Below are 52,020 nucleotides of genomic sequence, written 5' to 3'. Positions count from 1 at the left end.
CGGGGATCGCGGGCGGGGCCTCGTCGGCCGTCCGCTCCCTCGGGCCACGAAGGCCGGCCCCGGGCGACGGCGCGCGCCCCGCGTCGGCGGAGCTTGCTGCGGCGCCCACGCGCCCTGCCCCACGCCGCCGAGGACGCGCGCCGGGGACGCGAACGATCCGATGGGGCTGGCGGCTGTTCCTGGCCTCGATCCTGTTCCTGATCGTGGGCGCGGCGGGCACGCTCCTGTTCGTCTGGGCGACGATGCGGGACTTGCCGCTCGCCGACATCCTGCCGGCGGTCGAGGAGCCCACGATCTCGGTCCGCACCGTGGACGGGGAGGTGCTGACGACGCGGGGCGCCTATCGCGCGCCCTATGTGGCGCTCGACGAGTTTCCGCCCTTCCTGCCCGAGGCCGTCATGGCCATCGAGGACCAGCGCTTCCGCGAGCATGGGGGCGTGGACCTGCGGGGGATCTCGCGGGCGCTCTACCGCAACGTGACCGCCGGGGGCGTGGTCGAGGGCGGCAGCACGCTGACCCAGCAGCTCGTGAAGATCCTCTACCTCGAGCCCGAGCGGACGCTCACGCGCAAGCTCCAGGAGGCGGTGCTGGCGGTGATGCTGGAGCGGCAGCTCGGCAAGGACCGCATCCTGGAGCTGTACCTGAATTCGGTCTATCTCGGGTCCGGCGCCTACGGGATGCCGGCGGCGGCGGAGACCTATTACGGCAAGGACGTGGGCGAGCTCACGCTACCCGAGGCGGCGATGCTGGCGGCCTCGATCCAGTCGCCGAGCCAGGTGAACCCCATCGCCAACCTGGGCGCGGCGCAGAACCGGGCGGCGCTGGTCCTGAACCTGATGGCCGAGCAGGGGCGCATCGACGAGGCGACGCGGGACCAGGCGCTCGCGCAGTTGGCCGTGCTCGCGCCGCAGCCGCCGCCCACGCGGGCGGGGAGCTACTTCGCCGACTGGGTGCTGCGCGAGGTCGAGGCGCTGAAGGGCGCGGGCTCGGGCGGGCTGACGGCGACGGCGACGCTGGACCCCGAGCTCCAGGCCGAGGCGGAACGGATCGTCCGCGAGGTCATGGCCGAGAAGGGCGCGGCGGCGGGGGCGACCCAGGCGGCGCTGGTCGCCATGACGCCCAACGGGCGGGTGCGCGCGATGGTGGGCGGACTCGACTATGGCCAGAGCCAATTCAACCGCGCCACGGACGCGAAGCGGCAGCCGGGCTCCACCTTCAAGCTCTTCGTCTACATGACGGCGCTGATCCTGGGGGCGAGCCCGGACAGCGTGGTGCAGGACGAGCCCATCGACGTCGGCGGCTGGACGCCGGAGAACTTCGACGGGCGGAGCCATGGTCCGGTGACGCTGCGCGAGGCCTTCGCCAAGTCCTACAACCAGGCCGCCGCCCGCGTCGGGCAGGAGGTGGGAGTGGACCGGATCGTCGAGGTCGCGCAGCGCTTCGGCATCGAGGCGGAGCTGAAGCCCACGCCGTCGCTCGCGCTCGGCACCTCGGAGGTGACGCTCCTCGACATGACGGAGGCCTTCGCGGCGGTGCGGCTGGGCCGGACGCCGGTCAACGCCACGGGGATCGAGACCCTGCGCCTGGGCGAGGAGGGCGATTCGCTGGGCGTGACCGGCGTCGCGGAGCCGGAGCAGACGCCGCTGACCCGGACGCAGGAGCCGATGATGGAGATGCTCCGCGCCGTGGTGGAGGGCGGGACGGGCCATGCCGCCGAGATCCCGGGCCTGCGCCCCTGGGGCAAGACCGGCACGAGCCAGGAGAGCCGCGACGCCTGGTTCATCGGCGGGGCGGGCGGGCTGGTGGTCGGAGTCTGGGTGGGCAACGACGACAACTCGCCCATGGACCGGGTGACGGGGGGCGGCCTCCCGGCCGAGATCTTCCGCCGGGTAGTGGTCACGGCGCAGGGCGAGGGAACGCTCGCCACCCAGGCGCCGGCCCAGCAGGCGCAGGCCGGCGCGGCGGCCCAGGACCAGCGGCAGGCCCGACCGGTCCAGGCCGAGGCGCCGCAGTGCCATATCCGGCGCTGCGCGGCGGCCTACCGGTCCTTCCGCGCCTCGGACTGCACCTATCAGCCGTTCATGGGACCGCGCCGGCTCTGCACCCGTTGAGGCGGCGCCCTGCCCCTCCTATATCTGAGGCGTTTCCCCGTGGAGGCCGCGCCATGTCGTTCCAGATGCCCGTGATCCCGCCGACCGTGACCCCCCGCGCCTTCGCGCGGCTGCACGAGATCGGCGCGGCCGAGCAGGGCAAGGCCCTGCGCGTGGCCGTGGCGGGCGGCGGCTGCTCGGGCTTCCAGTACGAGATCGTGCTGGACGATCCCAAGGACGACGACCTCGTGCTGTCGGGCGAGGGGGAGACGGTCGTGGTGGACCCGGTGTCCCTGCCCTTCCTGGCCTCCGCGAGGATCGACTTCAGCGAGGAGCTGATCGGGGCGCGCTTCGTGATCGACAACCCGAACGCCACGGCCTCCTGCGGGTGCGGGACCTCCTTCTCCATCTGATCGGGACCGTTTCGGTTGTCGCGCATCTTGGTCCGAAAACCGCTTCGCGCTTTTCGGGATGCGCTCTAGGGTCGCGGCCATGAGGATCGCGACTTACAACATCAACGGCGTCCGCGCGCGGCTCGAGACCGTGCTGGGCTGGCTCGAGCTGCAGGAGCCGCACGTCGCTCTCCTGCAGGAGATCAAGTGCGTGGACGAGGTCTTTCCGCGCGAGGAGATCGAGAGGCTGGGCTACACGATCGCCACCCATGGGCAGAAGAGCTTCAATGGCGTGGCGATCCTGTCGAAGCTGCCGCTGGAGGACCTGGTCCGGGGGTTGCCAGGCGACGACGAGGACGAGCAGGCGCGCTGGATCGAGGCCACGGTGATGGGCGACCGCGCCGTGCGGGTCTGCAACCTCTACCTGCCCAACGGCAACCCGGCGCCGGGGCCGAAGTTCGACTACAAGCTGTCCTGGCTGGAACGGATGCAGGCCCGCGTCCAGGCGATCCTCGCGTCCGAGGAGCCGGCCGTCTTCGCCGGGGACTACAACGTGATTCCCGAGGCGCGGGACGTGCGGCGGCCCGACGACTGGCGCGACGACGCGCTGTTCCGGCCCGAATCGCGCGCGGCCTTCCGGCGACTGGAGAACCTGGGGCTCTACGACGCGATCCGGCTTCGGACGCAGGCGCCGGGGGTCTACAGCTTCTGGGACTTCCAGCGCGGCTCCTGGGAGAGGGACGACGGCATCCGCATCGACCACCACCTGCTCACGCCGCAGGCGGCGGACCTCCTCAGGGACGCCTGGATCGAGCGGGACGCACGCGGCGGAACCAAGCCCTCGGACCACGTTCCGGTCTGGGTCGAGCTCGAGGCCTGAGTCGGTTCCGACGGCACCCGGAAATAAACTGGCCTGTCAAGCGTCCTGACGGTCCCACCGTGGGAACCGGCAGCGGACTGTTGCCGTTCACCCGGCAAGCACGACAGATCACGGACCCGTCAGGTATCGCCATGATGACCCTGCGCATCAAGGCCGCGGCGCTTGCGCTTGCGGCGATCCCCTCCCTTTGCCCCGCGCTCGCCCAAGCCGAGTGCAGCACCGCCGCGGCCGGCGCGCGCTGCATCCGGGTGGTCGATCCGCAGGCCCGCCCGACCGAGCCGACCGAGGTCGCGATGAGCAGCGCCTCGGCGGCGACGCCGCTGGCGCAGGTCGGGGACGTGCTGCCGCAGGGCAAGTACTCGATCATCCTGAACGCCGACTACTACGGCCTGCCGCCCGCCTCGGACGGCTGGGTCTACATGCGCGTGGGTCCGGATGCCTATCGCGTGGACTGGCGCACGCATCAGGTCCTGGAGCGCGTGACCGAGAAGGCCGCCGCCAACTTCTAGCCGTCGGCCGTCACGTCGAAGCGGTAGAGCCAGTCGTAGCGCCTGAGGAAGGCCCCAGGCGCCAGGAAGCCGAGCGTCCACAGCCCCGCATGGGCGGCGCGGCGCCTGGCTCCCTTCAGGTGATAGTTGCGCGCGTTGGCGTTGGCCTCCCCGACGGCGTCGGAGACGCGGGGGCGGCGCTCGGCCTGGTAGCGGTCGAGGCCCTCGCGAAGGTCGTCGCGGAGGATCTCGCGGGCGAGGACCCAGGCGTCCTCGAGCGCGAGGTTGGCGCCTTGGGCGAGGAAGGGGAGCGTCGGATGCGCCGCGTCGCCCAGGAGCACCGTGCGCCCGTCGTGCCATCTGTCGGCGACCGGATGCCGGAAGAGCCCCCAGCGGCCGACCTCGGTCACGCGGGCGAGGATCGCCTTCAGGTTCAGCGCGACATCGCCGAAGGCGCGGCGGAGCGCGTCGGGGCTGTCGCGATGGGACCAGCCCTCCTCGGCCCACTGCGCCTCCTCGCGGACGGCGACCACGTTCAGGCGGCCGTCCTTCAGCGGGTAGGTCACGACGTGCTTGCCGGGGGCCATCCAGATGCGGGCGACGGGCCCCTGCTCCACCGGGACGATGGCGCGCCAGGCGACCTGGCCGGTGAAGAAGGGCCTGTCGTCGCCCAGGAGATGCCGGCGCACCACCGAATGGAGCCCGTCCGCGCCGACGACGAGGTCGGCCGACAGATGCTCGCCGCCGTCCAGCTCGACGCCATGGGGCGTTATTGCGGTGACGCGGGCCTCGGTGCGGAGGGGGACCCCGGCGGCCTCGGCCCCCTGCCGCAGGAGGTCGATGAGGTCTGCGCGGTGGACGAAGAAGTAGTCGCCGCCGGCGCGGCGGAGGTCGAAGCGCGCGATGGGGCGGCCGGTGAGGGCGTCACGCGGCTCCACCGCCAGGGCGCGGACGCCGACCGACTCGGGGGAAAGGCCGAGGGCGCGGAGGACGCGGCTGCCGTTGGGGGTGATCTGGAGGCCGGCGCCGACCTCGGAGATGGCGGGCGCCTGCTCGACCACCCGAACCCAGGCCCCCCGGCGGGCGAGGGCCAGGGCTGCCGCGAGGCCACCGATGCCGCCTCCGACGACGAGGACCTCCCGCCGGGGCGCGCTGGCCATCAGTCGTCCCTGTGGACCTTCTCGCGGCGCTCGTGACGCTCCTGCGCCTCGAGCGTCATGGTGGCGATGGGACGGGCGTCGAGGCGCTTGAGCGAGATGGGCTCGCCCGTGATCTCGCAGTAGCCGTATTCCCCTTCCTCGATGCGACGCAGCGCGGCGTCGATCTTGGAGACCAGCTTGCGCTGGCGGTCGCGGGTGCGGAGCTCGAGCGCGCGGTCGGTCTCCTCCGAGGCGCGGTCGGCGATGTCGGGGATGTTGCGGGTGCTGTCCTTCATCCCCTCGATGGTGTCGAGCGATTCCTTGAGGATCTCACCCTTCCAGGCGAGGAGCTTGCGGCGGAAGTATTCGAGCTGCCGCTCGTTCATGAAGGGCTCGTCCTCGGCGGGACGGTAGTCCTCCGGCAGGAAAATCTCGGCTTTCATCACTGCTCCCCTGTCCTGCCGGTGGCTGGCTCACGGAACGCACCAGCCGCCTCGGCCCCTTGCTGCCCTTGGGGGCTCCCTACACCCCTCGCCTGGTACTGTCACGAACGTTTTCGTGAGAGCCGACGGTGGCTTGGGGGACGATGCTACGCAAGCGCAACGGGCCGTCGGGCAAGTCCATGGCCCGCCTTGCGTTGTCGTGTGACGCCACGGAACGGCCATGGCGGCGGGGCCACGGGCCGGGGAAACCCGATGGACGTCCTCCTTTCGCCATCTTTGCGGGCGGGGGGCGAGTCTGGACGCCCCCTGGCGCCCGCGATAGGCCTTGGGCGGGCCGCAACCGGACGGGAGCACGCGCATGATCTACCCTCTGGCCGGCCTGCTGATCGGCGCCGCCCTCGGGGCCCTGGGCGCACGGCGGCGCGAGGGCACGCGTTTCGACCTCCTTCAATGGGCGGCGGTCGGCGCGATCCTCGGTGGCCTGATCGGGCTTTTCCTGCTCATCCTGATCCAGCGCAACCTCGCTTGAGAGCGCGCGGTCGGGTGCCCATATCCGGGGCATGATCCGGCTCCTCCCGCTTCTCCTCCTCGTCGCCGCGGCGATCGTCTACGCGCGGACGCTCGCATGGCGCACGGCGCGGGAGCTCGACCGGAACTCGGTGGAGCTGGCGGACCCGGGGCTGAGGACGGCCCTCGCGCGGCTGGCGGAGGCGCTGGAGATCCCGCGCATCAGGGTCCACCTCTACGAGGTGCCGGCGATCAACGGGCTTGCCTCGCACGATGGGCGCATCTTCATCACCCGGGGCTTCTACGAGCGCTTCCGCGCGGGGCAGGTCACGGCGGAGGAGATGGCGAGCGTCGTGGCGCACGAGCTGGGGCACGTGGCGCTCGGGCATTCGCGGCGGAGGATGATCGACTTCACCGGGCAGAACGCCGTGCGGATGGGCCTCGCGCTGGTGCTGGGGCGGCTGCTGCCGGGGCTCGGGGTCTGGATCGCGCAGGGGTTGGTGAGCCTCCTCGCCGCCGGGCTGTCGCGGCGCGACGAATACGAGGCGGATGCCTACGCCACGGCGCTGCTCATCAAGGCCGGGATCGGGGCGGGGCCGCAGAAGTCGCTGTTCCGCAAGCTGGGCGCCATGGCGGGGCACGGAGCGCAGGCGCCCGCGTGGCTGCTGACCCATCCCAGGACCGAGGAGCGCATCCGCGCCATCGAGGCGAACGAGGCGCGCTGGCTCAGGACCTCGCCTGACGCTCCTGCCTGAGGGACCAGGTGCCGTCCTCGCGCATGTAGTAGCGGGCGGCGAGGCCCGCGCCGGTGAGCACCTTCCATTGGGTGCGGGCGGTGGACAGCGCCTCCGGGTCAGAGCCGTCGAAGACGATGCAGACCCGTTGCGCAACGAGGGCCTCCCCTTCCGAGACAGGGGCGCCGTCGAGCGCCATGAGGCAGTCGCGGTCCCCCTGCCCTTGGGCCACGGTCAACAGGATCGGCTGCTCCGAGTCGTGGGGCCCGCCGGCAATGCCGTGGGGCCGGAACTCGCCCCCCTCGCCCCAGAGCGCGAGGTCCAGCCGCTCCATCCGGTCGCGCGCGAGGCCCCGGACCTCGATGCGCCAGCCCTTTCCGAGGGCCATGTCGAGCATCCGGGGCAGCACCGCCTCGGGCGAGTCGCCATTCAACTGGTAGAAGAAGGCTTCGGGCATCCTGTGGCCTTGTCCGTTAGACCAGTTCCGTAGGGCGGGCTCCTTCCGACCTTACCCCTTCGCCTCGTAGCGGTCCGCGATCAGGCGGTTCAGCGCCATGACGCCCCAGCCGGTCGCTCCCTTGGGGGCGAGCGCGGTATCGGACTTCACCGAGGCGACGCCCGCGATGTCGATGTGGCACCAAGGCGTGCCGTCCTTGATGAAGCGCTTGAGGAACTGTGCCGCCGTGATCGAGCCGCCGTCGCGCCCGCCCACGTTCATCATGTCGGCCACGCGGCTCTTGAGCTTGGCGTCGTAGGCGTCGCCCATCGGCATCCGCCAGGCGCCCTCGCCCTCCGCCTTGGTGGCGGCGATCAGGGCATCGGCGAGGCCGTCGTCGTTCGAGAAGACGCCCGCGTTCTCGTGGCCCAGCGCGACGATGATGGCGCCGGTGAGGGTGGCGAGGTTGATGACGCCCGAGGGCTGGAACCTCTCCTGCGCATACCAGAGCACGTCGGCCAGGACGAGGCGCCCCTCGGCGTCGGTGTTGATGATCTCGACCGTGTCGCCCTTCATGGAGGCGACCACGTCGCCGGGGCGGGTCGCGGTGCCGGAGGGCATGTTCTCCACGAGGCCGACGAGGCCCACGACGTTGGCGCGGGCCTTGCGCAGCGCGAGCGTCCGCAGGACCCCGGCAACGACACCCGCACCACCCATGTCCATGGTCATGTCCTCCATGCCGCCCGCGGGCTTGATGGAGATCCCGCCGGTGTCGAAGACCACGCCCTTGCCGACCAAGGCGAAGGGCGGCTCCTCGCCGCCGCCGGCCCAGCGCATGACGACGACCTTGGACGGGCTCTCGGACCCCTGCCCCACGGCGAGGAGGAGGCGCATCCCGAGCTTCTCGAGGTCGGCTTCCTCGATGACCTCGACCTCCACGCCGAGATCGCGGAGGGATTCGAGGCGGCGGGCGAACTCGGTGGTGGTGAGGACGTTGGCGGGCTCGTTGACGAGGTCGCGCGTGAAGAAGACGCCCGAGGCGACGGCGTCGAAGGAGGCGAGGCGCGCGCGGGTGGCGTCGGGGTCGTCCCACCATCACCGTCACGGGGCCGGAGGGGTCCTTGGGTGCCGTCTTGTGCTGCGTGAAGTCGTAGGCGCGGAGTGTCAGCGCCATGGCGAGCTCCTCGGCCTGCGCGAGCCGCCGGTGGCGACGGCGAGGGCGCCCGGCCCCCGCATCTTCGCCAGCGCCGCGCCGATGCTCCGCGCCTCGGCGGCGGTGGGCTTGCGGGGAGCCTTCACGACGACGAGGCCCTCGGCCGCGAGGCCCGCCGGGAAGGACAGGAGCGTGGCCTCCCCGACCTTGGCCTTGGCCCAGCCGGACGAGGCCACGAGGCGTGAGACCGCCTTGCGGGCAAGCTGGTCCACCTTGCGCGCCGCCGGATTCATCCGGCCCTCCGCCTCGACGAGGATCGCGACGCGGCCCTCGGCGGTCGCGAGCGCCTCGAGGTCGAGCGGGGCGAAGGTGATGGCGACGGGGTCGGTCATGGCGGCTCCTCGGGAACGTGACGGGGCGTTGGTAGCCCGGCGGGTCGGGGGAGGCCAGAAGAAGGTTCAACCCGGGGCCGATCCGGTCTAACTCTGCCCCGAGGCGGGAAAGGAACGCGGGTGGGGCGGATCGACAGATACGTGCTGTCGCAGTTGATGGCGGTCTTCGGGCTCGCCTCGCTGGTGCTCGTGCTCGTCTACTGGATCAACCGGGCGGTTGTGCTCTTCGACCAGCTCATCGCGGACGGGCAGTCGGCCTGGGTGTTCCTGGAGTTCACGGCGCTGGCGCTGCCCTCGATCATCCGCATCGTCCTGCCGCTCGCGGCCTTCGCGGCGACGCTCTACGCCCTGAGCCGGATGAGCGGGGATTCGGAGCTGACGGTGATCCAGGCGACCGGAACCTCGCCCTGGCGGCTCGCGCGGCCCGTGCTGGCCTTCGGGCTGATCGTGGCGGTGCTGATCTCGATCCTCGCCCACGTCCTCGTGCCCCTGAGCCTCGTGAGGCTCAACGCCCGGCAGGCGGAGATCGCGCAGACGGCCACCGCCCGGCTCCTGCGCGAGGGGGAGTTCATCTCGCCCGCCAAGGGCCTCACGCTCTACATCCAGGAGGTCACGCCCTCCAACGAGCTGCGGGGGCTGCTGCTGTCGGACACGCGCGACGCGGACGAGAGCATGACCTACACCGCCGCCTCGGCCTACCTCGTGCGCGGCGAAGGCGGCCCGCAGCTCGTCATGGTGGACGGGATGATCCAGCGGCTCGACAGGGAGACGGGTCGGCTCCTCGCCACGAGCTTCGCCGACCTGGCCTACGATCTCTCGCCCTTCCTGCCGACGGCGGGCGACGGCGGGCGGAGCTCGCGCGAGGTGCCGACCTGGGAGCTCCTGATGCCGACGCCCGCCCTGGCCGAGGAGACCGGGAAGGCGGAAGGCATCCTCTTCGCCGAGGGACAGGAGCGGGTCGCCGAGGCGCTCTTCGCGCCCGCCGCCGCCCTGATCGCCCTGGGGCGCTGCTGCTCGGCCAGTTCAGCCGCTTCGGCGTCTGGAGGCAGACGGTCGCGGCGGTGGTGCTGGTGATCCTCGTCAAGGGCGTGGAGTCGGTCGCCTCGCAGGCGGTCCACGACGACCCGATGCTCTGGCCGCTGGCCTACCTGTCCCCGGCGGTGGGCCTCGCGGTCGGGTCGCTCCTCGTCGGGCTCGCCGCGCGGCCCCGGCGGGTGCGGCGGGAGGCCGTGCCATGATCCTCGACCGCTACCTCGCGCGGCGCTTCCTGAAGACGTTCCTGGGAACGCTCGCGATCTTCTTCGGCATCCTCGCCCTCGTGGACATCGTGGAGCAGATCCAGCGCTTCGGCGACAACGTCGAGGGGCTCTGGCCGATCCTCGGGCTCACGCTCCTCAACGTGCCGTCGGGGCTCTACTCGATCCTGCCGCTGGTCACGATCATCGCCGCCATCGCCATGTTCCTGAGCCTCGCCAAGTCCTCGGAGCTGGTGGTCACGCGCGGCTCGGGACGGTCGGCCCTGCGGGCGCTGCTCGGGCCCTCGATCGTCGCGGTGCTGCTGGGCGCGCTGGCGGTCGCGGCCTTCAACCCCATCGTCGCCGCGACCTCGCGCGAGTACGAGTCGCGCGTGGGCCGGATCAACGGCGAGGAATCGGCGCTGGCGCTGTCCGAGGACGGGCTCTGGCTACGGCAGGGCGGCGCGGCCGGGCCGACGGTGATCCGGGCCGCGCGGTCGAACCTCGACGGGACCGCGCTTCGGGGCGTGACCCTGCTCACCTACGACGCCGAGGGCCGCCCGCGCGAGCGGATCGAGGCCGAGCGGGCGGAGTTGGCCGCGGGACGCTGGACGCTGACCCAGGCCAAGGTCTGGCCCCTGACGGCCGCCAACCCCGAGGCCGAGGCGGCGCTGCACGCGAGCTGGACCCTTCCCTCCTCGCTGACGCCCGACCAGATCCGCGACAGCTTCGGGACGCCGTCCTCCATCCCGATCTGGGAGCTGCCGAGTTTCATCAAGCGGCTGGAGGACGCGGGCTTCACGGCGCAGCGGCACAAGGTGTTCCTGCAGACCGAGCTCGCGCAGCCCGCGTTCCTCCTCGCCATGGTGCTGGTGGCGGCGGGCTTCACGATGCGCCATCAGAGGGGGCGGCGGACGGGGATGATGGTGCTGGGCGCGATCCTGACGGGCTTCGGCATCTACTTCCTGCGGAACCTCGCGCTCATCCTGGGCGAGGCCGGGGAGGTCGCCCCCGCGCTGGCCGCCTGGGCGCCGCCGATGGCCGCTATCTTCCTGTCGCTCGGGCTGCTGCTGCATCTGGAGGAAGGATGAGGCGCCTTCTCGCGCTCCTGCTGGCGCTCCTCCCCCTTGCCGCCCCGGCGCAGGAGAGCGCGGTGCTGGTCGCTGACACGCTCGTCGTGACCCAGGACGAGAGGCTGGTGGCCACGGGCAACGTGCAGGCCTTCTACGAGGGGACGACGCTCTCGGCCGCCGAGGTGGCCTACGACCGCGCCGCCGACCGGCTGACCATCGAAGGGCCCATCCTCATCCGCGACGCGGACGGGACCGTCGTCACCGCCGAGCGGGCCGAGCTCGACCCTCGGCTGGAGGACGGGCTCCTGCGGGGCGCGCGGCTGGTACTCGACCGGCAGCTCCAGCTCGCCGCGAACCGGGTGGACCGGCTGGACGGGCTGACCGCGCTGACGGGCGCCGCTGCCTCCTCCTGCCAGGTCTGCCCGGGGACGGCGCCGCTCTGGGAGATCCGGGCCGAGCAGGTGATCCACGACGAGGCGGCCGAGCAGCTCTACTTCGAGAACGCACGCTTCCTGGTGCGGGGCGTCCCGATCTTCTGGGTGCCCCGGATGCGCCTGCCCGACCCGAACAACGAGCGCGCGACGGGTCTTCTTATCCCGCGCATCCGCACGACGGACGACCTCGGCGTCGGCCTCAAGCTCCCCTACTTCATCGAGTTGGGGCCCACGCGGGACCTGACCCTCACCCCCTACCTGTCGCGGCAGACGCGGACGCTGGAGGCGCGCTACCGGCAGGCCTTCCTGCGGGGCGACCTGCAGGTGGAGGGAGCGGTGAGCCGCGACGACCTGACCGAGGGCCCGCGCGGCTTCGTGACGGCGCGGGGGGCCTTCGACCTGGGCGACCGGCTGGACCTGCTCTTCCACGGGACCGCCGTGAGCGACAAGGACTACCTCCTCGACTACGGCTACAGCGACGACGACCGGCTGGAGACCTCGGTCCGGCTGAGCCGGGTGGGCCAGACCTCGCTCTTCGCGGCCGACGTCACCCAGTATCGCTCGCTTCGCCAGGACGAGAGGGAGGGGCCGCTGCCCCCGGTCGTGGCCCAGCTTTCCTGGGAGAAGCGCAACGACGCGCTGGGCGGGACCGTGACCCTCGGGGTGGGGCTCGACGGCTTCGCGCGGACGGCCAGCGGCTCGGGCGAGGCCTCGCGCGACGTGACCCGGGCCGGGGCCTTCGCGGGCTGGCGCGCGGACCGGGTGCTCGGGCCGGGCGTCCTGATCGAGGGCGAGGCCCGGGCGGCGCTCGACGCCTACCGCGTGGCCGACGATCCGGCCTATGCCGAATCGTTCCTGCGCGCCTCTCCCGCCGCCGCCGTGACGCTCCGCTGGCCGCTGATCCGGCATGGGACGCAGGCGGGCTCGGACCTTCTCGAACCCGTGGCCTCGCTGGGCTGGACCGGCGCCTTCGGGAACGAGCCGCCCAACGAGGATTCGCGGCTGCCGGAGTTCGACGAGGCGAACCTCCATGCCCTTTCCCGCCTGCCGGGGGAGGACGAGGTGGAGACCGGCGGGAGGCTTTCCCTGGGCCTCTCCTGGACACGGACCGGACCGGGCTTCTCCTCCACGCTGGCCGTCGGGCGGGTGCTCAGGACCGAGGCGCTGGAGGCTTCGCAGGCCTCGGGGCTTTCGGGTATGTCCTCGGACTGGCTGCTGGCGGAGGGGCTCGACCTCGCCGGGGGATTCGCCTTCGACCTTCGGACGCTCTTCCACGACGACCTCGCCGACTTCCGGCCCGGCAAGACCGAGGCGCGGCTCGACTGGTCGAACGACGCGATCACGCTGGGGACGGCCTATCTCCACGTGCCCGCCGACGCGGAGGAGGACCGGCCCGACACGGCCGCCGAGATCCTGTTCGACGCCGAGCTGCGGCCATCGGAGCGGTGGACCATCCAGGGCGACACCCGCTACGACCTGGAGGCCGACCGACCCGCGCGCGTGGGTCTCGGCCTGGGCTGGCGCAACGAATGCGTCGAGGTGGACGTTTCGGTGGCGCGCCGCTACACCTCGGCCGACGACGGCGGGCCCTCGACGGACTTCGGGCTCTCGGTCAATCTCAACGGCTTCTCGGCCGGACGGCAGGCCCGGGTGACGCCCGGCGCCTGCCGCGGCTGAGGCAAGGGAGGGGCGATGACTTCCGGTAACTTCCTGCGGGCGCTGGGCGTCCTCGTCCTCCTCGGGGGTCCCGTTGCGGCGCAGGACCTGTTCTCGCCCGCGATCGTGGTCAACGACCGGGCCGTCACCGGATACGAGCTCCAGCAGCGCGCCCTGCTCCTCGATGCCTTCGGGACGCCCGGCGACCTGCCAGAGCTCGCGCGGACCCAGCTCGTCGAGGAGCGGCTGAAGCAGCAGGAGCTCGATCGCGCGGGAGCCACGCTCTCCGACGAGGCGCTGGCCCGCGCCCTCGCCGACTTCGCGTCCCGCGCGGAACTCTCGACCGAGGAGTTCGAGGCGCGGCTGGCCACGCAGGGCGTCGATCCCGAGACGCTACGCGACTACGTGGCCACGAACGTCACCTGGCGCGACTATATCCGCGCCCGCTTCGGCGACAGGGTCGAGGTCACGGACCCGGAGGTCGAGCAGGCCCTGTCCCAGCAGGGGACCGAGCGGCAGGGGATCGAGGTGCTCCTCAACGAGATCGTCATTCCCGCCCCGCCGGGCCGGGAGGCCCAGGCCGAGGCCGCCGCGCGGCAGATCTCCCAGATCACCTCCGTCGCCGAGTTCGAGGCCGCCGCGCGCGAGGTCTCCGCGGTGCCGTCCCGCGAGCGAGGGGGCGAGCTCGACTGGACGCCTCTCTCCAACTACCCGGCGGTGCTCCAGGGCATCATCCTGGAGCTCTCGCCCGGCGAGGTGACGCCGCCCCTGCCCGTCACGGGCGCGGTGGCTCTGCTCCAGCTCCGCGACGTCCGCGAGGCGGCGGTGCCGGCCGCGCAGCCGGAGTTGGTGGACTACGCCGTCGTGCGCATCCCTGGCGGGCTGTCGCAGGAGGCGGTGAGCAAGGCGGCCGGCATCGCCGCCCGCGCGGACACCTGCACCGACCTCTTCGCCCTGGGCCTGCCCGACCAGAACATCGAGAGGCAGGCGGTGGCCCCGGGCTCCATTCCGGAGGACGTGGCGCTGGACCTCGCCAAGCTCGACCCCAACGAGGCGACCTGGGGCCGCACGACGGACGGCGGGCAGACGCTGCTCCTCACCATGCTCTGCTCGCGCACCTACCCCCTGCCCGAGGGGGCGCCCGATCGCGAAGCGGTGCGGAACGCGCTTCGCAGCCAGCGGCTCGAGGCCTTTTCCGACGCGCTGGTCGCCGACCTGCGGGCGTCGGCCACCATCGTGGGCGAATGAGAGCCCCGCCGGGGTCGCGGCCATGACCATCGTCGTCTCCTGCGGCGAGCCTGCTGGAATCGGGCCCGAGGTCGCCGCGAAGGCATGGGAGGCGACGCGCCTCCCCCTCCTCTGGATCGGCGACCCGCGCCACCTGCCGCGCGGCACGCCGGTGGCCGAGGTCTCAGGCCCCGAGGAGGCCGAGGAAGCCGCTCCCCACGCTTTGCCTGTCCTCGCGCGAGACTTCGGCCCGGGCGCCATGCCGGGCGAGCCCAATCCCGTCCATGCCCAAGGCGTGATCGACGCCATCGCGGACGGGGTCCGGCTCATCCGCGAGGGACGCGCGCGGGCGCTCTGCACCGCGCCGATCTCCAAGGAGGCGCTGATCCGGGGCGCAGGCTTCGCCTACCCCGGCCACACCGAGTTCCTGGCCCATCTCGGCGGCGACGTGGAGGTGGTCATGATGCTGGCCTGCGACGCGCTCCGGGTGGTGCCCGCCACCATCCACGTGCCGATCGCGGAGGTGCCCCGCCTCCTCGCTCCGGACCTGCTGGAGGGCGTCCTGCGAATCACCCACGCCTCCCTCCGCGACGACTGGGGCCTGCCGTCGCCCCGGATCGCGGTCGCCGGCCTCAACCCCCATGCCGGCGAAGGTGGCCTCATGGGGTCGGAGGAGCGGACGGTGATCGGGCCGGTGCTGGAGCGGCTCCGGGCGGAGGGTATGGATCTGCGCGGTCCCCTGCCCGGCGACACCATGTTCCACCAGGAGGCGCGGGCGGGCTACGATGCCGCCGTCTGCATGTACCACGACCAGGCGCTGATCCCGATCAAGACGCTGGACTTCGCACGGGGCGTGAACGCGACGCTCGGACTGCCCTTCGTGCGAACCTCGCCCGACCATGGGACGGCCTTCGGGATCGCCGGAAAAGGCATCGCCGACGCCCGTTCCATGATCGCGGCGCTGGAGCTCGCGGACCGACTCTCAAAGCGCCGGGGCGTGCCGTGGCGGCGATAGACGGCCTGCCGCCGCTGCGCGAGGTGATCGCGGCACATGGCCTTTCCGCCAGGAAGGCCCTGGGGCAGAACTTCATCCTCGACCTGAACCTGACGGCCCGGATCGCCCGGGCGGCCGGGGACCTGACCCGCGCCGACGTGCTGGAGGTGGGCCCCGGCCCGGGTGGCCTGACGCGCGGCCTGCTGGCCGAGGGCGCGCGCAAGGTCGTCGCGGTGGAGAAGGACGCGCGCTGCCTGCCTGCCCTCGCCCAGATCGCCGGGCACTATCCGGGGCGGCTGGAGGTCATCCAGGGCGACGCGCTGGAGGTGGACCTCTCGGGCCGGCTCGCGCCGCCCGTCCGGGTCGTCGCCAACCTGCCCTACAACGTGGGGACGGAGCTCCTGGTCCGCTGGCTCACGCCGCCCGAGTGGCCGCCCTTCTGGACCTCGCTCACGCTCATGTTCCAGCGCGAAGTGGCCGAGCGGATCGTCGCCAGGGCCGGGGACGATGCCTATGGACGGCTCGCGATCCTGGCGCAGTGGCGGGCCGAGCCTCGCATCGTGCTCGACCTGCCGCCCCAGGCCTTCGTGCCGCCGCCCAAGGTGTCGTCGGCGGTGGTGCATCTCGACGCGCTCCCCGGGCCACGGTTCCCCGCGAACCCCAGGACCTTGTCCCGCGTGACCGCGGCCGCCTTCGGACAGAGGCGAAAGATGCTCCGGGCGTCGCTGAGGTCGCTCGCGCCGGACATCGAGGCACATCTGGAGGCGGTCGGCATCCCGCCCACCGAGAGGGCCGAGAGGGTGTCGCTGGAGCAGTTCTGCGCCTTGGCGCGGAGGCTGGACGAGGCCTGAGGTCGGGTTTCGACGGACCGGTCCGGCGTCCGGGGGGTGGATCGAAGCGCACCCTGTCCAACGGCCGTCAACGAAAAGGGCGGGGTCGCCCCCGCCCTTTCGCGTTCCTCACTCCGCCGCGTCGGGCGGGGCCACGGCTTCGGTTGGGCCCTCCGCCTTGGGCGCGCGAGGCTTGCGGGGCTTGCGGGGACGCTCGGCTTTCGCGGGCTCGGCGTCCGGGGTCGGGGCAGCCGCCTCGGGCGCCGGAGCCGGGACCACCGGTTCGGCCTCAGGCTCCGTCACGGGCGCGGGGTGGCGCTCCTCGCGGTCGCGGCGCGGGCGCCGCTCACGGCCTTCGAAGGGCCGATCCTCGCGGCGGGGGCGCTCGGGGCGGGAGGCGCGCTCCTCCGGCGTCTCCACGAGGCCGGCGTCGGGGGCCATGTCATCCTGCGGATCGGCCACCATGACCGGGAAGAGCGGCTGGGAGAGGAAGCTCGGCTCGACCAGGTCGGCGGGACCGCCGGACGCCTCCTCCTGCGCACGGAAGCGGGCGGCGCGCTCACGCTCGCGCTGCTGCTCCCGCTCGCGCTGGTGGTCGCGGTCGCGCTGTTGCTGCTGCTCGCGCTGCTGTTGCTGCTCGCGCGAGAGCTCCATCTGACGGTCGCGCTCCTGCTGGCGCTCGCGGTGGAACTGCTCCTGCTCCTCACGGGCGCGCTCCACGTCGCGCATCGCCTCGGCGAGGATGCGGGTATAGTGCTCGGCGTGCTGGGCGAAGTTCTCGGCGTTCACGCGGTCCCCGGCGAGTTGCGCGTCGCGGTGGAGCTGGAGATACTTCTCGATGATCTGGGCGGGGGTGCCGCGCACCTTCCCCTCGGGGCCCGAGCTATCGAAGACGCGGTTGATGATGTTGCCGCCGGAGGGGCGGTTGTTGCGGTTCTGCTTGTTGCGCTGCCGCTGCTTGGAAGATCTCATGGGCCTGTCTGTTCCAGGTGCAATTCGTGACGCTCGGGGCCTGATCCCACGCCGATGGCGCCTGTTCGGGGGAATCGACCTGACTGTGAAGGCGACGCTTCGGACGGGGGGATTGAGCGAGGCCCGCCGGCCCGCTGCCCGCATCCCATCCGCTGGGCGCCACTAAGCACGCGACGGACATGAGGGCAAGGGCAAAACAGTTGGAGTCGATATAGGTGGCAGATTGCGGTTCTCAAGGCACGCGGAACAGGCAGACTCTGGCCCGTCCGTCGAGGTCGCGCCGGATCTCCGGCGGAGCGAGGCCCTGGGCCGCCCCGATCCGCGCCACGGCCTCGGCCTGGGTGGGACCGATCTCCACCATCAGGCGGCCCTTGGGCGCAAGGTGCGCCGCCGCACCGGACAGAATCGCGCGATAGGCGCCAAGGCCGTCGCCCTCGTCCGTCAGCGCCAGGCGCGGCTCCCAGACCCGCACCTCGGGCTCCAGCGCCGGCATCTCGTCCAGGGCGATGTAAGGGGGGTTCGAGACGATGAGATCGAACAGACCGTCCGCGTTCTGGAACCAATCGGAGCGCGCGAAGGAGGCGCGGCCCGCGACCCCCAGGCGAGCGGCGTTGCGATCCGCGACCGACAGGGCGCCGGGCGAGAGGTCGAGGCCGAGCCCGGTCGCGTCCGGCCGCTCCGCGAGCAGGGTGAGCAGGATGCAGCCCGATCCGACCCCGAGGTCGAGGACACGGGCGAAGGGCTCCTCCAGGGCCGTGGCGACCAGCACCTCCGTCTCGGGCCGGGGATCGAGCACGTCCGCGTTGACCTCGAAGTCGCGGCCCCAGAAGGTCCGCGATCCGACGAGGTGCGACACCGGCTCCCGCTTCGCGCGGCGAACGAGGAGTCCTTCATAAGCCTTTGCCGAGTCTGCGGAAACCGGCTCGGGCAGCATCACCGTCAGCCGTCCAGGCCCCACGCCCAGCGCTTGCGCGAGGAGCCGTCGGGCGTCCCCGACCGGCTCGGGGACGTCTGCGACGCGAAGGGTTCGGATGCCTCGGGCGAGCAGGTCAGAGCCGGTCATTCCGCCTCACTCGCCCATCTGCGCCAGCGCCTCGGCCTGCGCGTGGGCCGTCAAGGCGTCGATGACCTCGCCCAAGTCGCCATCGAGGACCTGGTCGAGCCGGTAAAGCGTGAGGCCGATCCGGTGGTCGGTGAGGCGCCCCTGCGGGACGTTGTAGGTGCGGATGCGCTCGCTCCGGTCGCCCGAGCCCACCTGCGACTTGCGGTTGGCGGCGCGGGCCCCCTCGGTGCGGGCCCGCTCCATGTCGTAGAGCCGTGCGCGGAGAACCTGCATGGCGATGTCCCGGTTCTGGTGCTGGGACTTGAGCGAGGAGGTCACGACGATCCCCGTCGGCAGGTGGGTCAAGCGCACGGCCGAGTCGGTCTTGTTGACGTGCTGCCCCCCCGCGCCCGAGGCGCGCATGGTGTCGATCCGGAGGTCGCTCGGGTTGATCTGGATGTCCACCTCCTCCGCTTCCGGGAGCACCGCCACGGTCGCGGCGGAGGTGTGGATGCGGCCCGAGGCCTCGGTCGACGGGACCCGCTGGATGCGGTGGACGCCGCTCTCGTACTTCAGCCGGGCGAAGACGCCCTCGCCCTCGATCCGCGCCACGAGTTCCTTGAGGCCGCCGAGGTCGGTCGCCTGCTCCTCGACCACGTCGAAGCGCCAACCCTGCGATTCGGCATAGCGCTGGTACATCCGCGCGAGGTCGGCGGCGAAGAGCGCGGCCTCGTCGCCCCCGGTTCCGGGCCGGATCTCCAGCATCGCAGGGCGCGCGTCGGCGGCGTCCTTGGGCAGTAGCGCCACCCGAAGCTCCCGCTCCTTCTCCTCGAGCCGCTCGCGCAGGGAGGGCAGCTCCTCCTCGGCCAGCGCCCGCATCTCGGGGTCGGCGAGCATCGCCTCGGCGTCGCGCAGGTCGTCCGACAGGGCGCGCCAGGCCTCGGTGGCCTCCACCACCGGCTTGAGCTGCGACCACTCGCGCGAGACTTGCGCGATCTCGGCGGGGGAGAGGGGCTCCTGCATCTTCGCCTCGAGGAAGGCGTAGCGCTGGGCGATGTCGCGGAGGCGGTCCTCGAGGATCATGCGGGTCCTCTCGCCTCTCGCGCCGGGAGGGTCAAGGGCGCCTCAGGTGCCCGGCGGGTTGATCCGCCCGTAGCGCCCGCCCCGCCGCCTCGGCGCCTCGGCGGTGGCGAGGGCGGCCCGCAGCATCCCGGTCATGGGATGGGCATCGTCGCGATGGCGATCGAGGAGCGCCAGGACATGCGGCCGGGGATCGGCGTCGGGCGGCAGCGAAAGCGCCCAGTCGAGGAAGATCGACCGGCACTCGGGCTCGGTGATGCCCTCGATCCGGTAGGACTCGCGCACGAGACCCTTGGGGTCATGGGGATCCTTCTCGGTCACGATTCTCCTCCTCCGACCACGCGGTCGATCGCCGCCGCCGCCGCCTCGGCCGATTCCGCCAGGCGGGCCTCCAGCATCGGGATCGCCTCCTCCTCGGTCTCGCGCAACAGGAAGCGGCGCCCGCCCTCGCCCACCTTGCCGGGGTCGAGGGTGCCCTCGGTCAGGAGCCGAGCGGCCGCCTGGACGTTCCAGAAGAGGCTCGCGGCGGCGTCCAGGACCTCGGCGTCCCCGGCCCCGATCAGTCCCGCCTCGCGTCCGGCGGCGATCTGCTCCGGCGTGGACCGCACCGACGAGCCTGCTAGGAGCGCCAGCCCCTGCGCGCAGAGCTCGAGGTCCCGGAGCCGCCCGGGGCCGGACTTGGCGTCCCAGGCCCCCTCGCCCGACTTGGCGGCGGCAAGCCGGGCGCGCATCCCGGCCACGTCGGGCAGGACGCGCGCGTCGCCCCGGCGCCCGGCGATCAGCTCGGCCCGGAAGGCCTCGACCCGCTCGGCGAGCGCCGGCGCCCCCTCGCCCGCCCCGGCGACCACGCGGGCGCGGGTGAGCGCGAGGTGCTCCCAGGTCCAGGCCTCCTCGCGCTGGTAGCTCTGGAACGAGGGCCAGGAGGTGGCGACCGGCCCCTGACGTCCGGACGGGCGCAGGCGCATGTCCACCTCGTAGAGCCGCCCTTCGGCCATGGGAGCCGAGAGCGCCGTGACCAGGCCCTGCGTGAGCCGCGCGAAATAGGGCCGCGTCGCGAGAGGCCGCGCCCCGTCCGAGGCTCCGTCCACCCCTGCGTCGTAGATCACGATCAGGTCGAGATCGGAGGTCGCCGAGAGCCGCCCCGTCCCGAGCGAGCCCATCCCCAGCACCACGGCCCCCCATCCGGGGCCGCCGCCGTGCTTCCTCGAGAAGTCCTCGGACACCATAGGAAAGACCTGCCCGAGAACCGTCTCGGCGAGGTCCGCATACTGCCGCCCGGCTTCCTCGGCCCCGATCAGGCCCTGGAGGTGATGGACGCCGGTTCGGAACCACCATTCCTTCAGCCAGCGTCGCGCCGCGTCGAGCCGCGCCTCCTGGTCGCGCCCGTGGGCGACGGCTCGGCCCAGCGACTCCCGAAGCTCGGCCCGACCGGGCCAGGGCGCGAAGAACCGCCCGGCGATCACCGCGTCCAGCACCCCCGCGTTCCGCGACAGGTAGCGGGCGAGCGCGGGCGAGGTCGCGCTGATCTCGACCATCAGCCGCAGGAGGTCCGGGTTCGCCTCGAAGAGGGAGAAGAGCTGCACGCCCGCGGGAAGCCCGGCCAGGAAGAGGTCGAAGCTCATCAGCGCCTCGTCGGGGCGCGCGGCCTCGCGCAGGCGGAGCAGGATCTCGGGGCGGAGGCGATTGAATATCTCGACCGCCCGCTGGGACCGCAGCGCCGGATAGGTCGGCCAGCGCGAGGTGACCTCGGCGCCGAAGTCGTCCTCCGGCAATGCTGCCGACTGGCCAGGGGCGAAGAAGCCCTCGGTCAGTTCGTGCACCTCCTCGATCCGCTCGCGGAGGTCGCGCCGCACGTCGTCCTCGCTCTCGCCCATGAGGGAGACGAGCCGCGCCCAGCCCTCGGCGCTGTTCGGCAAGGCGTGCGTCTGCTGGTCGGCGATCATCTGGACCCGGTGCTCGACCTCGCGCAGGCGGCGGTAATGGGCGGCGAGCGTGGCGGCGGCATCGGGCGGGACCCAGCCGGCGGCGACGAGCCGATCCAGCCCCTCCAGCGTGCCGCGCACCCGCAGCGCGGGGTCGCGTCCCCCCGGCGATGAGCTGGCGCGTCTGGACGAAGAACTCGATCTCCCGGATGCCGCCACGGCCGAGCTTCAGGTCGTGCCCATCGAGGTTCAGCGGCCCCGCCGAGTCCCTTGTGGTCCCGGATGCGGAGCCTCATGTCGTGAGCGTCCTGGATCGCCGCGAAGTCGAGGTGACGGCGCCAGACGAAGGGCCTGAGGGTGTCGAGGAACCCCTCGCCCGCCGCGATGTCGCCGCCGCAGGGCCGCGCCTTGATGTAGGCCGCGCGCTCCCAGGTCCGCCCGAGGCTCTCGTAATAGGCCTCGGCGCCCGCCATGGCCATGCAGACCGGGGTCACGGCTGCGTCGGGCCTCAGCCGCAGGTCCACGCGGAAGACGTAGCCGTCCGTGCGGTCCTGCAGCATCGCCGTCATCGCCCGCGTGACCTTGACGAAGCCCGCCCGCACAGCCGGGAAGTCCTCGCGCGAGACCCGCGTCTCGTCGAAGAGGCAGATGAGGTCGATGTCGCTCGAATAGTTGAGCTCGCCCGCCCCCATCTTGCCCATGGCGAGCGCGACCATGCCGCCGGCGGTGCCGGCGTCCTCCGGCCCGAGGCCGGGGAGCCGCCCCTTGGCGATGGCCTCGGCCACCAGCGCCCTGATCGAGCGATCCACCGCGAGGTCGGCGAGGCGCGAGAGGGCGCCCGTCACCATCTGGAGGGACCAGGCCCCCGCAAGGTCCATGATCCCCGCAAGGAGCGCCACTCGCCGCTTGGCCTGTCGCAACGCCGGACCGAGCCGGTCGGGCGGACCGTCGGGCAGGTCCCGCAACGCCGCGTCCAGCGCGCCCTCGGGATCGTCCAGGGCGGGACCGAGCCATTCGCCCTCCCGCGCCATCAGCTCGGCCAGGTAGGGGCTGCTCCCCGCCGCGCCGACCAGCAGCGTGCGGACGGCTCCGGTCACGCCCGACGGAACGGCCCGCTCCCCGCGTTCGAGGTCGCAGGGGCGGGGCAAGCGCGAGATGCGGGCGGACAAGGCATTCATGGCAGGACCCTTGGAGCAGGTCCGGACCGGCTCGACCAGACCCCTTCGGCGCTTTTTCGCTCACGCCGCCGTCGATGTGAATGTCTTTCACATGACGGCTTGAAGGCCCGACCCCACTGTCCCATCTTCCGCAATGTGAAAGACGTTCACATCCAACCGCCCCCGAAGGAGGCACCGCGCAATGAGCTCCACCGAATCCTATCCTCCAGCCGGCTATCGGCCCGCGACCGAGCGGCCCTCGATCCTGAGCAACATCGTCTCCGGTCTGAGGCGCGGCGTCGAGTTCCTCGACGAGCGCGGGCGCGGCGCCTGGTGGGCGGTCACGATCCTCTCCTTCTTCGTCGCGCCGCCGCTGGGCGTCGCCCTCCTCCTCTTCATGCTGGGAACCGGACGCATGTTTGGACATCGCCATCACCATAATTCCGACCGCGCCCTTTCCTGCGGCTGGGGCCGCGGCAAGATGCGCGAGGGCTGGGAGGACCGGATGCGCTCCGCCCGCAGCGCGATGCGCCCGAGCGGAAACGCCGCCTTCGACTCCTACAAGGCCGACACGCTCCGCCGCCTGGAGGAGGAGCAGCGCGCCTTCGAGGAGTTCCTGGGCCGGCTCCGCGAGGCCAAGGACAAGGCCGAGTTCGACCAGTTCATGGAGGACCGCGCCCGCCGCGCCGCCGACCGCACCCCGACCGAGGACGGCGAGCAGGCGGCCTGACCCGAGCCTTGTGGGGGCCCGACCGGGCTCCCACATCACCATGCGAAGGGCGGGGCCTCTCCCGCCCTTTCCCCTTTCTCCCGCCCGCAGGTTCCGCCCGATGACCACGCGTCCCTTCGTCCGTCCCGCGTCCGTGCTGCACGGCCTCCCCGACCCCGTCCGCGAGCCCGAGTTCTACGAGGGCGTCACGACCAAGCGGGGCCTGGCCTGGGTCGTGGACGCGAGCCTGACCTTTCTCCTCTGCCTCCTCGCCTTGCCCTTCACCGCCTTCACGGCCCTGTTCTGGTGGCCGTTCCTCTGGCTCATGGTGGGCTTCCTCTACCGCTGGGCGACGCTCTCGGGGGGCTCGGCGACCTGGGGGATGCGCCTGATGGGGATCACGCTCCGCGCCCGCGACGGCGGGCGGCTGGACCCCGCGACCGCCTTCGCGCACGTGCTGGGCTACAGCGTGTCCATGGCGGTCTTCCCGCTCCAGCTCGTCTCGGTGGCGCTCATGATCGTGCTCGGCCGGGGCCAGGGCCTGACCGACCTCGCGCTCGGCACGGCGGTCATCAACAAGCCGGCATGAACTCGGAGCACAAAACGGCCAACTCCGCCCTTGGCGGGGCGGGGCAGTCACACTAACCTCAAACCTGCCCCGCCCTCGCCTGCCCTCCGATCGCTGGTCCCATGCGCCACTCGCTGCCCCTCGCGCCACAGTTCTATGTGACGGCCCCGCAGCCCTGCCCCTACCTTCAGGGGCGGATGGAGCGGAAGCTGTTCACCGCCCTCCAGGGCGACCAGGCGGAGAAGCTCAACGACGCGCTCTCGCGCCAGGGCTTCCGCCGCAGCCAGAACGTGCTCTACCGGCCCTCCTGCGCGGACTGCCAGGCCTGCTACTCGGCCCGCATCCGCGTCGCGGACTTCGAGCCCTCGCGCAGCCAGTGGCGCGTCATCAGGCGCAACGCCGTCCTGCGCCGCCGGGCGACCAGCCCTTGGGCGACCGAGGAGCAGTTCGCCCTGTTCCGCCGCTACCTCGACGGCCGCCATGCCGAGGGCGGGATGGCCGACATGGACATCTTCGAGTTCGCCGCGATGATCGAGGAGACGCCCGTCCGCTCGCGGCTGATCGAGTATCACGCGCCGGACGCGGACCTGCGCGCGGTCTGCCTGACCGACCTGCTCGATGACGGGCTGAGCATGGTCTACTCCTTCTTCGACCCGACGCGACCGAAGGACTCTCTGGGCACCTACGTGATCCTCGACCATGTCCAGATCGCGCGGGAGCTGGGCCTGCCCTACGTCTACCTGGGCTACTGGGTCCCGGGGAGCGAGAAGATGGGCTACAAGGCCCGTTTCGGGGCCCTGGAGGTCTACAAGCGCGGCCAGTGGCAGCCCCTCGGCGATCCCTCGACCTACTCGGCCGAGACGCATCCCCTCTCGGTGGACCCCATCGCCGAGCAGGTCGCCCGCATCCACCTCCCCGACGCGCGCGGCACCAAGTAGGTGCGGCTCCAGGCCGTGACCCTCGTCGTCCCAAGCTACGACGAGGGCATCGCCTTCTTCGTGGAGGGCCTGGGCTGGCGGCTCGGCTCGGACGAGGACCAGGGCGGCGGCAAGCGCTGGGTGGTCGTGGAGCCGCCCGATGGCGGCAGCGCCCTCCTCCTCGCCCGGGCCGTGGGGCCGGAGCAGCAGGCCGCCATCGGCCGGCAGGCCGGTGGACGCGTGGGCTTCTTCCTCCGCACCGCGGACTTCGAGGGCACCGCCGCCCGCCTCCGCACCGCCGGCGCCTGGTTCGAGCAGGAGCCCCGGCACGAGGCCTACGGCACCGTCGCCGTCTGGCGCGACCCCTGGGGCAACCGCTGGGACCTCCTCGGCCCACCGTGACGCTGCGGCACAAGGGCCGGGGGTTGTCGATCTCTGACCCTCCGGCATGGTTGACGCGAACGGCTTCTCCGTGAAGGCTCCGAGCGAAGCCGGCTTTGCCACGCGCCCCACGGGGAGGGACCATGGATGCTCTTCTGAGCCTGTCGCGCGGCATCGACAGGCTGAACATGTTCCTCGGCCGCGTCGCGGCCCTGCTGGTACTCGCCGCCGCCCTCATCAGCGCGGGCAACGCCATCATGCGCTATGCGTTCGACTACAGCTCCAACGCCTTCCTGGAGATCCAGTGGTACCTATTCGCCGGCGTCGTGATGCTCGGCGCGGCCAACACCCTGCGCCGGAACGAGCATGTGCGCGTGGACCTCGTCTATATGTCGGTGTCCGACCGGGCGCGGCTCTGGATCGACGTGTTCGGCATCCTCCTCTTCCTGTTCCCCTTCACCCTCCTCCTCGCTTGGCTGTCCTGGCCCATCGCCATCCGCGCGCTGCAGACCGGCGAGATGTCGTCGAGCGCGGGCGGGCTCCTGCGGTGGCCGGTGCGGATGGTGATCTGCGTGGGCTTTGCCCTTGTCGCCCTCCAGGGCCTGTCCGAACTCATAAAGCGAATCGCCGCCCTGCGGGGCGCCCTCGCCCTCAGCACCGACTACGAAAAGCCGCAGCAGTAGGGAGCCCCCGCCAGTGTTCTTTTACGGCCCCCTGCCACCCCTGATGTTCGTGAGCATGATCTTCTTCATGCTCTACGGCTTTCCCGTGGCCTTTTCGCTCGGCGCGGTCGGGCTCACCTTCGGCATCATCGGCGTCGTGACCGGGCACTTTCCCGAGGCCTTCCTCGCCGCCCTGCCCCACCGCGTCTTCGGCATCCTTTCCAACGACATCCTGCTCGCCATTCCGTTCTTCACGCTGATGGGGGCGATCCTCGAGAGGGCCAAGCTGGCCGAGGACCTGCTCGAAGGGATGGGCAAGCTCTTCGGCTCGATCCCCGGGGGCCTCGCCTATGCCGTCATCATCGTGGGCGCGCTCCTGGGCGCCGTCACGGGGACCGTCGCGGCCTCGGTGCTCACGATGGGGGTGATCTCGCTGCCCATCATGCTCCGCTACGGCTACAACCAGAGGCTCGCCACCGGCGTGATCGCGGCTTCGGGCACCATCGCGCAGCTCATTCCGCCTTCGCTCGTGCTCGTGGTGCTGGCCGACCAGCTCGGCCGCTCGGTCGGCGACCTCTACAAGGGCGCGCTTCTTCCGGCCTCGGTCCAAGTGGCCCTGTTCCTCCTCTTCGTGCTCGGCGTCTCGATCGTCCGGCCCAAGCTGATGCCGCCACTCCCCAAGGAGATCCGGGGCGACCTCAACCTCCGCCTGGTGGCGCAGGTCCTGATCGGCATAGTCCCCGTGCTGGTGCTGATGTTCCTCGTGCTGGGCACCATCTTCCTCGGCCTCGCGACCCCGACCGAATCCGGCGCGCTCGGCGTCGTGGGCGCCCTGCTCCTGGCGGCCGCAAACCGCCGCCTGACCTTTGGCCTGCTAGGCGAGGCCATGGCGCGGACGGCGCAGCTCACCTCCATGGTGATCTTCATCCTGATCGGCGCCACCGTGTTCACGCTCGTCTTCCAGGGAATGGACGGCGGCCGGTGGATCGAGCACCTGCTCGACCAGCTTCCCGGCGGCCAAATCGGCTTCCTGATCTTCGTGAACCTGTTCATCTTCTTCCTGGCGTTCTTCCTGGACTTCTTCGAGATCGCGTTCATCGTGATCCCCCTCCTGGCGCCCGCGGCCGAGAACCTGGGCATCGACCTCGTCTGGTTCGGGGTGCTCATCTGCATCAACCTGCAGACGAGCTTCATGCACCCGCCGTTCGGCTTCGCACTGTTCTACCTCCGCTCCATCGCGCCGAAGGAAGTGCGGACCAAGCAGATCTACCTCGGAGCGATCCCCTGGCTCGGGCTCCAGTTGACCCTGGTCGCCATCGTGATCTTCTCGCCGGGGCTCGTGACCAGTATGCTCAAGCGGGGGCCCATGGTCGATCCGTCCACCGTCCAGATCGTGACCCCCGGCGTCGGCGGGCTTGCGGGCGGGCTGGGTGGCGGCCTGGGCCAGCCCGGCTCGCTCGGCCAACTCGGGCAGCCCGGGGCGCTTGGCCAGCCCGGTGCCCTGGGCCAGCCGGCGCCCGCTCAGCCGGACGCGGGCGGCGCCTCGGACAGTTCGGCCACGGCGCCAGGCACGCCGCCTCCGGTCGGCTTGGGCCAGCCCGGAGGGCTCGGCGTGCCGCCGGGCTTGCAGGCCCCCGCGCCAAGTCCCTGATGGTCCAAGAAGAACCCCCGGAGAGTCAGCTCTCCGGGGGTTGCATAGAACAGGAAAGCCGGCGGCTCAGAGCTGCCCGGCGTTCGCCTTCTGCATCATGAAGGTGTCGAAGTTGTATTCGGCGACCTGCAGCCAGGTGAACCAATTGTTCCGGAACGCCTTGATCGAGTCCCAGAGCGTCTTGAACTCGGGGTTCGAGGTGTCGAGCGCGGCATAGACCTCGTTCGAGGCGTTGAAGCAGGCTTCGAGGACCTCGGGCGAGAAGGGCCGAAGCTGCGCACCAGCCGCCACGAGATTGCGGATCGAGGTCGTGTTCAGCCAGTCGTACTGCGACAGCATGTTCGCGTCCGCCGCCTGGGAGGCGGTGCGGAGCAGCGCCTTGTAGTTCTCGGGAAGCAAATCGTACTGCTCGAGGTTGAACAGGAAGTGGACCGTCGGGCCGCCCTCCCACCAGCCGGGATAGTAGTAGTACGGTGCGACCTGCACGAAGCCGAGCTTCTCATCGTCATAGGGGCCGACCCATTCGGCCGCGTCGATCGTACCGGTCTCGAGCGCCGAGTAGATGTCGCCACCCGCGATCTGCTGGGGCACGACGCCAAGCGTCTCCATGATCGACCCGGCGAAGCCGCCAATCCGCATCTTGAGGCCCTGCAGATCGGCGACGGTGTTGATCTCCTTGCGGAACCAGCCGCCCATCTGCACGCCGGTGTTCCCTCCCGGGAAGCCGATCAGCCCCTGCTTGGCGTAGAACTGGTTGGCGAGGTCGATGCCGCCGCCGTGGTAGTGCCAGGCGTTCATCCCGCGCGCGTCGAGCGAGAACGGAATCGCCGCCGGCACCGCCCAGGCCGGGTCCTTGCCCCAGTAGTAGTAGGACACGGTGTGGCAGGCCTCGACGGTCCCTTCCATCACCGCATCCGCCGCCTGCAGACCGGGCACGAGCTCGCCCGCCGCGAAGACCTGGATCTCGAAATTGCCGTCCGTCGCCGCCGACAGGTACTTGGACAGCGTCGTGGCACCGCCGTAGATCGTGTCGAGCGAGTTCGGGAAGGACGAGGCAAGGCGCCAGGAGACCTTGGGGCTCGACTGCGCCACGGCAGGGGCCGCCAGCGTTGTGGCTGCGGCGGCGCCGATACCGGCGCGCGTCAGGAATCTGCGACGATCCAAGTGATTGACCTCCTTGCTGGGCCCACGTCCGGCGCGGGCCTCCTGTTATCGCCAGCGAGCTTAACGGCCCGCCCCCCTGCGGCAAGCCTTTCGCGCGCGCCCTGCCGCAGCGTCAGTCGCCCGCGCCGCGCAAGGAACAGGCGCCCTCGCCTGACGTTGAGCAGGCAGCCGACCCGAAGGAGCCCCGCCCATGACCGATGCCCCCGCCGATGCCAGCGCGCCCAAGACCTCGTCCGGGGCCAGGAAGGGTCGGGGCTGGTGGCGCCTCGCGGTCAACGTCTACAAGGAGATGTCCGACGACCATGTGGGGCTGATCGCGGCCGGCGTGGCCTTCTACGGGCTCCTCGCCATCTTCCCGGGCATCGTGGCCGCCATGGCCATCGCGGGCCTCTTCCTCGATCCCAACGCGGTCGTGAACCAGCTCCAGGGCCTGTCGCAGTTCCTGCCCCAGGAGGCCGCGCAGATCGTCATCGACCAAGCCACGGCGGTCGCGGGGTCCGAGTCCGGCGGCCTCGGCCTCGCCGCGATCTTCGGTATCCTGGTCGCGCTCTACTCGGCCTCGAAGGGCGTCACCTCGCTGATGGACGGCCTCAACGTCGCCTTCGAGGTCGAGGAGAAGCGTGGCATCATCAGGTACTACCTCACCGCCTTCGCCCTGACGATCGGCCTGATCCTGGGCTTCCTCCTCATCGTGGCGATCCTGGCGCTGCTGCCGGTGCTGCTCAGCGTGTTCCGGTTCGGCGACTTCACGCAGACGCTGGTGGGGATCATCCGCTGGCCGGTGGTCCTCGCCGTTCTCGCCGTTGGCCTCGCGATCCTCTACCGCTACGCCCCCTCGCGCGGGCCGGTGCCGTGGCACTGGATCACCCCCGGCGCCGCCGCGGCCTGCATCCTCTGGCTGATCGGCTCCATCGTCTTCGCGATCTACGTCCAGAACTTCGGGGCCTACAACGAGACCTTCGGCGCGCTCGGCGGGGTCATCGTCCTCCTCACCTGGCTCTGGCTCTCGGCCTTCATCGTGCTGATGGGCGCCGAGGTGGACTCCGAGATCGAGCGGCAGGACAAGGAGGCCGGGAACCGCTCCCAACCCGTCCGCACCGCCAAGGCCATCACGCCGGGCGAGAAATAAAGTTTCTCTCGTGACGCAGGATGCGACATTTTCTCACCCAAGGCGGGTTGACCCTTGGGCCTGCTGCGGGCATAAGCCCCACCGAACGACGGTGGAACGCATGACGGCGACGCTTCCGGTACTCGTAGGGATCAGGCGCATGGGCCGGTGACGGGTCTCCCATCCGGTCCCCCATGCGCCCCCGCGGACCTGTCCCGGGGGCTTTTTCGTGCCCAAGGAGTTTGAGCGATGGACGGAACGACTCAGATCACCCGCGAGATGACGGGTGCCCGGATGGTGGTGCAGGCCCTCAAGGACCAGGGCGTCGACACCGTGTTCGGATATCCCGGCGGGGCCGTCCTTCCCATCTATGACGAGATCTTCCAGCAGAACGACATCCACCACATCCTCGTCCGGCACGAGCAGGGCGCCGTCCACGCGGCCGAGGGCTATGCGCGGTCCACCGGCAAGGTCGGCGTCGCACTGGTGACGAGCGGCCCCGGCGCGACGAACGCGGTCACCGGCCTGACCGACGCGCTGATGGACTCGATCCCCATCGTCGTCCTGACCGGGCAGGTCCCGACCTTCATGATCGGCTCCGACGCCTTCCAGGAGGCGGACACCGTCGGCATCACCCGCCCCTGCACCAAGGCCAACTGGCTGGTGAGGGACACCGACCGCCTCGCCCAGACGCTGCACGAGGCCTTCCACGTCGCCCGCTCCGGCCGCCCCGGCCCGGTCCTCGTCGACATCCCCCAAGGACGTCCAGTTCGCCACCGGCACCTACGCGCCGCGCGAGGAGCACAAGTCCCGCTACCAGCCCAAGCGCCAGCCCGATCCCGCCATGATCGAGGCCATCGTCGCCGCCATGGAGACCGCCGAGCGCCCGGTCCTCTACACCGGCGGGGGCGTCGTCAATTCCGGCCCGGAGGCGACGAGGCTCCTGCGCGAGTTGGTCGCGGCCACGAACTTCCCGATCACCTCGACGCTGATGGGCCTCGGCGCCTATCCGGCCTCCAGGCCGAACTGGCTCGGGATGCTCGGGATGCACGGCCTCTACGAGGCCAACATGGCGATGCACGGCTGCGACCTGATGCTCAACGTCGGCGCCCGCTTCGACGACCGCATCACCGGCCGCCTCGACGCCTTCTCGCCGGGCTCGCGCAAGGCCCACATCGACATCGACCCCTCCTCGATCAACAAGGTCGTCCGCGTTGACTTCCCCGTCGTCGCCGACGTGGCCGAGGCGCTTCGCGCGATCCTCGACCTCTGGACTGCCCGCGGCCGCAAGGCGAACCGCGAGGCGCTCGGCCAGTGGCACGGCCAGATCGCCCAGTGGAGGGCGCGCAAGTGCCTGAGCTACAAGCCCTCCCAAGTTACCATCAAACCGCAATACGCCCTCGAGCGCCTCGAGGCCCTCACCAAGGGCCGCGACCGCTACATCTGCACCGAGGTCGGCCAGCACCAGATGTGGGCCGCTCAGTTCCTGGGCTTCGAGGAGCCGAACCGCTGGATGACCTCCGGCGGCCTCGGCACCATGGGCTACGGCTTCCCCTCCTCCATAGGCGTCCAGCTCGCCCACCCCGACGCTCTCGTCATCAACGTCGCGGGCGAGGCGTCCTGGCTCATGAACATGCAGGAGATGGGCACGGCAGTCCAATACCGCCTCCCCGTCAAGCAGTTCATCCTCAACAACGAGCGCCTCGGCATGGTCCGCCAGTGGCAGGAGCTCCTCCACGGCTCGCGCTACTCGCAGAGCTGGTCCGAGGCCCTGCCCGACTTCGTGAAGCTCGCCGAGGCTTTCGGCGCCAAGGGCATCCTCTGCAAGGACCCCAAGGACCTCGACGACGCGATCATGGAGATGATCGAGCATCCCGGCCCGGTGATCTTCGACTGCCTGGTGGAGAAGCACGAGAACTGCTTCCCGATGATCCCCTCGGGCAAGCCGCACAACGAGATGCTGATGGGCGAGACCTCGACCGAGGGCGCCATCCAGGGCAAGGGCGCGGCGCTCGTCTGAGCGCCTGACCGGAAAGGAACGACGAATCTTGGCGCTGAAGATCCAGCAAGGCTCCACGAGCCACTCCGCCTACAACCTCCGCGCGACCTACTCCGAGACGGTCGAGCGGCACACCCTCGCGGTGATCGTGGACAACGAGCCCGGCGTGCTCGCCCGCGTGATCGGGCTCTTCTCCGGGCGCGGCTACAACATCGATTCGCTGACCGTGGCCGAGACCGATCACACCGGGCATACGAGCCGCATCACCCTGGTGACCTCCGGCACTCCGCAGATCATCGAGCAGATCAAGGCCCAGCTCGGCCGCATCGTCGCGGTCCATGACGTGCACGACCTTACCGTCGAGGGATCGTCGGTCGAGCGGGAGCTCGCGCTCTTCAAGGTGACGGGCACGGGCGACCATCGGGTAGAATCGCTGCGCCTCGCCGACATCTTCCGCGCCAACGTGGTCGATTCGACGCTCGAGAGCTTCACCTTCGAGATCACCGGCACCTCCGAGAAGATCGACGCCTTCGCCGACCTCATGCGGCCCCTGGGCCTGCAGGAGATGGCCCGCACCGGCGTCGCGGCGCTCTCGCGCGGCAAGAAAGGCCAGGCGCTTTAACCTCGCCTTAACTTCCTCGTGCGAAGGTGGCGGAAGGAAGCCGCCACCTTCCATCCGCCCGGCCGCCATGCTTGGGTGCCGCCCGCAGGGGAGGACCGATTCATGCCGCGCAAGATCATCATCGACACGGATCCGGGCCAGGACGACGCCGTCGCCATCCTCCTCGCGCTCGCCTCGCCCGAGCTTCGGGTGCTGGGCCTCACCGCCGTCGCCGGGAACGTGCCGCTCCGCCTGACGCAGCGCAACGCCCGCGTCATCGTGGAGTTGTCGGGCAAGTCCGTCCCCGTCTTCGCCGGCTGCGAGCATCCCCTGGAGCGCGTGCTCGAGACCGCCGAGCACGTCCACGGCAAGTCCGGCCTCGACGGCATCGTCCTGCCCGAGCCGACGCTGCCGCTCGACCCGCGCCATGCCGTCGACTTCATCATCGACACGCTGCGGGCGGAGGCTCCCGGCACCGTGACGCTCTGCCCCCTCGGGCCGCTGACCAACATCGCCACCGCCTTCCGCCGCGCCCCTGACGTCGTAGACCGCGTGCAGGAGATCGTCCTGATGGGCGGCGGCTTCTTCGAGGGCGGCAACATCACGCCGGCCGCCGAGTTCAACATCTACGTGGACCCCGAGGCCGCCGACATCGTCCTCCGCTGCGGTCGCCCGATCACCGTGATCCCGCTCGACTGCACCCACAAGGCGCTCACCACCCGCGCCCGGGTCGAACGCTTCCGCGCGCTCGGCACCCGCGCGGGCGAGGCCGTGGCGAGCTGGCTCGACTTCTTCGAACGCTTCGACGTGGAGAAATACGGCTCCGAAGGCGGCCCGCTCCACGACCCCTGCGTGATCGCCTACCTGCTGAAGCCCGAGCTCTTCCACGGCCGTCTCTGCAACGTGGAGGTCGAGACGCGGTCGGAGCTCACGCGTGGCATGACCGTCGCCGACTGGTGGGGCGTCACGGACCGACCCCGGAACGCGACCTGGGTGCGCGACCTCGACGCCGAGGGCTACTTCGCGCTGCTGACGGACCGGATCGCCGCCCTGTAGGACGGGTGAAACCAAGCCCCCTTCGGCATGGTTCGTGCTCCTTCCTCACCGACGGCGCTGCATGGGTTTCGCCCACCCCCTGTCAACGCCCGCTTGGCCGGACGGGCCTGCGTCCCTACATCCTGCCCATGACCCTGCACATCCCGTTCGACAACAGCTACGCCCGCCTGCCGGACCGCTTTTTCGTCCGCCAGGCGCCGGTCCCGGTGTCTCAGCCCCGCCTCCTCGCCCTCAACGAGCCCCTGGCCGAGGAGCTGCGCCTCGACCCCGAGGCGCTGAGGACCCCCGAGGGCATCGCCGTCCTCGCCGGCAACGCGGTGCCCGAGGGCGCGGACCCCCTCGCGCAGGCCTATGCCGGCCACCAGTTCGGCGGCTGGAACCCCCAGCTCGGCGACGGCCGGGCGATCCTCCTGGGCGAGGTCGTGGACCGCCAGGGCCAGCGCCGCGACATCCAGCTCAAGGGCGCGGGCCGCACCCCCTTCTCCCGCATGGGCGACGGCCGCGCCTGGGTCGGCCCCGTCCTGCGCGAGTTCGTCGTCTCCGAGGCGATGCACGTCCTGGGCGTCCCCACGACCCGCGCCCTCTCCGCCGTCGCCACCGGCGAGACGATCCGCCGCGAGCGCGCCTATCCCGGCGCCGTCCTCGCCCGCGTCGCCGCCAGCCACATCCGGGTGGGCACCTTCCAGTACTTCTACGCCCGCAACGACATGGAGGCGCTGGTCGCGCTCACCGAGCATGTCCTGAGCCGCCACTATCCCGGCGTCGAGGGTGCCATGGGCCTGCTGCGCGCGGTGACCGAACGGCAGGCGCGGCTCGTCGCGCAGTGGATGTCGCTGGGCTTCATCCACGGCGTGATGAACACCGACAACATGGCCGTGTCCGGCGAGACGATCGACTACGGCCCCTGCGCCTTCATGGACGCCTACCACCCGGACACGGTGTTCTCGTCCATCGACTCTTACGGCCGCTACGCTTACCGCCAGCAGCCCAACGTGGCAGCCTGGAACCTCGCGCAGCTCGCCACCGCGCTCCTGCCGCTGATGGGCAACGAGGCCGCGATCCCCGAGGCGACCGAGGTCGTGCGCGGCCTCGCCACGATCTACGCCGACGAATGGACGAAGCGCTTCGCCGCCAAGCTGGGCCTCTCGCCCGAGGACCCCGACGTGCAGCCCCTCGCCACGCGGCTCCTCGACCAGATGGCGGCGACCTGGGCCGACTTCACGATCACCTTCCGGGCGCTGGCCGAGGGAACCGAGGTCCCCGAGCTTCTCGCCGCGCAACCGGAGTTCTCGGAGTGGCGCAAGGACTGGGAGGCGAAGGACCCCGACCGCGCCGCCATGCGCCGCGCCAACCCGGCGATCATCCCGCGCAACCACCGGGTCGAGGCGATGATCCAGGCCGCCGTCGCAGGCGACCTCGGGCCGCTGGAGGAGTTGCGCGCCGCCCTTTCGGACCCCTTCGAGCCCGATCCCCGCTTCGACCACCTGCGGGCGCCGCCGCTGGAGGAAGAGAAGGTCGTCCAGACCTTCTGCGGGACGTGAAAAGGGCGGGGTCCTGCCCCGCCCTCTCCCTCGTCACTCGGTGACGCGCACGTCCGTCATCACGTCGGGGCTCTCCAGCACCTCGCCGTTGGCGCCGGTGCCACGCTTGATCGCGTCCACCACGTCCATCCCCTCCGTCACCTCGCCCACGACGGTGTACTGGCTGTTCAGGTGCGGCGCGTCGGCGAACATGATGAAGAACTGCGAGTTGGCGCTGTTCGGGTCCTGGCTGCGGGCCATCCCCACCACGCCGCGCGCGAAGGGCCTGTCCGAGAACTCGGCCGGCAGGTCCGGCAGGTCCGACCCGCCCATCCCCGCCTGGGACAGGTCGCCGCCGGCCTTGCCGTATTGCACGTCCCCGGTCTGCGCCATGAAGCCGTCGATGACGCGGTGGAAGACCACGTTGTCGTAGGCGTCCGAGTTGGCGAGCTCCACGATCCGCGCGACGTGCTGGGGCGCCACGTCGTCGAAGAGATGCACCTTGATCGTCCCGTTGGCCTGCCCCGCCACGTCGATCTCGAGGCCCGTGGCCAAGGCGGGGCTCCCCGCCAGGGCGAAAAGGATGGCCAGACGCTTCATGGATGCGCTCCTCACTGCTGCCCCTCGGGCGCGTCGGCCGCGACCCGCATCCGGATGATCCGGTCGGGGCTCTGGGGCGGCTCGCCGCGCGTGATCCTGTCCACGTTCTCCATGCCCGAAATCACGCGGCCATAGACCGTGTACTGCCGGTTCAGGAAGTGGTTGTCCTTAAAGTTGATGAAGAACTGCGAGTTGGCGCTGTTCGGGTTCGACGACCGCGCCGCCCCCAGGGTGCCCCGGTCGTGCGGGATGTTGGAGAACTCGGCCGGCAGATCCGGCAGGTCCGAGCCGCCCGTGCCGGCGCGGCGGATGTTGAAGTTGTTCTCCATGTTGCCGTTCTCGACGTCGCCGGTCTGGGCCATGAAGCCCTCGATCACGCGGTGGAAGGCGACGTTGTCGTATTTCCCGGCTCGCGCGAGCTCCTTGATGCGCTCGACGTGCTTGGGCGCTACGTCGGACAGGAGCTCGATCACCACCGGCCCGTCCTTGAGCTCGATGATGATGGTGTTCTCGGGGTCCCTGATCTCGGCCATCCCGCCCTCCTCTGGCTTGGGTCGGGGGCTGATCTAGAGGGCGGCGGCCCGGAAGCCAATCCCGCCGTTGACCTCACGCCTCCGCGAGTCCACCTCTGGCGGAGCGAAACGAAGGAGAGGCGCATGGCCTGGAAGGCGCTGAACGACATGGACCTGCGCGGCAAGCGCGTGCTGACCCGCGTTGACCTGAACGTCCCGGTCGAGAACGGGCAGGTCACCGACGCCACGCGGATCGAGCGGATCGTGCCCACGGTCGAGGCGATCCTCGGCCCAGGGGGGCACGCCGATCCTCCTCGCCCATTTCGGCCGGCCCAAGGGGAAGGTCGATCCCTCACAGTCGCTCCGCGTGGTCCTGCCCGCGCTGGCGCAGGCGCTCGGCCGCCCCGTCAGCTTCGCCCCGGACTGCGTGGGACCGGAGGCCGAGGCCGCCGTCGCCGCGATGAAGGGGGGCGACGTGCTGTTGCTGGAGAACACCCGCTTCCACCCGGAGGAGGAGAGGAACGACCCGGCCTTCGCCGCCGCCATGGCGCGGCTCGGCGACGTCTACTGCAACGACGCCTTCTCGGCCGCGCACCGCGCCCACGCCTCGACCGAGGGGCTCGCGCGGCTCCTGCCCTCCTGCGCCGGGATGCTGATGGCCGAGGAGCTTTCGGCGCTGGAGCGCGCCCTCGGCAACCCGGAGCGGCCGCTGGTCGCCATCGTCGGCGGCTCCAAGGTCTCCACCAAGCTCGACCTCCTGAACAACCTGGTGGGCAAGGTGGACAATCTGGTGATCGGCGGCGCCATGGCGAACACCTTCCTCTTCGCCCAGGGCTACCCCGTCGGCCATTCGCTGCACGAGGCGGACCTCGCCGACACGGCCCGGAGCATTCTCTCCCGCGCCGAGGAGACGGGCTGCGAGATCGTCCTGCCTCGCGACCTCGTCGTCGCCAAGGAACTGGTGGAGGGCGCGGCCGAGAGCTTCGTCTCGCCGCATGAATGCCCCGACGACATGATGATCCTCGACGTAGGGCCCCAGACGGTGAGCTACGTGGACACCGTCCTGCGCGGCGCGAAGACGCTGATCTGGAACGGCCCAGTCGGCGCCTTCGAGACTAAGCCCTTCGACGCCGGCACCCACGCCATCGCGCTCAAGGCGGCCGAACTGACCCGCGCGGGCGGCCTCGTCTCGGTCGCGGGCGGCGGCGACACGGTGGCCGCGCTGAACGACACCGGCGTCACCGGCGACTTCACCTATGTCTCGACCGCCGGGGGCGCCTTCCTCGAATGGATGGAGGGCAAGGAGCTTCCGGGCGTCAAGGCGCTCGGATGACGGCGGCCGGGGCATTTTCGCCCCGGTAGCGCCAACACGCATTGCCCCTCCGGGGCCCCCGTCCTAACCCTAGCCCAACGCAATCCAGACGAGGCCTTGCCATGCCCATCACCTCCACCGTCCAGTCGATCCTGAGGAACTACGAGGGCGAGACCCCCGGCGTGAAGGCGCAGCTCGTCCGCATGCTGATGCAGGGCCGGCTGGGCGGCACGGGCCGCATGGTGATCCTGCCCGTGGACCAGGGCTTCGAGCACGGCCCGGCGCGGAGCTTCGCGGTCAACCCGGCCGCCTACGACCCGCACTACCACTACCAGCTCGCGCTCGATGCCGGGCTCTCGGCCTATGCCGCGCCGCTCGGGCCGCTGGAGGCGGGGGCCGACACCTTCGCCGGGCAGATCCCGCTGATCCTGAAGGTCAACTCCGCGAACTCGCTCCTGCCCTCGAACATGCCCAAGACCCAGGCGATCACCGCGACCGTGGACGACGCCCTGCGGCTCGGCTGCGCGGCCATCGGCTTTACGATCTACCCGGGGAGCAGCATGTCGCTCGAAATGTTCGAGGACATCGCCGAGATGCGCAAGGAAGCGGCCTTGAAGGGCGTGGCGACGGTGATCTGGTCCTACCCGCGCGGCGAGGACCTCGACAGCAAGGGCGAGACCGCCGTCGACGTGACCGCCTACGCCGCCCACATCGCGGCACTCCTGGGCGCCCACGTCATCAAGGTCAAGCTGCCTTCCGACCACGTCAGCCAGGCCGAGGCCAAGAAGGTCTACGACGCGCAGAAGATCGACGTCTCCAGCCAGGCCGCGCGGGTGCGGCACGTCGTGCAGGCCTGCCTGGGCGGGCGGCGGATCGTGGTCTTCTCGGGCGGCGCGGCCAAGGGCGAGGATTCGGTCATCCAGGACGCCCGCGACATCCAGGCCGGCGGCGGCAACGGCTCGATCATCGGCCGCAACGTCTTCCAGCGCCCCCGCGCCGAGGCCCTGGCGCTCCTCGACCAGCTCGTCAGCATCTACAAGCAGCGCTGACGCCTGTGGCAGGTTTGCGCCACCTTGCGGGGTGGCGCATTCCTGCCCTCGCCACGCCTGCTCGGGCGTGGCACCCTTGCCATAGGCGCCCGGAAGAGGCGCCCGGGACGTTGGGGGCCGATCATGATCCGCAGCACGCGCGCGCCGTTGGGCTATCTCGCCTATGTCGTGGTGATGAGCCTCTTCGGCCTCTACTTCGTCTTCGCCGCCGTGCAGGGGAACTACGGCATCTTCCGCCGCGCCGAGGTGGACGCCCAGGCGCTGGAGCTCAAGGTTCAGCTCGCCAGCCTCTCCGACGAGGTCGAGCGGATGGAGAACCTGACGCACCGCCTCTCGGACGGCTATCTCGACCTCGACCTCCTCGACCAGCAGGCCCGCGACGTGCTGGGCATGGTCCGCCCGGACGAGGTCGTCATCCGCTGACCGGCGGCGCGGTGGTGCCCCGCACCACGAGGGTGAGCGGCAGGATCTCCCGCCCCGCCGGCAGGTCGTCATCCAGGATCGCCGAGACCGACCGCTCCGCGATGCGCCGATAGGGCTGCTCCACCGTCGTCAGCGGCGGGATCGACTCGGCCGCCTCCGGCACGCCGTCGAACCCCACGACCGAGATCTCCTCCGGCACGCGGACCCCCCGGGCCTCGAGCGCCTTCAGTGCCTCCAGCGCCACGAGGTCCGACATGGCCAGGAGCGCCGTGGGCCGCTCCTCGGCCGCCAGGATCAGGTCGAGCGCCGCGCCGACGTTGCCGCCGTCGTTCTGGACGGCGTGGATCGGGACCATGTCCTCGGCGATGCCGGCCTCGGTCAGCGCCGCCCAGTAGCCGCGCGCTCGCTCGCGCACGTTGACGAAGCGCGTGGCGCGGACCTCTTCGGGCGGGACACGCCCCGGCCCTGGCCCGAGGCCGATCCCCAGGATCGCGAATCGCCGATGGCCAAGTGCCAGCAGATGCCGCGCCGCCATCCGCGTGGCGCCGAAATCGTCGATGTCGATGGCGGGGACGTCGGGCTCGCTCGTGTCCAGCGACAGGGCCACGAAGGGCAGGCCCCGGCGCTGGGTCACCTCCACCAGCAGCTCGCGCCCGCCGCAGCGCAGGAGGAAGCCGTCCACCAGCGCGCTCTCGATGCTCCAGGCCAGGTGCTTGCCGCCGGCGACCGAGACCAGGGCGATTCCCGCGCCCCGGGCGTCGCAGACCTCGGCCACCTCGGTCAGCAGTCGCCGCGCCCAAGGGTCGGCGAAGAAGTAGGACAGCGGCTCGGCCGCCGCGATGCCGATGGCGTTGACCTTGCCCGAGCGAAGGAGCCGCCCCTTGGGGCTCGGCCCGGCGTAGCCCAGCGTGCGCGCGACCTCCCGGACCCGTTCCCGCACTTCCTCGCGCACCAGCTCGGGCCGGTTGAAGACGTTGGACGCCGTGCCCTGCGACACCCCCGCCGCCTCCGCCACATCCCGCAGCTTGATCATCTTCGCTTCGGCCATGTCCCTGCCCCACTTGGGTTTCCCAAGCCCTAGATCATATTTTGAACCGATTCAACTTTCCGCTTGACGGTAGGTTGGCCGGGAGTTACCTTTGAATCGGTTCAATTGATGGGCCATCGATTTCAAGACCGATTGAGCAGCGACATTCCACGACGCTTTTTCCATCCCATTTGACTGACCAGACCCTTGCACGGATCGGGTTGCGCCGCCGCCCAGCCCATCAGGCGGGCCCGTGGGGACGTCCCCCCACGGGCCCGTGCCTCTCATGGCCATGCCGCAGCGCAGCGAGGAGGGGCCCTCGCCATTCCCTGGGGTCTCCGCTAGATCACCTTGAGGAAGATCATTCGCCCAGCGAGGACCCGGATCATGGCCACCGCCCAAGCCGCTCAGACCGCCGCGCCCGCCCCCGACTCCGCCGCGATCCCCAACGTCTCCCGCGAGGAGCTCCTCACGTATTATCGCGAGATGCTGCTGATCCGCCGCTTCGAGGAGAAGGCGGGCCAGCTCTACGGCATGGGGCTGATCGGCGGGTTCTGCCACCTCTACATCGGACAGGAGGCCGTGGTGGTCGGCCTTGAGGCCGCCGCCGAGGAGGGCGACAAGCGCGTCACCTCCTACCGCGATCACGGGCACATGCTGGCCTGCGGGATGGATGCCAAGGGCGTCATGGCCGAGCTCACGGGCCGCATCGGCGGCTACTCCAAGGGCAAGGGCGGCTCCATGCACATGTTCAGCAAGGAGCGGCACTTCTACGGCGGCCACGGCATCGTCGCGGCGCAGGTCCCGATCGGCGCGGGCCTCGCCTTCGCCGACAAGTACCTGGACAATGGCCGCGTGACCTTCACCTACTTCGGCGACGGCGCCGCCAACCAGGGCCAGGTCTACGAGACCTACAACATGGCCCAGCTCTGGTCCCTGCCGGTCGTCTTCGTCATCGAGAACAACCAGTACGCCATGGGCACCTCCGTCAAGCGGAGCACCATGTCCCGCACCTACTGGGAGCGTGGCGCCGCCTACGGCATCGCGGGCGAGGAGGTGGACGGCATGGACGTCCTCGCGGTCAAGGCTGCCGGCCAGCGCGCAGTGGAGCACTGCCGCGCCGGAAACGGCCCCTACATCCTCGAGGTCAAGACCTACCGGTATCGCGGCCACTCCATGTCGGACCCCGCCAAGTACCGTACGCGCGAGGAGGTCCAGAAGATGAAGGACGAGCGCGATCCCATCGAGCACGTCCGCTCCATCCTCCTGACCGGCAACCATGCCACCGAGGACGACCTCAAGGCCATCGATCGCGAGATCAAGGACATCGTCAACGAGGCGGCCGAGTTCTCCAAGGAGAGCCCGGAGCCCGACGTGAGCGAGCTCTGGACTGACATCGTCGCCTGAGCGCGACAAGACGAGACCGAGGCCCTCGGCTTCGCGCAACGATGGCCGAACACGCCGAACGGCGGACTACCAAGGGGACCAAATGGCCACCAACATCCTGATGCCCGCCCTTTCGCCCACGATGGAGGAAGGCACCCTCGCCCGCTGGCTCAAGAAGGAAGGCGACCCGATCAAGTCGGGCGACATCCTCGCGGAGATCGAGACCGACAAGGCCACGATGGAGTTCGAGGCCGTCGATGAAGGCACCCTCGGCAAGATCCTCGTTCCCGAGGGGACCGAGGGCGTGAAGGTCAACGCGCCCATCGCCGTCCTGCTGGCGGAGGGCGAGGACGCCTCGGCCGCCGAGGCGCCCGCCACGCCCGCTCCGTCCGCATCCGCCGGCGAGGGGTCGGTGCCGATCCCGTCGCCGCTGAAGGGCTCCGAGGGCCGGGCCGAGCCCACGCCCGCCGACACCCCCGCCCCCGTCCCGGCCGAGCCGAAGGCCCCCGTGACCCCCGACTACCCCGAGGGCACGGCCACCAGGACGATGACCGTCCGCGAGGCGCTTCGGGAGGCCATGACCGAGGAGATGCGCCGCGACGACACGGTCTTCCTCATGGGCGAGGAAGTCGGCGAGTATCAGGGCGCCTACAAGATCAGCCAGGGGCTCCTGGACGAGTTCGGGCCCAAGCGCGTCATCGACACGCCCATCACCGAATACGGGTTCGCGGGCATCGGCGTCGGCGCGGCCTTCGGCGGCCTCAAGCCCATCGTCGAGTTCATGACCTTCAACTTCGCCATGCAGGCGATGGATCACATCATCAACTCGGCGGCCAAGACGCTCTACATGTCGGGCGGCCAGATGGGCTGCCCCATCGTGTTCCGGGGCCCGAACGGCGCGGCGGCCCGCGTGGCGGCCCAGCACTCGCAGGACTACGCCGCCTGGTTCATGCAGGTCCCGGGCCTGCGCGTGGTCATGCCCTACTCCGCCGCCGACGCGAAAGGCCTCATGAAGACTGCGATCCGCGACCCGAACCCGGTCATCTTCCTCGAGAACGAGATCCTCTACGGCCGCTCCTTCGAGGTGCCGGAGATGGACGACTTCACCATCCCCTTCGGCAAGGCCAAGATCGAGCGGGCGGGAAGCGACGTGACGCTCGTGAGCTTCGGCATCGGCATGACCTACGCCCTCCAGGCCGCCGAGGAGCTGGCCAGGCAGGGCGTCGAGGCCGAGGTCATCAACCTCCGTTCGCTCCGCCCGATGGACCTGCCCACGGTGATCGAGTCGGTGAAGAAGACCAACCGCTGCATCACCATCGAGGAGGGATGGCCCCAGGGCTCGGTCGGCAGCTACATCGGCTCGCAGATCATGCGCGAGGCCTTCGACTACCTCGACGCGCCCGTGATCTCGCTGACCGGCAAGGACGTTCCGATGCCCTACGCCGCGAACCTCGAGAAGCTCGCGCTCATCACGGTAGCCGAGGTCATCGACGCCGTGAAACAAGTGACCTACCGCTGAGGGGAGCGCCGATGCCCACGCAGATTCTGATGCCCGCGCTCTCCCCCACGATGGAGGAAGGCACCCTGGCCAAGTGGCTCGTGAAGGAGGGTGACACCGTCAAGTCCGGCGACGTGATGGCCGAGATCGAGACCGACAAGGCCACCATGGAATTCGAGGCCGTCGATGAGGGCGTCATCGGCCGAATCCTCGTCCCCGAGGGCTCCGAGGGCGTGAAGGTCAACACGCCCATCGCGCTCCTGCTCGGCGAGGGCGAGGATGCCTCCGCCGTTCCCGCAGCCGGTGGCTCCGGGGCTGCTAAGGCCTCCGATGCGCCCGCGCCCTCCGGCGAGATCGCCGACTACTCGCTGGGCCCGGTGCCCGAGCGGACCGGCGACGCCCCTGCCGGCGTGCTCGACGCGGCGGCGGCCAAGCGGGAGGACGGCACGCCCGCCGGTGGAGGCGCGGCGCCCCAGCCGCAGGCCAAGCCTTCCGAGGGCGGCCGGGTCTTCGCCTCTCCCCTCGCCCGCCGCATTGCGGGAGAGAAAGGGATCGATCTCTCCGCCGTGAAGGGCAGCGGCCCGAATGGCCGGATCGTCAAGGCCGATGTGGAGGGCTTCAAGCCCTCCGCAGCCGCGGCCGCGCAACCGGCGGCTCCGACGCCTGCGGCGTCTCAGCCCGCGCTCGCCGCCGAGGCGCCCAAGGCGGCTCCGGCCCCAACGGCCGATGCGATCCTCCGCATGTACGAGGGCCGCGAGATCGAGGAGGTCAAGCTCGACGGGATGCGGAAGACGATCGCCGCCCGCCTCACCGAGGCGAAGCAGACGATCCCGCACTTCTACCTCCGCCGCGACATCCAGCTCGACGCGCTGCTCGCGTTCCGGGCTCAGCTCAACGGCGCGCTCGAGCCGCGCAAGGTGAAGCTCTCGGTCAACGACTTCATCATCAAGGCCTGCGCGCTGGCGCTCCAGCAGGTGCCGAACGCCAACGCCATCTGGGCGGGCGACCGGATCGTGAAGCTCAAGCCCTCGGACGTGGCCGTCGCCGTCGCCATCGAGGGGGGCCTCTTCACGCCCGTCCTCAAGGACGCGCACCTCAAGTCGCTCTCGGCGCTCTCGGCCGAGATGAAGGACCTCGCCGCCCGCGCGCGGTCCAGGAAGCTCGCTCCGCAGGAGTACCAGGGCGGCAGCTTCGCGATCTCGAACCTCGGGATGTTCGGCATCGACAACTTCGACGCGGTCATCAACCCGCCGCATGGGGCGATCCTCGCGGTCGGCGCCGGGGTGAAGAAGCCGGTGGTCGGCGCGAACGATCAGATCGAGGTGGCCACGGTCATGTCCGTGACGCTGTCGGTCGATCATCGCGTCATCGACGGCGCCCTGGGGGCCGAGCTTCTGCAGGCGATCAAGGACAACCTCGAGAACCCGGTCGCGATGCTGGCCTGATCACGCCTTCGTCCCGTCTGCCTGACGGGACGCGGCGCTGCTCTAGCTGGAAAGGGGATGGCGCCGCCGGGCGCCCTCTCCCCGAAAGGATCCTCCATGCGCAGCCTTCTGATCCCCCTCGCCGCCCTGGCCCTCGTCGCCGCCTGCGAGGAGACGGCGACCGGCACGACCCCCCTGCCCGGCTCGGGCGTCGGGGCCCCTCGGCCGAACGAAGTCGCGGCGGCCGGGATTCCGCCGCGCCAGGGCTTCCTGACCTACCTCTGCGCCGACGGTCGGGTCGTCCAGGCCCAGTACGGCAACTCGGACGACGCCATCATGAGCGCCGGCCAGAACGCGGCCTACCTCTACGTTGACGGGCGGAGCATACGGATGCTCCAGGGCGTCTCGGCCAGCGGCGTGCGCTACATCGGCGGCGGCTACCAGTGGTGGACGCGTGGGCTCCAGACAGCGAATCTGGCGCCGCTGGGACCCAACGAGAGCACCGCGACCGACCCCGGGACCGAGTGTCGGGCGAACGGGTGAGTCACCCTCCGGGAAGGCGCTGATCCATCGAGATGGCGGGGTTCGCGCAGCCGGCCTCGCCCACGATCTTGGCGGGAACGCCGGCCACCGTCTTGCAGGGCGGCACGTCGTGGAGCACCACGCTCCCCGCCGCGATGCGGGAGCAGTGGCCGACCTTGATGTTCCCGAGGACGTGCGCCCCGGCCCCGATCAGCACGCCGTCGCCGATCTTCGGATGCCGGTCGCCGTCGGTCTTGCCCGTCCCGCCCAGCGTCACCGAATGCAGCATCGAGACGTTGTCGCCGACCACCGCCGTCTCGCCGATGACGATGGAATGGGCATGGTCGATCATGATGCCCTTGCCGATCCGCGCGGCCGGGTGGATGTCCACGCCGAAGACCTCCGAGACGCGCGTCTGGAAGAAGTAGGCCATGTCCCTGCGGCCGTGCGTCCAGAGGTGATGCGCGACACGATAGGACTGCACGGCCTGGAAGCCCTTGAAGTAGAGCATCGGCTGCAGGAACGTGTGGCAGGCCGGGTCGCGGTCATGGATCGCGACGATGTCGGCGCGGGCGGCCTGGGCGATGCCGGGCTCCTCCTCCAGCGCCTCGTCCACGATCTCGCGGAAGATCTGGCCCGACATCTCGGGCGAGGTGAGCTTCATGGCGATGCGGTAGGCCAGCGCCCGCTCGAACGTCGGGTGGTGCAGGACGCTCGAATGCACGAGCCCGCCGAGCAGCGGTTCGCCGACGACGGCGGCCTCGCCCTCCTGCCGGATGCGCGACCAGACCGGGTCGATCTCGGCCAGTTGAACCCTGGGTGTCGACATCACTGTCATCGCGCCCTCCATAAGCGTGCGGGACCCTAGCGCAGATAGGGTGCGGAGGCCACCGTCAAAGGGGCCTCCGACCATCTCGGCGAGGGATCTCACGCCGTCGCCTCGACCGAGCGGAACGGCCCCGGCCCGAACCGGACCGAGAGCTGGGCGACCTCGATCCGCAGCGGACCCGGGCCGTCCTCGGCCCGCATCGCGGCATCGTAGGTCCAGGCCGGCCGGGCCACCTCCACCTCGCGCAGCACGGTGCCGTCGCGATGCACCCTGAGGAGGTAGGCCTCCCGCTCCTCGCCGAGCGGGACCTCGGTGCCGGTCCAGGAGTCGCCGTCGATCCGGGTCCGCCGCACCCAACTCACGCGCAGGTCACCCCCCGAGTCGTGCGCCCGCAGGTGGCATACCGCATAGGGCCGGAGGCCGATGCCCCGGAACGCGACCTCGCGGTGCCGCCAGGACGGGTCCGAGAGCGGTCGGCCCGCAGGTCCCCAGCGGTAGTGACGCAGCCGGTCGCGGAGCGAGGCCGGGTAGCTCCACTGCGAAGGCACCCCGTCGAGGAGGACGAAGCGCGAGCCGGCCGGCCATTCGTCGGGCATGACGGCGTCGGTCCCGGCCTGACCGCGCAGCCTCAGCCGCAGGTCCCAGGTACTGGGCGCCACGAGCTTGGCCTCGGCGAACTGGAAGACCTCCCAATGGTCGGTGAGCCCGTCCCCGATGGCCGCCACGCCGGCGCCGCCCAGCACCCTCTCGACGCAGACCGAGGCCAAGGCGCCACGCGCGAGCCGCACCCGGAGCGCCGGGCCCCGGTCCCAGATCCCCGGCTCGGCGCGGCGGAGCGATGTAAGCGTCGTCCCCACCGTCGCCGGGACCGGCGCGTTCAGGACCTGGCTGTAGCCCGCATCCATGGCGCCTGAGGCGAGCGCGACCGGGCCCGGCCAGGGGCTGGCCACGAAGGCCACATGGGGCGCCTCGGGGGCCTCCTCCCCGGTCAGGAGGGGGAGGTCGAGGAACACCGCCTCGACCGGGGCCGGCACCGCGATGGGCCGCGGTGGCCGGGGCTCGTCGGTGGCCTCGACGGGGCGCCAGGTGCCAGGCTCGACGCGAACCGCTTCGACGCTTCGCGCGCCGGCGTCCTCGACCCGGTCGATCCGCCAGCTCGCGCCCCCGACCTCCACCACGTCGCCGGGGCCGAGGTGGGCCAGCGAGGGCGGCAGGGCGAAGCGGGCGCCGTCCCGGCCGAGGCGGGATTCATGGAGCCACCGTTCGGCGATGGCCCGTCCCTCGGCCCGCAGCGCCACCAGGGGGAGGCTATTGCGCGAGAGCGCCGGGACGGGGTCGTCGGGCAGCACGGCCTCGACCGAGATGCTGGCGTAGTCGGCGCCGTGCTCGATCACCTGGACCTGGACGCGGCCGGCGAGCTCCGCCTCGGGCGCGCGGGTGAGCGTCAGGTCGGATTCGGCGCCTTCGTCGTGGACGAGCAACGCCTCCTCGATCACGGCGTCGACCCGGCCGGTGCGGGTCCGCGCCACGAGCCGCCCGTCTCGTTCCAGCACGTCGAAGCCATAGGCCAGCATCAGGGGCTGGAGCGCCTCGCGCGCGGTGCCGGCGTCCTCGATCACCATCCCGCGGACCAGGCCGTGCAGGCACGAGGTGTCGGGACCGGCGGCCCCGCTGTCCCGGCAGATCTCCTCGACCACCGAGGCGAGCGTGCGGGCCGAGGCGCGGCCGTTCAGCCAGTGGCCCCGGTCGTAGTTCGGGCCGTCGCCCCAGAGGTCGGTGGTTGCCGGGAAGGCCGGGAAGGGCCGCGCGTCCCAGGCCCAGGCGTGCGCCCGGTCCATGTCCACCATCGCTCCGCCGTAGAGCGGCGAGACGGGGTTGTTCGACGGGTCGGCCCAATGGCGGAAGAGGGCGCGGTAGTAGCTCTGCTGGATCAGGTCGTCGCGGCGTCCGTCCGAGAAGCGCGGGAGCATGGACTCGGAGGACTTGGGGTCGAGGAACTTGTTGGGCTCGTTGGTGCCCTTGTCGATGGCCGCGCAGCCGATCTCGGTGAACCAGATCGGCTTGGACTTGGGGACCCAGGGGGAGGCGGCGCGGCGCTGGCCGTCGACGCGGTCATGGTGCGGGTTCGACCACCAGCCCTGGAGGTCCTTCAGGCGCCAGAGCCAGGGCTCGCCCAGCCCGTCGGCGATGGGCGTGCGGACCTGCGCGGCGCGGTCGGCCTCGGAGGCGTAGAACCAGTCGTGAAGCTCGCCCCCGGCGACGTTGGCGGCGAGGTAGTCGACCGAGTGCACGTCACCCCAGGCGGCGTCGAGGTGGTCGTCGCCCTCCCGCCAGTCCGAGAGCGGCAGGTAGTTGTCGAGGCCGATCACGTCGATGGCGTCGTCGGCCCAGAGTGGGTCGAGGTGGAAGAGCTTGTCGGCCGTGCCGGCCGGCTGGTAGCCGGAGTATTCGGACCAGTCGGCGGCGTAGGTGATCGTGGCCCCGGGAAGGATGGCCTTCACCTCGCGGGCGAGGCGGCGGAGCTGGTCCACCGCCGGGAAGCCGTCCGCCCCCCGGATCGTGGTGAGGCCCCGCATCTCGGTCCCGATGCAGAAGGCGTCCACGCCCCCGGCCTCGGCGCAGAGATGGGCGTAGTGGAGGATCATGCGGCGGAAGGACCACTCGGCGGGGCCGGTGTAGGCGACGCCCTCCGCCTGCCGCGCGAACTGGCCTGGCTGGGCGGAGCCGAAGAAGGCGGCGACCTCCGCGTCGGCCTCGGCCGTGAGGTCGGGCGACCCGGGGCGGCCGGGGGCCTTCGACAGCGTGATGCGGCCGCGCCAGGGCAGCGCGGGCTGCTCGGCGGCTCCGTAGGGGTCGGGCAGGCCGTTGCCCGGCATCTGGTCCATGAGGAGGAAGGGGTAGAAGGTGACCGCCTTGCCGCGCTCGCGGATCTCGCGGATCGCCTGGATCACGGAGGCGTCGGTGGGCGTGCCGCCATAGACGGGGCGGCCGTCCTCGCGCGGGACCCGGCGGGCCTGCGCGCGGGGGAGGCCGGACACGGACCAGGGCATCCCCTGCCCGTCCGTCCCGGTCTGCTCGACCTTGGGCTGGACTTGGCAATGCCCGGCGCGGAGGTCGTCGCCGAACCAGCAGACGACGAGGCTGATGGACTGGAGCCGGGGAAGCTCGGTCGTGAGCTGGTCGAGCGAGACGAGGAAGTCGGGCCTGGCCTGGGCGGTGTTGACGTTGGCGGGCGTGGACTGGCCGAAGCCAGAGGAGAGGTAGACCGGCGTGGTCGCCAGCGCGTATTCGCCGGTGCCGGGGATCAGGGCCACGCCGCGCAGGAGGCGGGCGATGTCCTCGGCCTCGGCGTCCAAGCGGTGGAGGGCGGGGCGGAAGACCTCGAAGCTGAACTGCGGGACGCGGTTGCCGAAGCGTTCGAGGGGCAAGTCCTCGATCACGACATAGGCGATGCCGCGATGGGCGGAGACGCGGGCCGGGCCCTCCTCGGCCTCGATGCGCGGGTCGGGGAGCTGGTCCTCGGTGCCGTGGTAGACCGAGAGCTGGAGGTCGCCCCGCGCGATCTCCTGCCCGTCGGCCCAGACGCGGCCGATGCCGGCGATGACCCCCTCGCAGAGCGCGACGGCGAGCGAGACGGTATAGCCGTAGGTCGTGACCTGCGGCTGGGGGGAACCCTTGCCGCCGGAGGTGGCCGAGGACTCCTTGAACGGCGAGGCCCAGATGACCTGGCCGCCCACCCGGACGGCGCCGTGGACGCGGGCGACGGCCGCGCCTTCGGAGGCGCCGGTGAGGCGGAAGCGGTCGATGCGGCCCGTCTCGACCGGAGCGCTGCCGGCGCCGAGGAGGCGCTCGTCGATGGCGCGGCCGACCATGGCGCCGGCGGCGCGACCCAGGGTGGCGGCGGAGAGGCCCAGGACGGAGCCCCCGAGGGAGCCGCCCAGCGCCATGCCGGCGGCGGAAAGGACGATGGTGGCCATCAGGTTGCTCCTTCGAGGTCGAAGCGGGCCACGATGCGGGCGGCCCAGGGGGCGGACAGGGGGCTATCGATGACGCCGTGTCCGCTCATGGAATGGATGAAGGCGTCGGGTGCGGAGAGGATGCCGAGGTGCTTGGCGACGGCACCGGCGCGCATCCGGAAGAGGAGGAGGTCGCCGGGCCGCCCTTGGCCGGGGTTCAGGACCTGGCGGGCGGCGTCCCAGAGGCGCTCCTCGCCCTGCGGCTCGGACCAGTCGGGGGTGTAGGTCGGGACGGGCATGGGCTCCTCGCCGTGGACCTCGCGCCAGACGCCCCGGATGAGGCCGAGGCAGTCGCAGCCCGCGCCCTTGGTGGAAGCCTGGTGCAGGTGAGGGGTGCCGACCCAGGCGCGGGCGGCGGTGACGATCCTCGATTCGGGGCGGCTCATCGGATGGCGCCCCTCGATGGGACGGCAAGGAGCCAGTCCTCTCCCGGGACGAAGGGGAAGCCGCGGAAGTTGACGAGGTTGTCGAACTTGACGCGGCAGGTGGCGGCGCGCTTGTCGCAGCCGGGTTCGAGCCGGACGCGGTCGGTGGGCCGGATCGTGGCGCGGATGGGGGACCAGAGCTCGAGGAGGCGGTCGCCGCCCTCCTTGCCATCGGCCTTGATGACGCCGGACAGGCCCCTGCCCTCGCCGGTGAGGACGGTGAGGCGCCCGCGCTCGAACCAGCGGGGGTCGAAGGCGCCGAGGCCCTCGGGCCGGAAGGTCCGGCCGTCGGTGTCGCCGGCCTCGACCTCGGCGGAACGGCTCGTGGTGCCGATCCCGCAGGCGGCGTCGCCGAGGGTCGCGGAGCAGGTCGTCTGGTAGAGGCGGCCGGTGGGGCGGTTCAGGGCCTCGGTGAGGCCGCGCAGCTCGGCCTGGAAGGCGCCGTTGCCGCGCCGGATCTCGCCCAAGGTGCCCCGGAAGCGGAGATCGCGCTCCTCAGGGTTCGCCCAGTTGACGTGCCAGAGGCGGACCTCGGCCGAGTCCCAGCGGCCAGCGTCGATGTCGGCCTCGGTGATCGCGTCGGAAGAGAGGACGCCCAGCGCCTCGGAGTTGTCCACGGCGAGGCCGGTGCCCTGGACGACGGCGCGGGCGGTCAGGCCGGTGTCAGGGCGGAAGGTGAGGCCGTCGAAGGTCAGGGGCAGGTCGTGGTCGGTGAAGCCGAGCGCGAGGCCGTCCATGCGGGCGATGGCCCAGCAGCGGGCGATGGTGGTCGCGCCGGTGGCGAGATGGGTGCGGAGGGTCATGCGCGCACCTCGATGACGGGGACCGAGGGGACCTCGCCCGCCGCGAAGGTGGAGGCCTGGACGCGGACGGAGTCGGTGTCGAAGCGGACGGGGACGTCGAATTCGAAGCCCGCCGTGACGATGGCGCCGGACGCCGGGGCGGTGGTGAAGGTCACGAGGCCGATGGCGTCGTCGAGCGTCCAGTCCTGGCGGAGCGCTCCGTTGATGGCGACCTTCACCGTGCCGGCGACGGGCCTGGTGATCGTGCGCCAGTGGGTCACGCCACCCGAGCCATAGCCTTTGCGGAGCTGGAACGTCCGGGTAGTCCCATCGCCGGTGCCGAGCTGCTGGTCGAGGGGGCTGGGCGTGCCGGAAGGCGCGCAGGATTTGTGGTCGCCCCAGTCCTTCCAGCGGAAGGCGTGGAGCTGGCCGGCGCGGGCCTCGAAGAAGGCGAGGAGGTCGTGGAGGTCGTCGAGCGAGCGGAGGCCCAGGCCCGCGTCGTAGCGGCGGCGGGACTGGGACCAGGGGGAGTTCCGCTCCTCGAAGCCGTTGGCGAGGGTGACGATCTGGGTCGCGCGCTCGGGGCCGCCGAGGGCGCCGAAGCTGAGCGCGGTGGGGAAGCGGATGTCGTGGAAGGCCATGGGGGCACCTCAGCGGTTGCGGGGCGGCCGGCGGCCCGAGGAGGCGGCGACATCTCGGCGGCGATCTGGGATTGCGAGCGGCGGAAGCCGGCGATGTCGGGGGTGGAGATATTGATCGTCACCTGTGGGGCCTTGCCGCCCTCGGCCCGGACGCCGAGGCGGCCGTCGGCGCCGCGCGTCAGCGGCATGATCGCCTCCGGGCCCGCCTCGCCCATGAGGCCGGTTGCTCCGCGCATCGGGAACGGGGTCGCCTGGCTGACGACGCCGCCCTTGGCGAAGGGCATCACGCGGCCCTGCGCGAAGGCACCGCCGTTGGCGAAGGGCATCAGGCCCGAGACGGCGCTGTTCAGGCCGCTCGACAGGAGCCCGCCGAGCTGGTCGGTCACAGGCTTCATCGCGGCCTTGTAGACGGTGTCCACCATGGTTCGGCCGACGCCCTTGAGCGCGTCGGAGAGGCGGTCGCCGTCGATGACGAGGCCGTCGATGGCGGAGCGGAGGCCGCCCGCGAAGCCGGTCTTGAGGTCGCCCAGGTCGCGGGTGGTCTGGCCGAGGCTGTCGCGGACGGAGGCGAGGGTGGACGAGAAGGCGGCGGCCATTCGGGTCGTGTCCGCGAGGCGGGTGTCGAGGCCGTCCATCTCCTCGGAAAGGTCGAAGGGGGTCATGCGGGAGTCCTGTCGGGGAACTGCTCGGAGAGCTGGAGGAGGCGGGCGCGGCCCATGGGGAGGGGCCGCTGGTCGAAGCCGAGCATCAGGGCGAGCTCGGCGGGGGTGAGGGCCCAGAACTCGGCCGGTTTGAGGCGGAGTTGCTGGAGGCCCGCGCGCAGCAGCGCGGGCCAGTCGAAGGCGGGGCCCGAGCCGGACCTGCGTAGGGCAGGGTTCACCCCGCCATCTTCGGCCGGCGATGGCGCTCCGGGTCGAGCCGAGGCGTGGCGGGGGGGAACCCCCCCCCCCCGGGCCCCCCGG

General features: G+C 71.1%; 46 protein-coding genes and 5 pseudogenes. 31 read left to right on the top strand and 20 right to left on the bottom strand.

Annotated features, from left to right (window positions below; genetic code table 11):
- The 4 genes from RUMESO_RS12110 to RUMESO_RS12095 all read left to right on the top strand — a co-directional run.
- Positions 1 to 2,111, top strand: a 2,111-nt coding sequence (locus tag RUMESO_RS12110) for a PBP1A family penicillin-binding protein (protein ID WP_051521275.1), incomplete at its 5' end; no start/stop codon positions are given.
- Positions 2,112 to 2,176: 65 nt separating this feature from the next.
- The gene (locus RUMESO_RS12105) at positions 2,177 to 2,503 is read left to right on the top strand and encodes a HesB/IscA family protein (protein ID WP_037280533.1); all 327 of its coding nucleotides are present in this window, start codon (positions 2,177 to 2,179) and stop codon (positions 2,501 to 2,503) included.
- 79 nt (positions 2,504 to 2,582) lie between these two features.
- Entirely contained in the window at positions 2,583 to 3,362 is a 780-nt protein-coding gene (gene xth, locus RUMESO_RS12100; RefSeq protein WP_037280515.1) for an exodeoxyribonuclease III, read from the top strand.
- 131 nt (positions 3,363 to 3,493) lie between these two features.
- Positions 3,494 to 3,871, top strand: a complete 378-nt coding sequence (locus RUMESO_RS12095) for a hypothetical protein (RefSeq protein WP_037280513.1) — start codon at positions 3,494 to 3,496, stop codon at positions 3,869 to 3,871.
- On the opposite strand, the gene RUMESO_RS12090 is transcribed toward RUMESO_RS12095, so the two are convergent.
- Positions 3,868 to 5,010, bottom strand: coding sequence for an FAD-dependent monooxygenase (locus RUMESO_RS12090; RefSeq protein ID WP_037280512.1), 1,143 nt, complete (start codon positions 5,008 to 5,010; stop codon positions 3,868 to 3,870). The two genes, RUMESO_RS12095 and RUMESO_RS12090, sit on opposite strands and share 4 nt — an antisense overlap.
- Positions 5,010 to 5,432, bottom strand: coding sequence for an RNA polymerase-binding protein DksA (dksA, locus tag RUMESO_RS12085; RefSeq protein WP_037280510.1), 423 nt, complete (start codon positions 5,430 to 5,432; stop codon positions 5,010 to 5,012). The genes RUMESO_RS12090 and dksA overlap by 1 nt, the downstream gene beginning before the upstream one ends.
- A 358-nt stretch (positions 5,433 to 5,790) precedes the next feature.
- On the opposite strand from dksA, the gene RUMESO_RS25760 reads away from it, so the two are divergent.
- Positions 5,791 to 5,961: a hypothetical protein gene (locus RUMESO_RS25760; protein ID WP_169791168.1), complete on the top strand. Its 171-nt coding sequence runs from the start codon at positions 5,791 to 5,793 to the stop codon at positions 5,959 to 5,961.
- A gap of 31 nt (positions 5,962 to 5,992) precedes the next feature.
- Complete coding sequence (locus tag RUMESO_RS12080; RefSeq protein ID WP_037280507.1) at positions 5,993 to 6,694, top strand: M48 family metallopeptidase; 702 nt, start codon at positions 5,993 to 5,995, stop codon at positions 6,692 to 6,694.
- On the opposite strand, the gene RUMESO_RS12075 is transcribed toward RUMESO_RS12080, so the two are convergent.
- Both RUMESO_RS12075 and RUMESO_RS12070 read right to left on the bottom strand, forming a co-directional pair.
- Complete coding sequence (locus tag RUMESO_RS12075; RefSeq protein WP_037280505.1) at positions 6,666 to 7,130, bottom strand: DNA polymerase III subunit chi; 465 nt, start codon at positions 7,128 to 7,130, stop codon at positions 6,666 to 6,668. The two genes, RUMESO_RS12080 and RUMESO_RS12075, sit on opposite strands and share 29 nt — an antisense overlap.
- A 51-nt stretch (positions 7,131 to 7,181) precedes the next feature.
- Positions 7,182 to 8,654, bottom strand: a pseudogene (locus RUMESO_RS12070) (leucyl aminopeptidase).
- A 120-nt stretch (positions 8,655 to 8,774) separates the two neighbouring features.
- On the opposite strand from RUMESO_RS12070, the gene lptF reads away from it, so the two are divergent.
- Genes lptF through rsmA form a run of 7 tightly spaced genes read left to right on the top strand, consistent with a single transcriptional unit; the run spans position 8,775 to position 16,124 of the window.
- Positions 8,775 to 9,728, top strand: coding sequence for an LPS export ABC transporter permease LptF (gene lptF / locus RUMESO_RS12065; protein ID WP_342670771.1), 954 nt, complete (start codon positions 8,775 to 8,777; stop codon positions 9,726 to 9,728).
- A complete protein-coding gene (locus tag RUMESO_RS28165) occupies positions 9,725 to 9,892 on the top strand; it encodes a hypothetical protein (protein WP_342670770.1) in 168 nt (55 codons plus the stop codon). The genes lptF and RUMESO_RS28165 overlap by 4 nt, the downstream gene beginning before the upstream one ends.
- Complete coding sequence (gene lptG, locus RUMESO_RS12060; RefSeq protein WP_037280503.1) at positions 9,889 to 10,980, top strand: LPS export ABC transporter permease LptG; 1,092 nt, start codon at positions 9,889 to 9,891, stop codon at positions 10,978 to 10,980. The genes RUMESO_RS28165 and lptG overlap by 4 nt, the downstream gene beginning before the upstream one ends.
- The gene (locus RUMESO_RS12055) at positions 10,977 to 13,073 is read left to right on the top strand and encodes an LPS-assembly protein LptD (protein WP_037280501.1); all 2,097 of its coding nucleotides are present in this window, start codon (positions 10,977 to 10,979) and stop codon (positions 13,071 to 13,073) included. Before lptG ends, RUMESO_RS12055 begins: the two co-directional genes overlap by 4 nt.
- A 15-nt stretch (positions 13,074 to 13,088) precedes the next feature.
- Complete coding sequence (locus RUMESO_RS12050) at positions 13,089 to 14,300, top strand: peptidylprolyl isomerase (protein WP_037280500.1); 1,212 nt, start codon at positions 13,089 to 13,091, stop codon at positions 14,298 to 14,300.
- A gap of 22 nt (positions 14,301 to 14,322) precedes the next feature.
- Positions 14,323 to 15,294 (top strand): 4-hydroxythreonine-4-phosphate dehydrogenase PdxA, encoded by a 972-nt coding sequence (gene pdxA / locus RUMESO_RS12045; protein WP_037280498.1) that lies wholly within the window; start codon positions 14,323 to 14,325, stop codon positions 15,292 to 15,294.
- A complete protein-coding gene (gene rsmA / locus RUMESO_RS12040; protein ID WP_037280496.1) occupies positions 15,282 to 16,124 on the top strand; it encodes a 16S rRNA (adenine(1518)-N(6)/adenine(1519)-N(6))-dimethyltransferase RsmA in 843 nt (280 codons plus the stop codon). Before pdxA ends, rsmA begins: the two co-directional genes overlap by 13 nt.
- A 108-nt stretch (positions 16,125 to 16,232) precedes the next feature.
- Here rsmA and RUMESO_RS12035 read toward each other — a convergent pair whose 3' ends face one another.
- From RUMESO_RS12035 to RUMESO_RS12015, 5 genes and pseudogenes are all read right to left on the bottom strand, one after another.
- A complete protein-coding gene (locus RUMESO_RS12035; RefSeq protein ID WP_037280494.1) occupies positions 16,233 to 17,075 on the bottom strand; it encodes a DUF4167 domain-containing protein in 843 nt (280 codons plus the stop codon).
- A 232-nt stretch (positions 17,076 to 17,307) separates the two neighbouring features.
- Positions 17,308 to 18,138: a peptide chain release factor N(5)-glutamine methyltransferase gene (gene prmC / locus RUMESO_RS12030; protein ID WP_037280492.1), complete on the bottom strand. Its 831-nt coding sequence runs from the start codon at positions 18,136 to 18,138 to the stop codon at positions 17,308 to 17,310.
- Positions 18,139 to 18,144: 6 nt separating this feature from the next.
- Positions 18,145 to 19,200, bottom strand: coding sequence for a peptide chain release factor 1 (gene prfA, locus RUMESO_RS12025; protein WP_037280490.1), 1,056 nt, complete (start codon positions 19,198 to 19,200; stop codon positions 18,145 to 18,147).
- A 42-nt stretch (positions 19,201 to 19,242) separates the two neighbouring features.
- Entirely contained in the window at positions 19,243 to 19,518 is a 276-nt protein-coding gene (locus tag RUMESO_RS12020) for a hypothetical protein (protein ID WP_037280488.1), read from the bottom strand.
- A pseudogene (locus RUMESO_RS12015) lies at positions 19,515 to 22,297 on the bottom strand ([protein-PII] uridylyltransferase family protein). Before RUMESO_RS12015 ends, RUMESO_RS12020 begins: the two are co-directional and overlap by 4 nt.
- 181 nt (positions 22,298 to 22,478) lie before the next feature.
- On the opposite strand from RUMESO_RS12015, the gene RUMESO_RS12010 reads away from it, so the two are divergent.
- From RUMESO_RS12010 to RUMESO_RS11985, 6 genes are all read left to right on the top strand, one after another.
- Entirely contained in the window at positions 22,479 to 23,006 is a 528-nt protein-coding gene (locus RUMESO_RS12010; protein WP_082483974.1) for a DUF2852 domain-containing protein, read from the top strand.
- Positions 23,007 to 23,106: 100 nt separating this feature from the next.
- Positions 23,107 to 23,574 carry an RDD family protein gene (locus tag RUMESO_RS12005; RefSeq protein ID WP_051521274.1) on the top strand — a complete coding sequence of 156 codons (468 nt, stop codon included), beginning with the start codon at positions 23,107 to 23,109 and terminating at the stop codon, positions 23,572 to 23,574.
- Positions 23,575 to 23,675: 101 nt separating this feature from the next.
- Positions 23,676 to 24,491, top strand: coding sequence for an arginyltransferase (locus tag RUMESO_RS12000; protein WP_037280486.1), 816 nt, complete (start codon positions 23,676 to 23,678; stop codon positions 24,489 to 24,491).
- A 15-nt stretch (positions 24,492 to 24,506) separates the two neighbouring features.
- Complete coding sequence (locus RUMESO_RS11995) at positions 24,507 to 24,872, top strand: VOC family protein (protein WP_245639253.1); 366 nt, start codon at positions 24,507 to 24,509, stop codon at positions 24,870 to 24,872.
- Between the two features lie 122 nt (positions 24,873 to 24,994).
- On the top strand, positions 24,995 to 25,534 hold the full coding sequence (locus RUMESO_RS11990) for a TRAP transporter small permease subunit (RefSeq protein WP_037280482.1): 540 nt from the start codon (positions 24,995 to 24,997) through the stop codon (positions 25,532 to 25,534).
- Positions 25,535 to 25,577: 43 nt separating this feature from the next.
- Positions 25,578 to 27,164, top strand: a complete 1,587-nt coding sequence (locus tag RUMESO_RS11985) for a TRAP transporter large permease (protein ID WP_211262879.1) — start codon at positions 25,578 to 25,580, stop codon at positions 27,162 to 27,164.
- 66 nt (positions 27,165 to 27,230) lie between these two features.
- On the opposite strand, the gene RUMESO_RS11980 is transcribed toward RUMESO_RS11985, so the two are convergent.
- On the bottom strand, positions 27,231 to 28,328 hold the full coding sequence (locus RUMESO_RS11980) for a TRAP transporter substrate-binding protein (protein ID WP_037280480.1): 1,098 nt from the start codon (positions 28,326 to 28,328) through the stop codon (positions 27,231 to 27,233).
- Positions 28,329 to 28,518: 190 nt separating this feature from the next.
- Here RUMESO_RS11980 and RUMESO_RS11975 point away from each other — a divergent pair, with 190 nt between their 5' ends.
- From RUMESO_RS11975 to RUMESO_RS11955, 5 genes and pseudogenes are all read left to right on the top strand, one after another.
- The gene (locus RUMESO_RS11975; RefSeq protein ID WP_051521273.1) at positions 28,519 to 29,457 is read left to right on the top strand and encodes a YihY/virulence factor BrkB family protein; all 939 of its coding nucleotides are present in this window, start codon (positions 28,519 to 28,521) and stop codon (positions 29,455 to 29,457) included.
- Positions 29,458 to 29,703: 246 nt separating this feature from the next.
- Positions 29,704 to 31,456 (top strand): annotated as a pseudogene (locus RUMESO_RS11970) (acetolactate synthase 3 large subunit).
- Positions 31,457 to 31,481: 25 nt separating this feature from the next.
- Positions 31,482 to 32,057: an acetolactate synthase small subunit gene (gene ilvN, locus RUMESO_RS11965; RefSeq protein WP_037280478.1), complete on the top strand. Its 576-nt coding sequence runs from the start codon at positions 31,482 to 31,484 to the stop codon at positions 32,055 to 32,057.
- Between the two features lie 102 nt (positions 32,058 to 32,159).
- Positions 32,160 to 33,092, top strand: coding sequence for a nucleoside hydrolase (locus tag RUMESO_RS11960; RefSeq protein ID WP_037280475.1), 933 nt, complete (start codon positions 32,160 to 32,162; stop codon positions 33,090 to 33,092).
- Positions 33,093 to 33,220: 128 nt separating this feature from the next.
- Positions 33,221 to 34,633: a protein adenylyltransferase SelO gene (locus tag RUMESO_RS11955; protein WP_037280474.1), complete on the top strand. Its 1,413-nt coding sequence runs from the start codon at positions 33,221 to 33,223 to the stop codon at positions 34,631 to 34,633.
- Between the two features lie 33 nt (positions 34,634 to 34,666).
- Here the strand turns inward: RUMESO_RS11955 and RUMESO_RS11950 are convergent, their stop codons facing one another.
- Together RUMESO_RS11950 and RUMESO_RS11945 are read right to left on the bottom strand one after the other, a co-directional pair.
- The gene (locus RUMESO_RS11950; protein WP_037280472.1) at positions 34,667 to 35,212 is read right to left on the bottom strand and encodes a peptidylprolyl isomerase; all 546 of its coding nucleotides are present in this window, start codon (positions 35,210 to 35,212) and stop codon (positions 34,667 to 34,669) included.
- A gap of 11 nt (positions 35,213 to 35,223) precedes the next feature.
- On the bottom strand, positions 35,224 to 35,745 hold the full coding sequence (locus RUMESO_RS11945; protein ID WP_037280470.1) for a peptidylprolyl isomerase: 522 nt from the start codon (positions 35,743 to 35,745) through the stop codon (positions 35,224 to 35,226).
- Positions 35,746 to 35,913: 168 nt separating this feature from the next.
- Between RUMESO_RS11945 and RUMESO_RS11940 the strand changes: the two are divergent.
- From RUMESO_RS11940 to RUMESO_RS11930, 3 genes and pseudogenes are all read left to right on the top strand, one after another.
- Positions 35,914 to 37,057: pseudogene (locus RUMESO_RS11940) on the top strand (phosphoglycerate kinase).
- A 101-nt stretch (positions 37,058 to 37,158) separates the two neighbouring features.
- Complete coding sequence (locus tag RUMESO_RS11935; protein ID WP_037280468.1) at positions 37,159 to 38,085, top strand: class I fructose-bisphosphate aldolase; 927 nt, start codon at positions 37,159 to 37,161, stop codon at positions 38,083 to 38,085.
- 123 nt (positions 38,086 to 38,208) lie between these two features.
- Positions 38,209 to 38,508 (top strand): FtsB family cell division protein, encoded by a 300-nt coding sequence (locus RUMESO_RS11930; RefSeq protein ID WP_037280466.1) that lies wholly within the window; start codon positions 38,209 to 38,211, stop codon positions 38,506 to 38,508.
- Here RUMESO_RS11930 and RUMESO_RS11925 read toward each other — a convergent pair.
- Positions 38,498 to 39,556 (bottom strand): LacI family DNA-binding transcriptional regulator, encoded by a 1,059-nt coding sequence (locus tag RUMESO_RS11925; RefSeq protein WP_037280464.1) that lies wholly within the window; start codon positions 39,554 to 39,556, stop codon positions 38,498 to 38,500. The two genes, RUMESO_RS11930 and RUMESO_RS11925, sit on opposite strands and share 11 nt — an antisense overlap.
- 366 nt (positions 39,557 to 39,922) lie before the next feature.
- Between RUMESO_RS11925 and pdhA the strand changes: the two genes are divergently transcribed.
- The 4 genes from pdhA (at position 39,923) to RUMESO_RS11905 (ending at position 44,386) form a co-directional block, all read left to right on the top strand.
- Complete coding sequence (pdhA, locus tag RUMESO_RS11920) at positions 39,923 to 40,942, top strand: pyruvate dehydrogenase (acetyl-transferring) E1 component subunit alpha (protein ID WP_051521272.1); 1,020 nt, start codon at positions 39,923 to 39,925, stop codon at positions 40,940 to 40,942.
- 82 nt (positions 40,943 to 41,024) lie between these two features.
- Positions 41,025 to 42,440, top strand: a complete 1,416-nt coding sequence (locus tag RUMESO_RS11915) for a pyruvate dehydrogenase complex E1 component subunit beta (RefSeq protein WP_037280463.1) — start codon at positions 41,025 to 41,027, stop codon at positions 42,438 to 42,440.
- A gap of 11 nt (positions 42,441 to 42,451) precedes the next feature.
- Positions 42,452 to 43,864: a pyruvate dehydrogenase complex dihydrolipoamide acetyltransferase gene (locus RUMESO_RS11910; RefSeq protein WP_037280461.1), complete on the top strand. Its 1,413-nt coding sequence runs from the start codon at positions 42,452 to 42,454 to the stop codon at positions 43,862 to 43,864.
- Positions 43,865 to 43,960: 96 nt separating this feature from the next.
- Positions 43,961 to 44,386, top strand: a complete 426-nt coding sequence (locus RUMESO_RS11905; protein WP_051521271.1) for an MliC family protein — start codon at positions 43,961 to 43,963, stop codon at positions 44,384 to 44,386.
- A 1-nt stretch (position 44,387) separates the two neighbouring features.
- Here the strand turns inward: RUMESO_RS11905 and cysE are convergent, their stop codons facing one another.
- From cysE to RUMESO_RS11870, 7 genes and pseudogenes are all read right to left on the bottom strand, one after another.
- Entirely contained in the window at positions 44,388 to 45,194 is an 807-nt protein-coding gene (gene cysE, locus RUMESO_RS11900; protein WP_037280517.1) for a serine O-acetyltransferase, read from the bottom strand.
- A 98-nt stretch (positions 45,195 to 45,292) separates the two neighbouring features.
- Entirely contained in the window at positions 45,293 to 49,171 is a 3,879-nt protein-coding gene (locus tag RUMESO_RS11895) for a baseplate multidomain protein megatron (protein WP_037280459.1), read from the bottom strand.
- The gene (locus RUMESO_RS11890) at positions 49,171 to 49,596 is read right to left on the bottom strand and encodes an NlpC/P60 family protein (protein ID WP_037280457.1); all 426 of its coding nucleotides are present in this window, start codon (positions 49,594 to 49,596) and stop codon (positions 49,171 to 49,173) included. The genes RUMESO_RS11895 and RUMESO_RS11890 overlap by 1 nt, the downstream gene beginning before the upstream one ends.
- Positions 49,593 to 50,438 carry a DUF2163 domain-containing protein gene (locus tag RUMESO_RS11885; RefSeq protein WP_037280455.1) on the bottom strand — a complete coding sequence of 282 codons (846 nt, stop codon included), beginning with the start codon at positions 50,436 to 50,438 and terminating at the stop codon, positions 49,593 to 49,595. The genes RUMESO_RS11890 and RUMESO_RS11885 overlap by 4 nt, the downstream gene beginning before the upstream one ends.
- Positions 50,435 to 51,058 (bottom strand): DUF2460 domain-containing protein, encoded by a 624-nt coding sequence (locus RUMESO_RS11880; protein ID WP_037280453.1) that lies wholly within the window; start codon positions 51,056 to 51,058, stop codon positions 50,435 to 50,437. The genes RUMESO_RS11885 and RUMESO_RS11880 overlap by 4 nt, the downstream gene beginning before the upstream one ends.
- 47 nt (positions 51,059 to 51,105) lie before the next feature.
- Positions 51,106 to 51,720: pseudogene (locus RUMESO_RS27185) on the bottom strand (phage tail tape measure protein); the annotation flags it as partial.
- Entirely contained in the window at positions 51,717 to 51,938 is a 222-nt protein-coding gene (locus RUMESO_RS11870) for a rcc01693 family protein (protein ID WP_037280449.1), read from the bottom strand. The pseudogene RUMESO_RS27185 and the gene RUMESO_RS11870, both read right to left, overlap by 4 nt.
- Between the last annotated feature and the right edge of the window lie 82 nt (positions 51,939 to 52,020).

Source organism: Rubellimicrobium mesophilum DSM 19309 (assembly GCF_000600335.2).
Taxonomy (GTDB): Bacteria; Pseudomonadota; Alphaproteobacteria; order Rhodobacterales; family Rhodobacteraceae; genus Rubellimicrobium; species Rubellimicrobium mesophilum.
The sequence above is the reverse complement of the archived record's forward strand: the minus strand, read 5'-3'. Positions and strand labels throughout refer to the sequence as shown.

Excerpts from the sequence above, each read along its gene's own strand:
- RUMESO_RS11975 (WP_051521273.1), top strand. The coding sequence starts at position 28,519 with ATGACCGATGCCCCCGCCGATGCCAGCGCGCCCAAGACCTCGTCCGGG.
- RUMESO_RS12055 (WP_037280501.1), top strand. The coding sequence starts at position 10,977 with ATGAGGCGCCTTCTCGCGCTCCTGCTGGCGCTCCTCCCCCTTGCCGCC.
- RUMESO_RS11960 (WP_037280475.1), top strand. The coding sequence starts at position 32,160 with ATGCCGCGCAAGATCATCATCGACACGGATCCGGGCCAGGACGACGCC.
- RUMESO_RS11950 (WP_037280472.1), bottom strand. The coding sequence starts at position 35,212 with ATGAAGCGTCTGGCCATCCTTTTCGCCCTGGCGGGGAGCCCCGCCTTG.
- RUMESO_RS12035 (WP_037280494.1), bottom strand. The coding sequence starts at position 17,075 with ATGAGATCTTCCAAGCAGCGGCAGCGCAACAAGCAGAACCGCAACAAC.
- RUMESO_RS12075 (WP_037280505.1), bottom strand. The coding sequence starts at position 7,130 with ATGCCCGAAGCCTTCTTCTACCAGTTGAATGGCGACTCGCCCGAGGCG.
- RUMESO_RS11955 (WP_037280474.1), top strand. The coding sequence starts at position 33,221 with ATGACCCTGCACATCCCGTTCGACAACAGCTACGCCCGCCTGCCGGAC.
- RUMESO_RS11905 (WP_051521271.1), top strand. The coding sequence starts at position 43,961 with ATGCGCAGCCTTCTGATCCCCCTCGCCGCCCTGGCCCTCGTCGCCGCC.
- RUMESO_RS11915 (WP_037280463.1), top strand. The coding sequence starts at position 41,025 with ATGGCCACCAACATCCTGATGCCCGCCCTTTCGCCCACGATGGAGGAA.
- prmC (WP_037280492.1), bottom strand. The coding sequence starts at position 18,138 with ATGACCGGCTCTGACCTGCTCGCCCGAGGCATCCGAACCCTTCGCGTC.
- pdxA (WP_037280498.1), top strand. The coding sequence starts at position 14,323 with ATGACCATCGTCGTCTCCTGCGGCGAGCCTGCTGGAATCGGGCCCGAG.
- prfA (WP_037280490.1), bottom strand. The coding sequence starts at position 19,200 with ATGATCCTCGAGGACCGCCTCCGCGACATCGCCCAGCGCTACGCCTTC.
- RUMESO_RS12000 (WP_037280486.1), top strand. The coding sequence starts at position 23,676 with ATGCGCCACTCGCTGCCCCTCGCGCCACAGTTCTATGTGACGGCCCCG.
- RUMESO_RS11935 (WP_037280468.1), top strand. The coding sequence starts at position 37,159 with ATGCCCATCACCTCCACCGTCCAGTCGATCCTGAGGAACTACGAGGGC.
- RUMESO_RS11885 (WP_037280455.1), bottom strand. The coding sequence starts at position 50,438 with ATGACCCTCCGCACCCATCTCGCCACCGGCGCGACCACCATCGCCCGC.
- xth (WP_037280515.1), top strand. The coding sequence starts at position 2,583 with ATGAGGATCGCGACTTACAACATCAACGGCGTCCGCGCGCGGCTCGAG.
- RUMESO_RS12010 (WP_082483974.1), top strand. The coding sequence starts at position 22,479 with ATGAGCTCCACCGAATCCTATCCTCCAGCCGGCTATCGGCCCGCGACC.
- RUMESO_RS12080 (WP_037280507.1), top strand. The coding sequence starts at position 5,993 with ATGATCCGGCTCCTCCCGCTTCTCCTCCTCGTCGCCGCGGCGATCGTC.
- RUMESO_RS11890 (WP_037280457.1), bottom strand. The coding sequence starts at position 49,596 with ATGAGCCGCCCCGAATCGAGGATCGTCACCGCCGCCCGCGCCTGGGTC.
- RUMESO_RS12095 (WP_037280513.1), top strand. The coding sequence starts at position 3,494 with ATGATGACCCTGCGCATCAAGGCCGCGGCGCTTGCGCTTGCGGCGATC.
- RUMESO_RS11930 (WP_037280466.1), top strand. The coding sequence starts at position 38,209 with ATGATCCGCAGCACGCGCGCGCCGTTGGGCTATCTCGCCTATGTCGTG.
- RUMESO_RS25760 (WP_169791168.1), top strand. The coding sequence starts at position 5,791 with ATGATCTACCCTCTGGCCGGCCTGCTGATCGGCGCCGCCCTCGGGGCC.
- dksA (WP_037280510.1), bottom strand. The coding sequence starts at position 5,432 with ATGAAAGCCGAGATTTTCCTGCCGGAGGACTACCGTCCCGCCGAGGAC.
- RUMESO_RS11925 (WP_037280464.1), bottom strand. The coding sequence starts at position 39,556 with ATGGCCGAAGCGAAGATGATCAAGCTGCGGGATGTGGCGGAGGCGGCG.
- RUMESO_RS11985 (WP_211262879.1), top strand. The coding sequence starts at position 25,578 with ATGTTCGTGAGCATGATCTTCTTCATGCTCTACGGCTTTCCCGTGGCC.
- RUMESO_RS11880 (WP_037280453.1), bottom strand. The coding sequence starts at position 51,058 with ATGGCCTTCCACGACATCCGCTTCCCCACCGCGCTCAGCTTCGGCGCC.
- RUMESO_RS11945 (WP_037280470.1), bottom strand. The coding sequence starts at position 35,745 with ATGGCCGAGATCAGGGACCCCGAGAACACCATCATCATCGAGCTCAAG.
- cysE (WP_037280517.1), bottom strand. The coding sequence starts at position 45,194 with ATGTCGACACCCAGGGTTCAACTGGCCGAGATCGACCCGGTCTGGTCG.
- RUMESO_RS11895 (WP_037280459.1), bottom strand. The coding sequence starts at position 49,171 with ATGGCCACCATCGTCCTTTCCGCCGCCGGCATGGCGCTGGGCGGCTCC.
- RUMESO_RS12090 (WP_037280512.1), bottom strand. The coding sequence starts at position 5,010 with ATGGCCAGCGCGCCCCGGCGGGAGGTCCTCGTCGTCGGAGGCGGCATC.
- pdhA (WP_051521272.1), top strand. The coding sequence starts at position 39,923 with ATGGCCACCGCCCAAGCCGCTCAGACCGCCGCGCCCGCCCCCGACTCC.
- RUMESO_RS12105 (WP_037280533.1), top strand. The coding sequence starts at position 2,177 with ATGCCCGTGATCCCGCCGACCGTGACCCCCCGCGCCTTCGCGCGGCTG.
- RUMESO_RS12005 (WP_051521274.1), top strand. The coding sequence starts at position 23,107 with ATGACCACGCGTCCCTTCGTCCGTCCCGCGTCCGTGCTGCACGGCCTC.
- RUMESO_RS11990 (WP_037280482.1), top strand. The coding sequence starts at position 24,995 with ATGGATGCTCTTCTGAGCCTGTCGCGCGGCATCGACAGGCTGAACATG.
- lptG (WP_037280503.1), top strand. The coding sequence starts at position 9,889 with ATGATCCTCGACCGCTACCTCGCGCGGCGCTTCCTGAAGACGTTCCTG.
- RUMESO_RS11910 (WP_037280461.1), top strand. The coding sequence starts at position 42,452 with ATGCCCACGCAGATTCTGATGCCCGCGCTCTCCCCCACGATGGAGGAA.
- RUMESO_RS12050 (WP_037280500.1), top strand. The coding sequence starts at position 13,089 with ATGACTTCCGGTAACTTCCTGCGGGCGCTGGGCGTCCTCGTCCTCCTC.